Source organism: Variovorax endophyticus (assembly GCF_025376855.1).
Lineage (GTDB): Bacteria > Pseudomonadota > Gammaproteobacteria > Burkholderiales > Burkholderiaceae_C > Variovorax.
This window is the reverse complement of record NZ_JAHUTH010000013.1, coordinates 112124-166771: the sequence shown is the minus strand read 5'-3', so window position 1 is coordinate 166771 and position 54648 is coordinate 112124. Positions and strand designations below refer to the sequence as shown.

Sequence of the window (54648 nt, the reverse complement as noted above, 5' to 3'; positions counted from 1 at the left end):
ACGACTTCTACCTCTACGGTTCGCTCGCGGCGATCATCGCGAAGCAGTTCTTCAGCGGCCTCGATGCGGGCGCGGCCTTCATCTTCGCGCTGCTGGCCTTCGCGGCCGGCTTCCTGGTGCGTCCGTTCGGCGCCATCGTGTTCGGCCGGCTCGGCGACATGATCGGGCGCAAGTACACCTTCCTGGTCACGATCCTGATCATGGGCCTGTCGACCTTCATCGTCGGCCTGCTGCCCAGCTACGCGACCATCGGCGTCGCGGCGCCGGTGATCCTGATCGCGCTGCGCATGCTGCAGGGCCTCGCGCTCGGCGGCGAGTACGGCGGTGCCGCCACCTACGTGGCCGAGCACGCGCCGCACGGCAAGCGCGGTGCCTACACCTCGTGGATCCAGACCACGGCCACGCTCGGCCTGTTCCTGAGCCTGATCGTGATCCTGGGCGTACGCGAAGGCCTGGGCGAAGCGGTGTTCAACGACTGGGGCTGGCGCATTCCGTTCCTGGTCTCGATCCTGCTGCTGGGCATCTCGGTGTGGATCCGCCTGTCGCTGTCGGAATCGCCGGCGTTCCAGCGCATGAAGGCCGAGGGCAAGACCTCGAAGGCGCCGCTGGCCGAATCCTTCGGCCAGTGGAAGAACCTGAAGATCGTGATCCTGGCGCTGGTGGGCCTGACGGCCGGCCAGGCCGTGGTCTGGTACTCGGGCCAGTTCTACGCGCTCTTCTTCCTGACCGCGCAGCTCAAGGTCGATGCGACCACCGCCAACCTGATGATCGCCGCCGCGCTGCTGCTGGGCACCCCGTTCTTCGTGGTCTTCGGCACGCTGTCGGACAAGATCGGCCGCAAGCCGATCATCATGGCCGGCTGCCTGCTGGCCGTGGTGACCTACTTCCCGGTCTTCAAGATGCTGACCGAGGCCGCCAACCCCGACCTCGCCAAGGCCCAGGCCACCGCCGGCGTGACCGTGACCGCCGACCCCGCGACCTGCTCGTTCCAGGGCAACCCGGTGGCGCGCGAGATCGACTTCCGCAGCTCCTGCGACATCGCCAAGCGCTACCTGGTGCAGAACTCGGTGAGCTACGAGAACGTGGCCGGCGCGCCGGGCTCGAAGGCCGTCGTGAAGATCGGCGACAAGACGGTGGAAGCACCGATCGGCAACGTCGTGAACCTCAAGTTCGACGAGGCCTCGGCCAAGGAGATCGCCGCCTTCAAGAAGGGCGTGGCCGAGGACCTGAAGATCGCGGGCTACCCGGCCAAGGCCGACCCCGCGAAGATGAACAAGGTGCTGACGGTGCTGCTGCTGTTCTGGCTGGTGCTGCTGGTGACCATGGTCTACGGGCCGATCGCCGCGATGCTGGTCGAGCTGTTCCCCACGCGCATCCGCTACACCTCGATGAGCCTGCCGTACCACATCGGCAACGGCTGGTTCGGCGGCCTGCTGCCCACCACCGCCTTCGCCATCGTGGCCTCGACCGGCAACATGTACAACGGCCTCTGGTACCCGATCATCATCGCGTTCATCACGCTGGTGATCGGCACGCTGTTCATCCGCGAGACCAAGGACGTGGACATCTACGCCCACGACTGAGCGCCGCGGCGCCATCGAACAGAGGGGAGGGCGCCGCGCGCCCTCCGTTCAACAAAGAGGCTTCATGCCGACCCTCGGCATGAGGCCTTTTTCTTGAACCCCGCATTACCCATCTCAGGAGACAGAACCCATGTGGAAAATCGCAGTCGGCTTCGCCATCTTCGCGGCCATCGCGCTGTACGTGATCTCGAAGGCCGGCGACAAGGTCGACATGTCGGGCGAGAAGCACGGCGTGACGCACGAAACGGCGCCTGCGGCGCCCGCGGCTGCGGCGAGCGCGCCGCAGTAAATCTCCGAAGCGCTGCCTAGCGCTTGAAGCGGCCGTCGCTCACGATCGAGAGGTCGACGTACTCGATGCCGGTGTGATCGGTCGGCGAATACGAGATATCGAGCCCGCCGCCCGGGTCGTACTGGAAGGCATTGAGCGTGGCCAGCAGCCGCGCGCGCGTGGGCTTGGGCCCGGTGCGGCGCAGCGCCTCCACCAGCACCTTGGTCGCGACGAAGCCTTCGAGCAGCGCGGGCGACAGCTCCTCCTGCCCCTTGGCCTTGGCGAGCGCCAGGGCCTCCTTGATCAGCGGGTTGCCGAACGAGCGCTCGTAGGGGAACACCTGCGTGACGATCACGCCGCGGCTCGCGCTGCCGAGGTCCTTGATGAAGCCCGAGGCCGCGTTGTTCGACAGCGTGACCACCTGCGCGGCCGAGCCCGCGGCGCGCAGCGCCTTCACGCCATCGGACACCGAGGTGCCCGAGCCGATCCACAGCACGGCCTGCGCATTGGCCTCGACCAGCTTCGGCACAATGGCCGCGAAGTCGGGCTTGTTGCGGTCGGCCAGCGCGATCACCACCGGCTTGAGGTTGGCCTTCTCGAAGCCGCGGTTCGCGCCCTCGAGCCCGTCCTTGCCGAAGGAGTCGTCGGCCTGTACCACCGCGATGCGCTGGATGCCCGTGGTCTGCAGGTGCACCACCGCCTTCTCGGCCTCGCGCTGGTAGGTGGAACGCACGTTGAAGATGTTCTTCTGCACCGGCTTGTGCAGCGCCATCGCGCCGGTCGAGGGACCGACCAGCGGCACGCCGTGCTTGTCGAGCAGCGGGATCACCGCGAGCGTGTTGGGCGTGCCGCGGTTGAGCAGCAGCGCGACCACCTTCCTGTCCTCGATCAGGATGCGCGAGTTCTCGAGCGAGCGCTTGGCGTCGAGGCCGTCGTCCATGCGGATGACCTCGATCTGCTCGCCGTTGATGCCGCCCTGGGCATTCACCTGGTCGATGACCAGCTGCGAGCCCATGATCGTTTCCTTCACGCTGGCCGCCACCGGTCCCGACAGGTCGGCCGACTGGCCGATCACGATCTGGGCCGATGCCCCGGTCGCCGCGAGTGCGATCAGCAATGCGGCGGCGCGCAGGCGCGGGATGCTTTTCTTCTTCTTCATCGACAAAACCTTTCCCGTCGGGATTCGTGTTCATGTCAGTAAATGCAATTATGTGTAGCCAGACGTGACATGCGATTCCTCGTGCAAACCCTGTCAAACCGTTGTTTGCAAAAGCAAAAAGCCGGGCACGCGGCCCGGCTTGGTCAAGAGGGAAGGGCGCCGCTTCAGCGCTTGAAGCGGCCCTCGCTGATGATCGCGAGGTCGGCGAAATCGATGCCGCTGTGGTCCTGCGGCGAGTAGCTGACCTCGAGGCCGCCGAGGTCGTAGTCGCGCAGGCCGTCGAGCGCGGCCACCACGCGGGCGCGCGTGGGCTTGGGGCCGGCGCGGCGCAGCGCCTCCACCAGCACCTTGGCCGAGGCGAAGCCCTCGAGCGCCGCGGGCGAGAGCTCGTTCTGGCCCTTGGCCTTCGCGAGCGCGATCGCCTCCTTCACCATCGGGTAGCTGATCGAGCGCTCGCTCGGGAACACCTGCGTGACCACCACGCCGCGGCTGGCCTCGCCGAGCTGCTTGATGAAGCCCGAGGAAGCGTTGTTCGACAGCGTGACCACCTGCGCCGCCGAGCCGGCCGCGCGCAGCGCCTTGATGCCGTCGACCACCGCGCTGCCCGAGCCGATCCACAGCACCGCCTGCGCCTTGGCCTGGACGATGGCGGGCACGATGGCCGCGTAGTCGGGCTTGTCGCGGTCGGCCGGCACGGTGGCCGCGGGCTGGGCCTTGGCCTTGCCGAAGCCGGTCATCGCGCCCTCGAGCGCGTCGGCGCCGAAGGAGTCGGTCACGTGCACGACCGCGATGCGCACCATGCCGATGGTCAGCAGGTGCTGCACCGCCTTCTCGGCCTCGCGCTGGTAGGTGGCGCGCACGTTGAACACGTTCCGCTGCACCGGCTTGTGCAGCACCATCGCGCCGGTGGAAGGCCCGATCAGCGCCACGCCGTGCTTGTCGAGCCAGGGAATGATGGCCTGCGAATGCGGCGTGCCGCGGCTCATGAAGAGCGCGAGCACCTTCCTGTCCTCGATCAGCGCGCGGCCGTTCTCGCCCGCGCGCTTCACGTCGAAGCCGTCGTCGAGCCGGACTACCTCGATCTTCTCGCCGTGCACGCCGCCCTGCGCGTTGGCGGCATCGATCACGAGCTGAGCGCCGCCGATGGTCTCGTTGACGCTGGCGGCCACCGGGCCGGTCATGCCGGCGGTCTGGCCGATCAGGAGCTGCGCCTGCGCGGGCAGCAACAGCAGCGCACCGAGCGCGATCAGGACCGCGCGCAGGCGGCCGTGCTTCTTCGTCATGTGGTCGTCCCCCGTTGTCGATGGCGTCGCCACCGTTGCAAACCAACGCCTTATTTGTTTCCAAAAGTATTCCGAAGGCCATTCGGACAAACCCCTGCGACCGCACCGACCTTGTGACGCAGTGCACGGGAGCGTCATGGACCACTCCCTAGAATGTTTGCCCCACCCCCAAGGCACTCATGACACAGGGCTCCATCCGCATCCGTGGCGCACGCCAGCACAACCTCCAGAATCTCGACCTCGACATCCGCACCGGCGAGATGACCGTGGTCACCGGGCCCAGCGGCTCGGGCAAGTCGAGCCTCGTGTTCGACACCCTGTACGCCGAGGGCCAGCGGCGCTACGTCGAGACCTTCTCCGCCTACGCGCGCCAGTTCCTCGACCGCATGGACAAGCCGGCGGTCGACAAGGTCGAGGGCGTGCCGCCCGCGATCGCCATCGACCAGACCAACCCGGTGCGCTCCTCGCGCTCCACGGTCGGCACGATGACCGAGCTCAACGACCACCTGAAGCTGCTCTACGCACGCGCGGCCGACCTGTTCGACCGCGAGACCGCGCTGCCGGTGCGCCACGACTCGCCCGACAGCATCTATGCGCAGATCGTCGAGCGCGCGGCGGCCGCGGGCGATCCGCGGCTGGTCGTGACCTTCCCGGTCGAGCTGCCCGCGAGCACCACGGCCGACGAGGTCACGCAGTGGCTGTCGGCCAGCGGCTTCACGCGCGTTCAGTCCGAGCGCGAGGTGGCCACGCCCACCGGGCCGCGCAAGGTGCTCGACGTGGTGGCCGACCGCTTCCGCGCCTCGAGCGCCGAGCGCTCGCGCGTGGTGGAGGCGATCGAGGTCGCGCTCAAGCGCGGCAGCGGGCGCGTGACGGTGCATGCGACGGGCGTCGAGGAGAACGCGCCGACCGATGTATGGAAGTTCTCCACCGGCCTGCACTGCCCCGAGAGCGACATCCGCTACGGCGACCCGATCCCGTCGATGTTCTCGTTCAACTCGGCCGTGGGCGCCTGCGACACCTGCCGCGGCTTCGGCCGCGTGATCGGCGTCGACCTCGGCCTCGTGATCCCGAACGACAAGCTCACCCTGCGCGCGGGCGCGATCAAGACCATCCAGACCCCGGCCTGGAAGGAGGCGCAGGACGACCTCATGCGCCACGCCGAGGCCGCCGGCATTCCGCGCGACACGCCGTGGAACAAGCTCACCGCCGAGCAGAAGCACTGGGTGATCGAGGGCACGCCCAACTACAAGGAGGGCAACTGGAACAAGCAGTGGTACGGCATCCGCCGCTTCTTCGGCTACCTCGAGAGCAAGGCCTACAAGATGCACATCCGCGTGCTCTTGTCGAAGTACCGCAGCTACACGCCGTGCCCCACCTGCGCGGGCGCGCGGCTCAAGCTCGAAAGCCTGCTGTGGCGCATCGGCAGCAAGGAAGACGCCGACGCGGTGCTGCCGCCCGAAAAGCGCTTCATGCCGGTCGGCGTGAAGTGGACGCGCGCGCAGCTCGAGGCGCTGCCGGGCCTGTGCCTGCATGACCTGATGCTGCTGCCGATCGAGCGGCTGCGCCAGCTGTTCGACCGCATGACGACCGGCGGCGCCGCCGCGGCCGGCGAGACGCAGCGTCCGAGCGCGGCCGGCGAGGCCCAGGCGCTCAAGCTGCTGTTCGAGGAGATCACGACCCGGCTGCGCTACCTGCACGACGTCGGCATCGGCTACCTCACGCTCGACCGCCAGAGCCGCACGCTCAGCGGCGGCGAGGTGCAGCGCATCAACCTCACGACCGCGCTCGGCACCTCGCTGGTCAACACGCTGTTCGTGCTCGACGAGCCCAGCATCGGGCTGCATCCGCGCGACATGAACCGCATCACCGAGGCCATGCTGCGGCTGCGCGACGCGGGCAACACGCTGGTGGTGGTCGAGCACGACCCGGCCGTGATGCTGGCGGCCGACCGCGTGATCGACATGGGCCCGGGCCCCGGCGCGCGCGGCGGCCAGATCGTGTTCGACGGCAGCACCGACGCGCTGCGCGACGCCGACACGCTGACCGGCCAGTACCTGGGCGGGCGCAAGAAGATCGGCATGGGCTTCAAGCGGCTGGTCAGCGAGAACACGCACCGGCTCATCCTCGAGGGCGTGCGCGAGCACAACCTCAAGGACATCAGCGTGGAGTTCCCGCTCGCGCGCCTGGTCTGCGTGACCGGCGTCAGCGGCTCCGGCAAGTCGACGCTGGTGCAGGACGTGCTCGCGCCCGCGCTGATGCGCCACTTCGGCAAGGCCACCGAAACGCCCGGCGCGCACGACCGCCTGCTCGGCGCCGACCACCTCGGCGACGTGGTGTTCGTCGACCAGTCGCCGATCGGCAAGACCGCGCGTTCCAACCCCGCGAGCTACGTCGGCGCCTGGGACGCGATCCGCGAGATCTTCGCCACCGCGCCGATCTCGCGCCAGCGCGGCTACACCGCGAGCAAGTTCAGCTTCAACTCGGGCGACGGCCGCTGCCCCACCTGCGGCGGCTCGGGCTTCGAGCACGTCGAGATGCAGTTCCTCTCCGACGTCTACCTGCGCTGCCCCGACTGCGACGGCAAGCGCTATCGGCCCGAGATTCTCGAGGTGCGCATCGAGCGCCATGGCAAGAGCTACAACGTGGCCGACATCCTCGAGCTCACGGTGGCCGAGGCGGCCGCATTGTTCGACGCGGACCGCGATGTGCTCCGCGTGCTGCAGCCGATCTCCGATGTGGGCCTCGACTACGTGAAGCTGGGCCAGCCCGTGCCCACGCTGTCGGGCGGCGAGGCGCAGCGCCTGAAGCTCGCGGGCTTCCTGGCCGAGGCCGCCAAGGGCGCGACCTCGAGCAAGCAGGCGGTGGCGCGCAAGGGCACGCTGTTCCTGTTCGACGAGCCCACCACCGGCCTGCACTTCGACGACATCGCGCGGCTCATGCGCGCGCTGCGCAAGCTGCTCGACGCCGGCCATTCGCTGATCGTGATCGAGCACAACCTCGACGTGATCCGCGCCAGCGACTGGTGCATCGACCTCGGCCCCGAAGGCGGCGAGGGCGGCGGCCAGGTGGTGGCGGAGGGCACGCCCGAGCAGCTGCGCGAGAACCGCGCCTCGCTCACGGGCGCCGCGCTGGCCGACTACGAGCTCGCGATCGGCCCCGGTGCCTACAAGGTGGCCGAGCGCGCGGCGCGCCGCTACATCGCGCAGGCCAAGAAGGCGCCGGGCGCCGACGCGGTCGAGATCGTGAACGCGCGCGAGCACAACCTCAAGAACCTCAGCGTCGACATCCCGCGCGGCAAGTTCAGCGTGGTCACGGGCGTGAGCGGTTCGGGCAAGTCCACACTGGCCTTCGACATCCTGTTCAACGAGGGCCAGCGCCGCTATCTCGAATCGCTCAACGCCTATGCGCGCAGCATCGTGCAGCCCGCGGGCCGGCCCGAGGTCGATGCCGTCTACGGCATTCCGCCCACGGTGGCGATCGAGCAGCGCCTGTCGCGCGGCGGCCGCAAGAGCACGGTGGGCACCACCACCGAGGTCTGGCACTTCCTGCGCCTGCTGTTCGTGAAGCTCGGCGTGCAGCACTGCGTGAAGGACGGCGCGGCCGTGCAGCCGCAGACGCCCGACAGCATTGCGGCGCAGCTGATGCGCAACTTCAAGGGCCAGCACATCGGCCTGCTCGCGCCGCTGGTGAGCAACCGCAAGGGCGTCTACACCGAGCTGGCCGACTGGGCGCGGCCGCGCGGCTTCACGCACCTGCGCGTCGATGGCGACTTCCTGCCGACCGCGGGCTTCCCGCGCATCGACCGCTTCAAGGAACACAGCATCGAGCTGCCGGTGGCCAGCCTCGACGTGCTGCCCACGAACGAGAACCAGCTGCGCGAGGCGCTCACGAAGGCGCTCGAGCACGGCAAGGGCGTGGTGCACGTGCTCAGCGAGATGGACGGCCTGCGCGCCGCCATGATGGCCGGCGTGACGGCCGCGGGCATCGGCCGCGTGAGCGTGTTCTCGACCCTGCGTGCCTGCCCGGTCTGCAGCACCAGCTATGCCGAGCTCGACCCGCGCCTGTTCAGCTACAACAGCAAGCACGGCTGGTGCCCCGACTGCGTGGGCACCGGCGTCAAGCTCAGCAAGGAGCAGCGCAAGATCTTCGACGACTCGGTGATGGCCGACGACCAGAAGGGACGCGAGCAGACCTTCGCCGAGCCCGACGCCGAGGACGTGGGCGACGTGGCCTGCCCGACCTGCAAGGGCACGCGGCTCAACCCCACCGCGCGCGCGGTGCTGTTCGGCGGCGGCGCGGTCCATGCGCATGCCGGCACGCCGGGCTGGGGCGAGGGCGGCATCGGCATCACCGAGCTCGCGCGCATGAGCGTGACCGACATCCGCACCTGGTTCGAGAACCTCTCGCTCTCGGGCCGCGAGGCCGAGATCGCGCGCGACCTGGTGCCCGAGATCAAGAGCCGGCTCGAGTTCCTCGAGGAGGTGGGCCTGGGCTACCTCACGCTCGACCGCGGCGCGCCCACGCTGTCCGGCGGCGAGGCGCAGCGCATCCGGCTCGCGGCGCAGCTCGGCAGCAACCTGCAGGGCGTGTGCTACGTGCTCGACGAGCCGACCATCGGCCTGCATGCGCGCGACAACCGCATCCTGCTCGACGCGCTGCACAAGCTCGGCGACAAGGGCAACACGCTGGTGGTGGTGGAGCACGACGAGGACACGATCCGCCGCGCCGACCACATCATCGACATCGGCCCGAGCGCCGGCAAGCGCGGCGGCCGCCTGGTGGCGCAGGGCGCGGTGGCCGACATCGAGCAGGCGGCCGAGTCGCAGACCGGCCGCTACCTGCGCGACGCGATCAAGCACCCGCTGCAGGCGCGCCGGCTCATTCCCTCGCCCGACCCGAAGGCGCCCGACAACGGCCAGTGGCTCACGGTGCGCGGCGCCGACATGCACAACCTGCAGGACGTGACGGTCACCGTGCCGCTGCAGCGGCTGGTGGTGGTCACGGGCGTGAGCGGCTCGGGCAAGTCCACGCTCGCGCGCGACGTGCTGCTGGCCAACGTGCAGGCGGTGGTGCAGCAGCGCAGCACCAAGGCCGGCCGCGACGCCGATGCCGCGGGCAAGCGCCCGGCCTGGGCCGGCTGCAAGGGCGTCGAGGGCTACCAGAGCGTGGACCGCGTGCTCGAGGTCGACCAGACACCGATCGGCAAGACCCCGCGCAGCTGCCCCGCGACCTACATCGGCTTCTGGGACACCATCCGCAAGCTGTTCGCCGACACGCTCGAGGCCAAGGCGCGCGGCTACGGCCCGGCGCGCTTCAGCTTCAACACCGGCGAGGGCCGCTGCCCGGCCTGCGACGGCGCGGGCGTGCGCACCATCGAGATGAGCTTCCTGCCCGACGTGAAGGTGCCCTGCGAGGTCTGCCACGGCGCGCGCTTCAACCCCGAGACGCTGGCCGTGAGCTGGCGCGGCAAGAGCATCGGCGACGTGCTGCAGATGGAGGTGGACGAGGCGGTCGAGTTCTTCGCGAGCATGCCCAACATCAGCCATCCGCTGCAGCTGCTCAAGGACGTGGGGCTCGGCTACCTGACCCTGGGCCAGCCCTCGCCCACGCTGTCGGGCGGCGAGGCGCAGCGCATCAAGCTGGTGACCGAACTCAGCAAGGTGCGCGACGACATCACGCGCCGCGGCCAGAAGGCGCCGCACACGCTCTACGTGCTCGACGAGCCGACCGTGGGCCTGCACATGGCCGACGTCGAGAAGCTGATCCACGTGCTGCACCGGCTGGTGAACGGCGGCCACAGCGTGGTGGTGATCGAGCACGACCTCGACCTGATCGCCGAGGCCGACTGGATCGTCGACCTCGGGCCCGAGGGCGGCAACGGCGGCGGCCGCGTGGTGGCGGCTGCTGCGCCCGAGGAAGTGGTGCGGCTGGGCACGCACACGGGCGTGGCGCTGGCGCCGGTGCTGGCGCGCTGAGCGTTCAGGCGCTTTCCGCCCGCGCCGCCTCGCGCAGGGCCTCGAGGCAGGCGGCCACGGCCGGCCTGTCGTCCCGCGCGCCCTGCAGGACGCCGATGCCCTCGAACTCGCCGTCGAGTTCGTAGGCGACGCGCGCGACCAGCCCCCATTGCACGAAGGGGGCGATGAGGCTGCGGGGCACCATCGACAGCACGCGGTCGCCGCGCAGGAGCTCGAGCACCAGCGGCAGCGAGGTGCTCGAGATCGGATGCAGCGCGGGCGTGGGCGCCCCGGGCGCCTCGAAGAGCGCATCGAAGACGCGGCGCACGCCGATGCCGTGGACCGGCAGCGTCCAGCGCGCCGCGCGCAGGTCGGCGAGCGTGGGCCGTGCCTTGCGCGCGAGCGGATGGCGGCGGCCCGCGACGATCCATGGCACGTCGGGCGCGAGGGCTTCGAAGCTGCAGGGCGCGGGCGTTTCCCCCGGCCGGCGGCACAGCGCCAGGTCCACCCGCCCGGACATCACGTCGGCCAGCAACTGCTCGCCCGGCGCTTCGAGCACTTCGATGCGCAAGGCCGGATGGCGCGCGCCGAAGGAGGGCAGCACCCGGCACAGCAGCCCCGAGACGGCGGCCGGGATCGCGCCCACGCGCAGCACGCCGCTCGCACCGGCCTGCAGCGCATGCACGGTGTCGGCCGAGGCACGCAGGGCGCTCAGGGTGTTGCGCGCCATCGGGATCACCGCGCGGCCCGCGGCCGTGAGCCGCATGCCGCGCACGTGGCGCTCGAACAGCGGCGTGTCGAGCAGGCCCTCGATGTCGGCCAGTGCCTGCGTCGCGGCAGGCTGGCTCATGCCGATCTGCTCGGCCGCGCGCCGCACGCTGCCCGAATCGGCGACGGACACCAGCAGCTGCAGATGGCGCAGGCGTCCTTTCGCGACCAGCCGGGCGTAGAGGACGGACGAGGCGGGTGTCTCCATGGGGTATCGAGGGGTATCGGGTTTGCTTATCAACTAGCCCATCAATCTATTGGAAGCCGATCGATGGCGTCAACATAATCCGGCCGTTTCCAGCCTTCCCACGGACCCACGCCATGCTGTTCTCACGTCGTCGTCTCGCGGCCCTCGCGCTGGCCCTGCCGGGTCTCTGCGCGCTTCCGGCCTTCGCGCAGGGAACCTATCCCGAGCGCCCGGTCAAGCTGATCGTGCCGTTCGCGCCCGGCGGTTCGACCGACCTCGTGGCCCGCCTGGTGGCCGACAGGATGCAGGCCACGCTGGGCCAGCCGGTGGTCGTGGACAACCGCGCGGGCGGCGGCGGCATGATCGGCTCCGAAGCCGTGGCCCGCGCCGACGCGGACGGCTATACGGTGGGCATCGGCACCGTGAGCACGCTGACGGTGAACCCGCTCCTGCTGAAGGCGAACCGCGTCGATCCGCTGAAGGACCTGGCGCCGATCGCGCTGCTGGCGACCGTGCCTGCCGTGTTCATGGTCCACCCCTCGTTCCCGGGACGCAGCTTCGAGCAGGTGGTGGCCGAGCTGCGCGCCAGGCCCGATGCCTACAACATGGGCTCGTCGGGGCCGGGCTCCATCAGCCACCTGCTGATCGAGGCGATGAACGTCGACCTCAAGTTCAAGCTGCGCCACATCCCGTACCGGGGCATGGGCCCGGCGCTGACCGCGGCGCTGGCGGGCGAGACCCAGGTCTCGAGCGATCAGTACCCCTCCTCGGCCGCCTACATCAAGAGCGGCAAGCTGCTGCCCTTCGCCGTGGGCGCGCATCGGCGGCTCGATGCGCTGCCGTCGGTCCCGACGCTCGCGGAGCTGGGCCAGCCCGAGCTCAACGCGCTGGCGATGACCTGGTTCGGCCTGGTGGCGCCCGCGAAGACGCCGCCCGCCATCCAGAAGAAGCTGCAGGACGCGGCCACCGCCGCGCTGCGCGATCCGGCATTGCTGGCGCGCCTCAAGGAACTGGGCATGGAGGCCGCGGGCGGCACGCCCGAGGCCTTCCGCGCGCAGATCGAGAGCGGACTGGCGCGCAACCGCCGCATCGTCGAGGCCGCCGGCATCCGCCCCGAATGAACCCCACCATGAATCCATCGACGCCTTCCCTTTCCCTCGCCGGCATCGCCGAAACCATCGATGCGCGATCGCAGCGCCAGCATGCCGAGGTCGTCGCGTGGCGGCGCCACATGCACCGGCACCCGGAGCTGTCGTTCAAGGAAGTGGACACCGCCAACTTCCTCGAGCGCGAACTCGCGGCCATCGACGGGCTCGAGCTGACGCGGCCCACGCCGACCAGCCTGCTCGCGCGGCTGTCCGGCGGCCGGGAGGGGCGCACGCTGGCGATGCGCGCGGACATCGACGCGCTGCCGCTGCAGGACCGCAAAAGCTGCGACTACGCTTCCGGCAACGCCAACGTGATGCACGCCTGTGGCCATGACGGCCATGCGGCGATGCTGCTGGGCGCGGCGCGCATCCTCGCCGGCCTGCGCGCGCAGGTGCCGGGCGAAGTGCGCTTCTTCTTCCAGCACGCCGAGGAACAGCATCCCGGCGGGGCCCAGCAAATGGTGGATGCGGGCGTGATGGACGGTGTCGACCAGGTGATCTCCGCGCATGTCATGTCGACCCTGGACACGGGCAGCATCGCCGTGCTCGACGGGCCGGCGCTGGCCAGCTCCGACCGCTTCGTGCTGCGCCTGCGCGGGCGTGGCGGCCATGCGGCCAACCCCGACCGCTGCATCGACCCGATCCTGGTCGGCGCGCAGATCGTCGGCAACCTGCAGGCCATCGTCTCGCGCAACACCGATCCGCACGAGGCGCTGATCCTTTCCGTCACGCGCTTCGATGGCGGCAGCGCCTTCAACGTGATTCCCGACGCGGTCGAACTCTGGGGCTCGGTGCGCTGCTTCAGCGAACAGGTGCGCGCCGGCGTGCCCGCGCTCGTGGAGCGCATCGCCAGCGGCGTGGCGGCGGCGCATGGCGCCCAGTGCGAGCTGGAGTACATCCGCGGTTACAGCCCCGTGGTCAACGACCCCGTGGTGGCCGAGCGGGTGCGCGCGGCGGTGCGCCAGGGCATCGCGACGGCGTCGCTGCAAGCCATCCGGCCCTTGCCGAACAGCGAGGACTTCAGCGCCTTCCTTCGGCATGCGCCCGGCGCCTACGCGTTCATCGGCGCGCGCAGCGCGGCCAAGGGCATCGTGCATCCGCACCACCACCCGCATTTCGACTTCGACGAGGACGCGCTGCTGCACGGCGTGCAGCTGTTCGCGAACGCGCCCTTCCACTTGAACGCATAGGGCTTTGCGCCAGGCTCGCCGCGGCGGGCGAAACGAGCGCACAATGGTCCGCAACCTTGGCGCAGGCGCATCCTGAATCAGCCATGGCGAAGTCGACATGCGAAGGGATGAAGCGCCGCGACGAGGCTCGCAAGGAGCCATGCCATGACCCGCTTCATCGATGTCCACAGCCTGGTCCGCCTGGTCGATGAGACCGGCGTGCCGCAGTTCCTCACGGCCCTGGCCGACGCGCTGCGCGACGACTTCCTGCGCTGGCGCGAGTTCGACAAGAAGGCCCGCGTGGCCAGCCATTCGCACCTCGGCGTGATCGAGCTGATGCCGGTGGCCGACGACGGCGCCTATGCCTTCAAGTACGTCAATGGCCATCCGCACAACACCGCGGTCGGGCTGCCCACCGTCATGGCCTTCGGCGTGCTCGCCGAGGTCGACACCGGCTATCCGGTGCTGCTGTCCGAGCTCACGCTCACCACCGCATTGCGTACCGCCGCCACCTCCGCCATGGCCGCGCGCGTGCTCGCGCGGCCCGGCTCGCGCAGCCTGGCGCTGATCGGCAACGGCTCGCAGAGCGAGTTCCAGGCGCTGGCCTTCCATGCGCTGCTGGGCATCGAGGAGGTGCGCGTGTTCGACATCGACCCGCATGCCACCGACAAGCTGGTGCGCCATCTCTCGGCCTGCTCGCCGATGGCGATCGTGCGCGCGCATTCGGTGGCCGAGGCGGTGCGCGGCGCCGACATCGTGACCACCGTCACCGCCTACCAGGGCCATGCGACGGTGCTCGAGCCCGGGATGATCGAGCCCGGCATGCACATCAACGCGGTGGGCGGCGATTCGCCCGGCAAGACCGAGCTCGACCCCGGGGTGCTGCGCGGCGCGCGCGTGTTCGTGGAGTACGAGCCGCAGACCCGCGTCGAGGGCGAGATCCAGCAGCTGGCGGCCGACTTCCCGGTGCACGAGCTCTGGAAGGTGCTGCTCGGCGAGGTGCCGGGCCGCGAGCGGCCGGACCAGGTCACGGTGTTCGATTCGGTCGGCTTCGCGCTCGAGGACTACACCGCGCTGCGCTACATCCACCAGCTCGCCATCGAGCGCGGCGTGGGCCGGCAGATCGCGCTGGTGCCCGAGCTCGACGATCCCAAGGACCTGTTCGGGCTCACGGCCGCGGGCCGGCGCCGGGCCGTGCTGCGGCGTGCGGCATGATGGGCGGCTGTCCAGCCACGGCGCCCGCCGCCGACCCCGTTCCATGCTCACCATCTACAACGACCGGCACGCACTGCACCAGGGCAAAGTCGAGATGTTCCGCGGCGAGCTCGTGCCGTGCTTCGAGGTGCCGGCACGCGCCGACCACGTGAAGGCCGAGATCGAGCGCCGCGCGCTCGGCCCGCTGCTCGCACCCGATGCGCTGCCCGACGCACTGCTCGCCAAGGTGCATGCGCCGCGCTACCTCGACTTCATCGCCGGCGCCTGGGACGAATGGGTGGCGCTCGATCCCGCCAATGCCGGGCGCGACGCGCTGCCCTCATACTGGCCCACGCGCGGCATGCGCACCGATGTGCTGCCCGCGAGCTTTCCCGCGCGCCTGGGCCTGTTCGGCTTCGATGCCGGCACGCCGCTGACGGCCGGCAGCTGGGCCGCCGCGCGCCATGGCGCGGCCTGCGCCTTCACGGCCGCGCAGCGCGTGCTCTGCGGCGAGCGCGCCGCCTTCGCGCTGACCCGGCCGCCGGGCCACCATGCGGGCGCCGACTTCTTCGGTGGCTACTGCTTCCTCAACAACGCCGCCGTGGCCGCGCAGGCGCTGCGCGACGCGGGCATCGAACGCGTGGCCGTGCTCGACGTCGACTACCACCACGGCAACGGCACCCAGGCCATCTTCTATGCGCGCGACGACGTGCATTTCGCGAGCCTGCATGCCGATCCCGTCACCGACTATCCCTACTACCTCGGCCATGCCGACGAGCGCGGCGCCGGCGCGGGGCTGGGCTTCAACCACAACCTGCCGCTGCCGCGCGGCACCGACTTCGCGTTCTGGCGCGCGGCGCTGACGAGCGCGCTCGCGCGCATCGCCGAGGTGAAGGCCGGCGCGCTCGTGGTCTCGCTCGGCGTCGACACCTTCGAGGGCGATCCGATCTCGGGCTTCAGGCTGCGCGGCGACGACTACCTGCGCATGGGCAAGGACCTCGCGCGCGCGGGCCTGCCGACGGTGTTCGTGTTCGAGGGCGGCTATGCGGTGGCCGAGGTGGGTGTCAACGCGGTGAACGTGCTCGAGGGCTTCGAGCAGGCCTGAATGTCCTTGCGGCCTTGAGGAAATCAGGGCTGCCCCGGTTGTCTCGTGCCGATCGGCGGGGCCCAATCGCGCTCTTTCAAATTCAGCCGGGACCCCCGCCGCCATGCTCCGCCGCCACACCTTCCTCCGCGCCGCCGCGCTCGCCGCCTGCGGTTTCGCCGCGCCTCTGGCCGCCTTCGCGCAGCAGGCCTTTCCCGCCAAGCCGGTCAAGCTGGTGATCGCCTTCCCCGCGGGCGGCCCCACCGACATCACCATGCGCCAGCTCGCCGACAACGCGAGCCGCATCCTCGGCCAGCCCGTGATCGTCGACAACAAGCCCGGCGCCGGCGGCACCCTGCCCGCGCAGGCGCTTCAGACCTCGCAGGCCGACGGCTACACCATCGCCCAGATCCCGCTCGGCGTGTTCCGCCTCGGCTACACCACCAAGATCAACTGGGATCCGCTCAAGGACATCAACTACGTCATCAACGTGACCGGCTATGCCTTCGGCATCGTCGTGCCCGCGAACAGCCCGTTCAAGACCTGGGCCGACTTCGTCGCCTATGCCAAGGCCAATCCCGGCAAGCTGACCTACGGCTCCACCGGCACCCTGACCAGCCCGCACCTGACCACCGAGCTGGTCGCGCAGAAGGCCGGCATTGAGCTGCAGCACGTGCCCTACAAGGGCAGCGCCGACCTGATGCTCGCCGTGGTGAGCGGCCAGCTCATGGCGGCGGCCGACAGCACCGGCTTCGCGCCGCAGGTCGAGGCCGGCAAGCTGCGCGTGCTCAACACCTGGGGCGAGAAGCGCCTGGCCAAGTTCCCCGACGCGCCCACGCTCAAGGAGCTGGGCTACGACATCGTGCAGAACTCGCCCTTCGGCATCGGCGCGCCCAAGGGCACGCCGCCCGAGGTGGTGAAGAAGCTGCACGACGCCTTCAAGCAGGCGATGGAGGAGCCGAGCTACGTCGCCGCGCTGGGTCGCTACGACATGCTGCCCGACTACATGAGCTCGGCGCAGTACACGAAGTTTGCGCAGGACACGGTGGCGCGGGAGAAGGTGCTGATCGAGAAGCTGGGGTTGGCGAAGGAGAAGTGAGGCGGGCGCCCTGCTTCTTTGTCAAACATGTTTAAAAGCTAGAGTTTTTTAAACATGACAAGGCGGACATGCATAAGAATCGGCGGTTTCCTGTACATGTCCGGCCTTCCGAATGGCATTCGATCGCCTGCAACCCTTCAATGCGCTGCCCTTGCTGCCGCCTGCGATCGAGCTCGAAAGCAAGGCGGTGCTCAAGCAGGCGATCTCCGCCAACCGTGTCCTTGCCAACCTTCGAGGGCTTGCCGCGCAGATTCCGAACCAGGACGTCCTGATCAGCAGCATCGTCCTGCAGGAGGCCCGGCTTTCGTCCGAGATCGAGAACATCGTCACCACCAACGATGAGCTGTATCGCGCGGACGCCGATGCCGATGGCAAGGCCGATGCGCACACCAAGGAAGTCCTGCGCTATCGCGAGGCGCTGTACCTGGGGCTCGAGGCCCTGAAGACACGCCCGCTGGCCACCAACCTCTTCATCGAGATCGCGCAGCGGATCAAGCAGATCGAGTTCGGCGTGCGTGCCGTTCCCGGCACCGCGTTGAAGAACAACGTAGGCGAGGTGATCTACACGCCGCCGGTCGGCGAAGCCGTGATCCGGGAAAAGCTCGCGAACCTGGAGGGCTTCATCCACGGCGACGACGATCTCGACCCCTTGCTGAAGATGGCGGTGATGCACTACCAGTTCGAGGCCATCCATCCCTTCGCGGACGGCAACGGCCGAACGGGGCGCATCCTGAATCTGCTGTTCCTGGTCGACAAGGGATTGCTGGACAGCCCGGTGCTCTTCCTGTCGCGCTACTTCATTGCGAACCGGGTCGGCTACTACGATGGCTTGCGCCGGGTGACCGAATCGCGGGACTGGGAGAACTGGTTGCTCTTCATGTTGCGGGCGGTGGAGAGCACGGCCCAGCAGACCTTCGATCAGGTGATGCGCATCCGAGCGCTGATGGAGCGGGTCCGGGAGCGGGTGCAGCGGGAGGCGCCGAACGTCTACAGCAAGGATCTGGTCGAGGTGATCTTCCGTCACCCGTACACCAAGATCCAGTTCGTGGTCGACGCCGGTATCGCCAAGCGGCAGACGGCATCGGGCTATCTCCAGGTGCTGGCCAAGCTGGGCGTGCTGCGCGAAAGCCGCCACGGCCGCGAAAAGTACTACGTCAACGACGCGCTTTTCGACGAACTCGTGGCGTGAGACATGTCGATGCCATCGACATATCGCGAAAACGTGTCGATTTTTGATGGATTTTTAAACATGATCGGCATGGGCACGGCGCTCACTGCCTGATCGCAAACAACTCCCCCACCAGCCGCTCCCCCAGCGCCACGCGCACCGGCTCCCCCCCGAACACCAGCCGGAACACGATCGGCGCGATCAGGTGATCGATCACCTGTTCGGCCGTCGGCGTGGTCTCGCCGCGCGCGCGCGCCTGCTCGACCAGGGCCAGGGCCTCGCGGCGGCGGTTGCGCAGGCAGTCGGTGTCCTCGTCGCCGTTGGCCAGCGCGGCCGCGGCCTTCAAGAGCGAGGTGTTGCACGGCTTGGCCAGGTGCTCGATGAGTTCGCGCGCCCAGGCCTCGAGGTCGGCGCGCAGCGTGCCGGTGTCCGGCAGCGGGCGGTCGGGGTCGAGGCGGTGGGTGGCGGTCTCGGCCAGCAGGCCGGAAAGATCGCCCCAGCGGCGGTAGATGCTGGAGGCGCTGACGCCCGCGCGTTCGGCCACGGCCGGCACGGTGACGCGCTCCCGGCCCTGTTCGGCGACCAGTGCCTCGAGCGCGGCCCGCACCTGCGCCTGCACCTGCGCGCTGCGCCCGCCCGGGCGCCTGGCGGAAGAAGAAGGAACGGCGGGCGTGACGGCGGTGTTCATAGTGAATCGACTTTAACGCAAAGATATTTGCTTTAACAGCGGAGGAGGCCTAGAATCGCAAACGCAAAGATTTGTGCGTTAAGAGCCGTTTCGCGCCAAGGAGTTCACCGTGTCCCAATGCCCCGACCTCGCAAGCCGCCCCGGTACCGCCGCCACCCCTGTCCGCGCGGCGCCGCGGCGCATGCCCGCGGCCCTGGCCTTCCCGCTGCTGGCGGCGGTGCTGTTCGCCTTCTTCTTCGCGGCGGCCGCACCCTCGCCGCTGTTCGTGGTGTTCCAGCACGCCTGGGGCTTCTCGTCCTCGATGCTGACGGTGGCGTTCGCGATCTACGCCATCGCGCTGCTGATCTCGCTGCTGGTGGCCGGCTCGCTGTCCGACCACATCGGCCGCCGCCCGGTGGTGCTCGCGGCGCTGGTGCTGCAGGCGGTGGCGATGGGGTTGTTCCTGCTGGCGGGCGATATCGGCGGGCTGATCCTCGCGCGCGTGGTACAGGGCGTGGCGACCGGCATCGCGAGCGGCGCGCTGAGCGCGGCCGTGGTCGAGGCTGCGCCGGCCGCGAAGAAGCGGCTGGGGGCGCTGATCACCAGCGTGTCGCCGCTCGCGGGCCTGGCGCTGGGCGCGCTGCTCACGGGCATGGCGGTGCGCTGGACCGGGCAGCCGGTGACGTGGGTGTTCGGCGTGCTGGCGCTGGTGTTCGCGTTCGGCGCGGCGCTGGTGCTGTGGATGCCCGAGACCGTGACGCCGCGTGCCGGCGCGCTGGCCTCGCTGGTGCCGCGGGTGTCGATCCCCGTGCGGGCACGCGCCGAGTTCGCGCGCGGGCTGCCGGTGTTCGTCGCGGTGTGGGCGCTTGGCGGCTTGTTCCTGTCGCTCGCGCCTTCGCTGATGCACCACGTGTTCGACATCGACAGCGGCGTGGTCAACGGCCTCACGATCGCGGTGCTGTCGGGCGTGGGGGCCGCGGCGCCCACGCTGCTGGGCCGCTTCGCGGCGCCGCGCCCGGCGATCCTCGGCATGGCCAGCCTGGCGCTCGGGCTGGTGCTGCTGCTGGCGGCGCTCGCCACGCGTTCGCTGGCGCTGTTCTTCGTCGGCACGGCGGTGGCCGGCATCGGCTTCGGCGGCGCCTTCTCGGCGCTGGTGCAGACGCTCGCGCCGCTGGCCCAGTCGCACGAGCGCGGCGAACTGTTCGCGGCGATCTTCGTGGTGAGCTACCTGGCCTTCAGCCTGCCGGCGATGCTCGCGGGCTTCCTGGTCGCGCCGCTGGGCCTGCTGGCGACGGTCGAGGGCTACGCGGGCGTGCTGCTGCTGGTCGCGGCCGTGGGCACCTGGAACCAATGGGCGCCGCTGCGCCGGCGTGCCGCGCCTTAGTTCGGTCGCGCCGCGAGGATCGCTGCCACCGCCTCGCTGAAACCCGCGCCACGCTCGCCGCGCGTCACGTAGTGCGGCAGGAACTCGAGCTGCGGCACGAAGCGCGCGACGTTCGCCACGCCGATGCTGTGCGCGAAGCGGCGGAACATCAGCTGGTCGTTGGTCGAGTCGCCCACGTAGGCCCAGCGCGCCATCTCGTCGTCGAGCCGGCGGCCCCAGAGTTCGCGCACGATCCAGCGCGCGCCCTCGAGCTTGTCGTTGCCGCCGTACCAGCCGTTGACGTGGATGCTGCTCACGGTGGCATGCATGCCCTCGCCGCGCATCAGCGCCACCACGCGCGCGATGGTGGCCTCGTCGAGCCGTACGAACTCGCTGTGGTCGATCGCGATGTCGGTCTCGCGGCCCGGCGAGTCGGTGGCGCGGCCGGCGCCTGGAATCTCCGCCTCGATGCGCGCGAGCACCGCCTGCATGCGCCGGTAGTTGGCGGCACGCGTGGGTGCGTCCTGCTGGTAGCGCCTGGCGATGCCGCCGCCGGGCAGCGGCAGCAGCGCCACCGCGCCGTTCTCGGCCACGATCGCATCGACCGGCCAGGCGTTGACGAAGGGTTCGCTCCAGCCCACGGGCCGGCCGGTGATCGCCACCACGTGCAGCCCGGCCGCGCGCAACGCGCCGAGCGCGGCGAGTGCATCGGCGGTGATCGCGCCCTCGGTGGTCAGCGTGTCGTCGATGTCGGTGAACACGCCCGCGAGCGTGGCGCGCGCGGTGGCGGGCCATTGGCCCAGCGGCAGCAGGCGGTCGGGCGAGGCGGGGAGGGAAGAAGACGCGGTGAAGGAGGACATGGCGGACGGCACGGCAGGAGCGCGGATCGTACCGGTGGCCGCGCGCGCCGCGCTTTCGTGTAGCATCCCGCCCCCGCCGGCCGGTCGCGCAGACCGCCCCGGCGCGGCCCGCCCATGTCCCAGATCGTCGTCGACCGCCTCCTCAAGACCTACCGCATCGCCGAGCGCGACCCCGGCGTGCTCGGTGCCGTGCGCGGCCTGCTGCACCGCCGCCATCGCACGGTCGAGGCGCTCGCGGGCGTGTCCTTCGCGCTCGAGCGCGGCGAGCTGCTGGGCTTCATCGGTCCCAACGGCGCGGGCAAGTCCACCACCATCAAGATCCTCTCGGGCATCCTGCGGCCCGATGGCGGCAGCGTGCGCATCGACGGGCGCGATCCCTTCGCCGACCGCGAGCGCCACGTGGGCCGCATCGGCGTGGTGTTCGGCCAGCGCACCCAGCTGTGGTGGGACCTGCCGGTGGGCGAGGGCTTCGACCTGCTGCGCGACATCTACCGCGTCGACCGCGAGCGCTACCGCCGCACGCGCGACGAGCTGGTCGCGCTGCTGAGCCTCGAGCGCGTGCTCGACCAGCCGGTGCGCCAGCTCTCGCTGGGCCAGCGCATGCGCGCCGAGATTGCGGCCGCGCTGCTGCACGAACCCGAGATCCTGTTCCTCGACGAGCCCACCATCGGCCTCGACGCGCCCTCGAAGCTCGCGGTGCGCGACTTCGTGCGCCGCGCCAACCGCGAGCGCGGCACCACGGTGCTCCTGACCACGCACGACATGCACGACATCGAGGCGCTTGCGCGGCGCGTGATCGTGATCGGCCATGGCCGCGTGCTGGCCGACAGCCCGGTCGAGGCGCTGCGCGCGCAGGTGCTGGCCGAGCGCCGGCTGGTGGTCGATTTCGCGCAGGAAGCGCAATTGCCCGACGACCTCGGCACCCATTGGCCCGGCGTGCGCGTGAACGCGCGCGACGGCCGCACGCTGGTGCTCGACTTCGATCCCGCGGCCGTCTCCGCGCCGGCCTTGATCGCGCGCATCGCGGCCGAGCATGCGGTGGAGGACATCCGGCTCGAGGGGCTGGCGATCGAGGCCGTGATCGCGCGCTTCTATGCGATGCATGGAGCGGCCGACGCATGAAGGAAGGATGGCGCGAGATCGCGCGCCCCTACACCGCGGCCTTCGCCTCGCGCTTTCTGCAGATGCTGCAGTACCGCACCGCCGCGCTCGCGGGCTTCGGCACGCAGTGCTGGTGGGGCGGCATCAAGGTGATGGTGTTCGCGGCCTTCTACGGCGGTGCCTCGGCCGCCGCGCAGGCGCCGATGACGCTCGAGCACGCCATCACCTACACCTGGCTCGCGCAGGGCCTGCTGGTGCTGATGCCCTGGCTGGTCGATCCCGAGGTGGCGCAGTCGGTGCGCACAGGTTCGGTGGCCTACGACCGGCTGCGGCCGGTCGATGCCTATGCGCTCTGGTATGCGCGCAGCGCGGGCTGGATCGCCGCGCGCCTGCTGCCGCGCGCGGCGCTGATGCTGGGCTTCGCCGCCGTCGCGCTGCCGCTGCTGGGGCTCGGCGCCTGGGCCTGGCAGCCGCCGGTGGGCGTGGCGGCCGCGCTGGCCTTCGCGCTGTCGATGGGGCTGGGCCTGGCGCTGTCGACCGCGATGGTGATGCTGCTCAACGTCGCGACCTTGTCGGCGCTCAACGAGCGCGGCATCAACGCGCTGTCGGCGCCGCTGGTGATCGTGCTGTCGGGCAACCTGCTGCCGCTCGCGCTGCTGCCCGATGCCTGGCAGACCGCGCTGCTGGTGCAGCCGCTGGCCGGGCTGATGGACATTCCCGCGCGCCTGTACTTCGGCCAGCTGCGTGGCGCCGACGCGCTGCTCGGGCTCGCGCTGCAATGCTTCTGGATCGCGCTGCTGGTGGTCACCGGCCGCTGGCTGCTGGTGCGCACCATGCGCCGGCTGCAGGTGCAGGGCGGGTGAGCGCGACATGAGCAGGTCCCCGGGATCGATCGCGCTGTTCCTGCGGCTGGTGAAGGCCTCGGTCGGCGCGCAGGCGCGCTACCCGGCCTCGGCGCTGATGCTCACGGCGGGCCAGTTCCTCGTCACCGGCATCGAGGTGGTCGCGGTCTGGGCCATGTTCCACCGCTTCGGCGAGGTGCGCGGCTGGACCCTCGGCGAGGTCGCGCTGTTCTACGGCCTGGTCAACTGCATGTTCGCGCTGGCCGATGCCCTGGGCCGCGGCTTCGACGTGTTGGGCACCGAGTTCCTGCGCAGCGGCGCCTTCGATCGCCTGCTGCTGCGCCCGCGCCCGCTCGCGCTGCAGCTCATGGGCCACGACTTCCGCATCAGCCGCATGGGCCGGCTGCTGCAGGGGCTGGCGGTGATCGGCTTCGCGACCGCGCAGGCCGGCATCGCCTGGACGCCCGAGGCCGTGGCCGTCGCGTTGTTCGCGCTGGCCGGCGGCGTGGCGCTGTTCCTCGGCATCCTGGTGCTGCAGGGCACGCTGGCCTTCTGGACCGTCGAGAGTCTGGAGATCGCCAACGTGCTGACCTACGGCGGCGTGCAGGCGGCGCAGTACCCGCTCGCGCTCTACGCGCGCTGGTTCCGGCGCCTGCTTACCTTCGCGGTGCCGCTGGCTTGCGTGGCCTATTACCCCGCGCTGCTGATCCTCGGGCGGCCCGATCCGCTCGGCGCGCCGCACTGGGTGGGCTGGGCGTCGCCGCTGGCGGGCTTCGTGTTCCTCGCGCTGGCGTTCCGCGTCTGGGGGCTCGGCTTGAGGCACTACGCCTCGACGGGCAGTTGAATTCGGACTTCCGGACGCGAAGAACGCGAAGGTTTCGCGAAGGGCGCGAAGAAAACCTACTTGTTTCTCTTTGGCGTCCTTCGCGAAACCTTCGCGTCCTCTGCGTCCGGCTGCCCGCTTCCGCGTTATCCCGCGCTCTGCAGCGCCAGCCCCGCGTGTTCGCGCAGCGGGTGGAAATGGATCTTCGGGAAGCGTTCCTGCGCCAGCCGCACGTCGTACGGCGAGGTGCACAGGAAGGCCAGCGTGTCGGCCGCGTCCTTGGCCATGCGCTGCGGATAGGCGTTGACGAACTCGCGCAGCTCGGCCGGCGTGTCGGCCGTGATCCAGCGCGCGCCGGTGTACTGGCAGCCCTCGAGCCGCACGTCGGCGTCGTACTCGGCCTTCAGCCGGTGCTGCACCACTTCGAACTGCAGCTGGCCGACCGCGCCCAGCAGCATCGGGCCGCCGATCTCGGGGCGGAACACCTGGATCGCGCCCTCCTCGCCGAGCTGCGCCAGGCCCTGCTGCAGCTGCTTGGTGCGCAGCGGGTTCTTGAGGATCACGGTCATGAACAGCTCGGGCGCGAAGAAGGGCAGGCCGGTGAACTGCAGGCTCGCGCCGTCGGTGATGGTGTCGCCGAGCTGCACGCCGCCATGGGTGGTGAAGCCCACGATGTCGCCCGCGTAGGCTTCCTCGACCGCCTCGCGGCGCTGGCTCATGAAGGTCACGACGCTGGTGGGGCGCAGTTCCTTGGCGGTGCGCTGCACCTTGAGCTTCATGCCCGGCGTGTACTTGCCCGAGGCCATGCGCACGAAGGCGATGCGGTCGCGGTGGTTGGCGTCCATGTTGGCCTGCACCTTGAAGACCACGCCCGCGAAGTCCTTGTCCTCGGGCTGGATCTCCTTCGTCACCGGCTGGCGGTTGACCAGCGTGGTGCTGGTGCGCGACTGCGGCGAGGGCGCGAGGTCGACCAGCGCGTCGAGCACTTCCATCACGCCGAAGTTGTTCACGCCCGAGCCGAAGAACACCGGCGTCTGCTTGCCCGCGAGGAAGGCCTCGCGGTCCCAGGTGGGCGAGGCGCCGGTGGCGAGCTCCATGCTCTCCATCGCGGTCTCGAAGTCGGCGCCGAAGCGCTTGGCGAGGGTGTCGCGCTCGCTCAAGGGGATGGTCTCGAAGTCCTGCGGCAGGCGTTCGCTGCCCGACTCGAACACCGTCATGGCCTGCGTGCGCAGGTTCATGATCCCGCGGAAGCTCTTGCCCTGGCCCACGGGCCAGGTCATCGGCACGCAGGGCATGCCGAGCTCGCGCTCCACCTCGTCGAGGATGTCGAGCGGCTCGCGCACCTCGCGGTCCATCTTGTTGACGAAGGTGATGATCGGCGTGTCGCGCTGGCGGCAGACCTCGATCAGGCGCCGCGTCTGCGCTTCCACGCCGTTGGCCGCGTCGATCACCATCAGCGCCGAGTCGACCGCCGTGAGCACGCGGTAGGTGTCTTCCGAGAAGTCCTTGTGGCCGGGCGTGTCGAGCAGGTTGATCACGTGGTCGCGGTACAGCATCTGCATCACCGACGAGGCCACCGAGATGCCGCGCTGCTTCTCGATCTCCATCCAGTCGGAGGTCGCATGGCGCGAGGCCTTGCGCGCCTTCACCGAGCCGGCGATCTGGATCGCGCCGGAGAACAGCAGCAGCTTCTCGGTCAGCGTGGTCTTGCCGGCGTCGGGGTGGGAAATGATCGCGAAGGTGCGGCGGCGGCGGGTTTCGGAGGCGAAAGACACGGTAGGGCCAGGTAGAAGGGGTCGGTCGGGCGAACCGGCGATTGTCGCAGGTCACCCCGCGGACCGCACCCCTGCCTTTCAGTTGTGCCCCTGGGGCAGCGACAGCGCGTCGTCGGCCGCGACGAAGCGCCGCGAGGCCTTCGGATCGCGAAACACCAGCGGCTGCGCCGGCGGCTCGCCCGCGTCGGCGCGGCGCACGGCCTCCAGCACCTCGCCGTGCGCGGGGCTCTTGGCGCACACCGGGTCGGCCGCCGCGGCGTCGTGCGCCAGCATGTAGGCCTGGCAGCGGCAGCCGCCGAGGTCGCGCTCCTTGTGCTCGCAGCTGCTGCACGGTTCCTTCATCCAGCCGGTGCCGCGGTAGCGGTTGAAGCCTTCCGAGTCGCGCCAGGCGCTGCGCACGCTGGTCTCGCGCAGGTTCGGGAACGCGAGGCCCGGCAGCATGCGCGCCGTGTGGCAGGGCAGGGCGGTGCCGTCGGGCGCGACCGTCATGAACATGCTGCCCCAGCCGTTCACGCATTTCTTGGGCGCGGCCTCGTGGTAGTCGGGCGCCACGAAGAAGATCCGCATGCGGCCGTCGAGCTTGCGGCGCCAGGCTTCGGTGGCGGCCTCGGCCTTGCGCATCTGCTCGCGCGTGGGCAGCAGGTGGGCACGGTTCTCGCGCGCCCAGGCGTAGTACTGGGTGTTGGCGAGCTCGAGGTACTCGGCGCCCATGGCCTCGGCCATCTCCACGATGCGGTCGATGTGGTCGATGTTGAGCCGGTGGATCACCACGTTGAGCACCATCGGCCAGCCGTTGGCCTTGATCAGGCCGGCCACCTTCCGCTTGAGGTCGAAGGTCTTCGTGTGCGAGAGGAAGTCGTTCAGCTCGCGCGTGGAGTCCTGGAACGAGAGCTGCACGTGGTCCAGGCCCGCGGCCTTGAGCGCCGCCGCGCGCGCCTCGCTCAGGCCCACGCCCGAGGTCAGCAGGTTGGTGTAGTAGCCCAGGCGCCGGGCCTCGGCCACCAGCACCTCGAGGTCGTCGCGCAGCAGCGGCTCGCCGCCCGAGAAGCCGCACTGCACCGCGCCCAGTTCGCGTGCCTCGCGCAGCACGCGCAGCCAGTCCTCGGTAGGCAGCTCGTCGGCATGGCCGGCGAAATCGACCGGGTTGTAGCAGAAGGCGCAGTGCAGCGGGCAGCGGTAGGTGAGCTCGGCCAGCAGCCACAGCGGCGGACCCGGCAGCGCCGCCGTCGCGCTCACTTCAGCACCACCCAGCGCTGCGCGAGCGCGATCTCGAGGAAGGCCAGCACCTCCTTGCCGAGGCCGGTGGTGTCGAAGCATTCCTCGAGGTCGAGCACGATCGCGCGCACGTCGCCTCGGCCGTCGCAGCGCTTGAGGATCTCGCCCGCGCTCTGGTTGAGCTTGACCATGCCCTCGGGGTAGAGCAGCACGTGGCAGTCCTGCGCGGGCTCCCACTGCAGCCTAAAGCCCTCGGCGATGCCGGGCCGGCTGTCGAGCGTGGGCGCGCTCATGCGGCACCTCCCTCGGCGGCCGGCGTCACGCCGTAGGCCAGGGCCATCGCATCGTTCATGGCCCAGAGGATGTCGAGCTTGAACTGCAGGATGTCGAGCGCGCGCTCCTGCTGCGCGCGCGTGGCGAAGTGCTCGAGCGTGAGCGCCAGGCCCTGCTCGACGTCGCGCCGCGCCTGGCTCACGCGGTTGCGGAAGTAGGCGAGGCCGCCGGGCTCGATCCACGGATAGTGCTCGGGCCAGCCGGCCAGCCGCTGCTTGTGGATCTCGGGCGCGAACAGCTCGGTCAGCGAGGAGCACACGGCCTCCTGCCAGGGCGCGCGGCGTGCGAAGTTCACGTAGGCATCGACCGCGAAGCGCATCGCGGGCGTCACGTGGCGCAGGTCGACGATCTCCTCGCGCGTGAGGCCGGTCGCGACGCCGAGGCCGATCCAGGCCTCGATGCCGCCGGGATCGTCGCCGCTGCCGTCGTGGTCGACGATGCGCTGCACCCAGCCGCGCCGCACCTCGCGCTCGGGGCAGTTGGAGAGGATCGCCGCGTCCTTCACCGGAATCGCGATCTGGTAGTAGAAGCGGTTCGCGGCCCAGCCGCGCACCTGCGCGGGCGTGGCGCGGCCCTCGTTGAGCATGCGGTTGAACGGATGGTGGATGTGATAGGCCTTGCCCCTGGCGCGCAGCTGCGCCTCGAACTCGGCGTGGCTCCAGGCCGGCTCGCCGCTGGGCGCGCGCGGCGGCGCGAGGGAGATGTCGATGAGGGCGATGATGGGCTCCTGGGTCCTGGCTGTCCGTTCGTCGTGCTCAGAGCACGACCTCCATGCCGTCGAAGGCGACCTCGATGCCGCGCCGGTCGAGCTCGGCGCGCTCGGGCGAGTCCTCGTCGAGGATCGGGTTGGTGTTGTTGATGTGGATCAGCACCTTGCGCGTGCGCGCGGGCAGGTCGGCCAGCCACTCGAGCATGCCGCCCGGTCCCGACTGCGGCAGGTGGCCGATGCTGCGGCCGGTCTTGCGGCTGAAGCCCAGCGCGATCATCTCGTCGTCGCGCCAGAAGGTGCCGTCGACCATCACGCAGTCGGCCGCGCGCATCGCGGCATCGACCTCGGGGCTGTGCGCGCCGAGGCCCGGCGCATAGAAGGCGCTGCGGCCGCTCGCGGTGTCGGTCAGCGTGAGGCCGATGTTGTCGCCGGGCACGGGATGCTCGCGGTGCGGCGAGTAGGGCGCGGCCTTGCCGACCAGCGCGAGCGCGCGCAGCGCCAGGCCGCTCACGCCCGGCACCTCGAAGCCGCGGCCGTCGAGCGGCAGCTCGTGGTGCGCGACGCCGCAGAAATGCGAGAGCACGCGCAGGATCGGGTTGCCCTGCGTGAGGTCTTCGTACACCGGCCCGGTGCACCACAGCGGCAGCGGCGCGCCACGCTCGCGCAGCATGTAGAGGCCGGTCGAATGGTCGACCTGCCCGTCGACCAGCACCACGCCCGCGATGCCGGTGTCGCGCGGGCCGCGTCCGGGCTGCAGCGCGGGCGTGGCCTTGATCTGTTCGAGGATGTCGGGCGAGGCGTTGACCAGCACCCAGTCGTCGCCCGTGTCGCCCTTGGCGCAGATCGAGGACTGCGTGCGCGCGCGGGCGCGCACGGTGCCCGCGCGCAGGCCGGCGCAGTTCGCGCAATTGCAGTTCCACTGCGGAAAGCCGCCACCGGCGGCGGCGCCCAGGACGCGGATGTGCATGCGGTGCGGCGCCGCGCGGCGGCGCGAGAGAAGGGGGAGGGGAAAGCGAAACCGGCACGGACCGCCGAAGCGGGCCGTGCCGGAAAGGGCGTGGCGCTCAGCGCGCCGCCACGTACATCGTGATCTCGAAGCCGAAGCGGAAGTCGGTGGCTTGAGGGGTGGTCCAGGTCATGAAGTCTCCTTGAGGAATTCCATTCGCAGGCGAAGGCCGATGGGCGCCTTCGGAAGCGGCGAAAGCGCGCTCCGCGGACAGCATACCCAGTTTGAGGGGGGCGCGCAGCGTGGTTGCAGTACCCGTCGCGGCGTGGGCGCGGTCCGACGGCGTAGCATCGCCTGCATGCTGGAGGCACTTGGTTCTACATGCGATGGCGCGGGGCGACTCGACGTGGGCGAGGGCCATCGGCTGCACTGGGAGAGCACCGGTGCAGCCGCCGGACGCGCCGCGCTCGTGCTGCATGGCGGGCCCGGTTCGGGCGGCTCGCCGGCGCTCGCGCGCGGCTTCGATCCACAGCGCTATCGCGTGGTCGCCTTCGACCAGCGCGGCGCGGGACGCAGCACGCCGCGCGGCGAGACGCGCCACAACCGCACCGAGCTGCTGATCGCCGACATCGAGGCACTGCGGCACCACCTGGGCATCGCGCGCTGGCTGGTGGTCGGCGGTTCGTGGGGCGCGACGCTGGCGCTGGCCTATGCGGCGCGCCATCCCGAAGCGGTCGACGGGCTGCTGCTGCGCGGACTGTTCGTGCCGAGCGCATCGGAGTTGCATTGGAGCTTCGAGGGCGCGCGCGCGACCCATGCCGAAGCAGGGTCGCGGCTGGCCGGCGCGGTCTCGCTGGCCGGGGGCGCGCCGTTGCTGCCCGCGTTGTGTCGCGTGTTCGCGGGCGACGACCTCGCAACGCAATCGCGCGCGACGCTCGCCTGGCTGGCCTGGGAGCATGCGCAGGGCGGCCAGTCCGGCGCCGCGCCCGAGCCGCAAGGCGATGCGCTGCAACGCGCGATCGATCGCTACAAGGTGATGGCGCACTACCTCGCACACCGCTGCTGGCTCGCGGACGGCGACGCGGTGAGGTGGGGCGCGCTCGACGCGCTGCGCGACCACCCGGTGCTGTTCCTGCACGGTGAACTCGACCGGACCTGTCGCCCGGCCGCCGCTCGAGCCGTACAGCGCCTGCTGCCCGCGAGCCGCTTCGAAACCGTGCCCGGCGCGGGCCACGATCCCTTCCATCCCGCGATGGCGCAGCGCATGGCGCGCGCGCTCGATGCCTTCGCGGCACGAGGCCGCTTCGACCCACCCGTTCAGAACGCCTCGGTCACCCCGTAGGCCCGCATCTGCGCCTCGACCTGCGCGACGTCCTGGCACAGCACGACGAGATCGTGCGCGCGGCCCTCGCGGTCCTTCACGTGCTTGCTCAGCAGCGCCTCGGGCCGGAAGCCCAGCGCCTGGAACACCGCGATCGCGCCGCGCTGGTCCACGGTCATCTGCGCCACCACCTTCTCGTGGCCCTGTTCCATCGCGAGCGCGCAGCCCTCCTGCGCGAGCTGCTGGCCCAGGCCGCTGCCGCGCAGGGCAGGCTCGACCAGCACGCGCAGCTCGGCCACATGGCGCGACCACGAATGCGGATCGCGGATCACCGCCGCGCAGCCCAGCACCTTGTCGTCGCGAACCGCGAGCACGCTGTCGATGTCGCCGCGCGCGATGGCGCGCACCCAGGCGTCCATCACCTTGGGCTGCGTGATGTCGCGCGGCAGGAACAGCAGATCGTGCGCGGGCAGCGCCTGCGCGAAGGCCAGCACCGCGCCGGCATCGGCGGCGTCCATGCGGCGCAGCGCGATCTCGCCGTCGGCATGCGGCAGCGTGCGCGGATAGAGCCGGGTCGAACCCGGGTTCGTCGAGGTGTCTGCGGCATTCGTCATGTGGATCGCACTCCCAGCCATTCGTCGAGCTTCGGCCACAGCCGGCGCACCGCGTTCGGTCCCGCGGCCAGGCTCACATGGCCGCCCTTGAGCACCACTTCCTCCTTGTCCGCCGATCCGATGCCCGCGATCAGCGGCGCGCCCGCCTCATAGGGAACGATGTGGTCGTGCTGCGCGAGCGCATGCAGCACCGGCACCTCGATGTCGGCGAGGCGCACCGGCCGCCCGCCGATCGAGAGCTCGCCTTTCAGCAGCTTGTTGCCCCACATCAGCTCCTTCACGGTCTGGCGGAAGTACTCTCCCGCCAGCGGCAGCATCTCGGCGCCCCAGCGGTCGAACATGCGGTAGGACTTGACGAACTCGTCGTTCGCCATGTTGTCCCACAGCTGCACCAGGCCCGCGCCGCGGCCCGCGGGGCGCAGCATGTCGAAGGAGGCGAACAGCATCTCGGGCGGCACGTTTCCCACGCTGTCGACCAGCCGGTCGACGTCGAAGTAGCGCTGGTCGGACCAGGCATGGAACATCGTCATGCGGCTGAAGTCGATCGGCGTGGTGAACAGCGCGAGGTTCTTCAGCGGCCCGCCGGGATGCAGCGCGGCATAGAGCGTGGAGAGTACGCCGCCCATGCAGTAGCCGACGATGCTCACGTCCTCCTCGCCCGAGCGTTGCTGCACGCGGCGGATCGAGTCGGGAATGAAGTCGAGCACGTAGTCCTCGATGCGCAGCCGCTTCTCCTGCGGCCGCGGCGCATTCCAGTCCATCATGTAGACGTCGTAGCCCTGCTTGAGCAGGTGCTCGACCATGCTCTGGCCCGGCGCGAGGTCGAGGATGTAGCCCTTGTTGGTGGTGGCCATCACGATCAGCACCGGCACGCGGTAGATCTCGTCGACCATCGGCCGGTAGTGGTAGAGGCTCAGCGTGCCGCGGCGGTGGATCTCGTCCTTGGGCGTGAGCCCGACCGCGGGCGTGGCGCTGGTCAGGAACTCCAGGCCCTTGATGTTGCGCTGGATGGTGCGCTCGATCTCGGCGCGCAGGTCGGGCAGCACCGGCAGCTCGGCGGCGGGCGTGCTCATGGCCGCGGGCGGCGGGTGCGGGCCGGGGCCTTCTTCGCGGGTGCTGGCGGCGCGGCCGCCATCGAGGGTGGCTGTTTCGTGCGCCGCGGTGCCGCGGGCCGCGGTTGCGGCGCCGTACCGCCCTCCTCGAGCTGTCGCGCGATCCGCGCCAGATGGTCGTCGATGTGCTGCAGCTGCTCGGACAGCGCCTGCAGGTCGGCGCGCGTGGGCAGGTTCAGCATCGTGAGCAGCCGCGCCATCAGGTCGGCCAGCGCCTTCTGCGCGCCCAGCGAGGCATTCATGCCGCCGTGCATGCCCTGCCGGAACGGATCGGAGGCCATGGCCTCGTTGGCGAACGCATTGGTGCTCTTTTCCCATTGCGCGCTGAGCTCGCGCCAGATCGCCATGGGGTCGAGGGGAGAGGAGGACTGGGTCATGGCCGCACACCGGGTTCGTCGTCGGGAGGCCGCGCCGTGCGCCGGCGCGGCGCCTGGGCCGCGCGCTATTTGCGCTGCAGCATCTTCGTGACCTCGTCGACGTTCGACTGGATGCGCTGGCGCACCACCTCGAAGGCATCGGCCTGCGACTTGGCCGCGAGATTGGCGAGTTCCTTGATGTCGTCGACCGCGCGCTGGAACGACTGGCGGCCGAGCGCGTCGAGCTTGGCGAGGCTTTCCTTCGGGTCCTTGCCGGGGATGTCCTTGGCGGCGGCCTGCCAGTCGGTGATCGCGCTCTTGATCATCTCGGTCTGGCGCTGCACCACGGTCTGCAGGCCCTGGAACGACTTTTCGTTGGCCTGCATCAGCGCCTGCAGGTCCTTGCGGCCGCTGTCGAGCAGCTTGCTCGCGCCGTCGGTCATGTTGAGGTTCTGCAGCCGCTCGGCCATGCCCTTGAGCGGGTTGAGCATGTCGGCCGCGCTCGGGGCCGCCTTTTTCGCGGCGCTTCCGCTGCTGCTGGCAGTGGTCTTCTTGGCGGCGGCTTTCTTGGCAGTGGCCATGGTGCGGAATCTCCTGAGGACGTTGGACAAGATGGTGGCGGGACCGGCCGCGCACGCGCGCGGTCCGCCGCCACGATACGCCGCGGCGACCCTGCCGCGGCGGTCGCGGCCGCGGATTTGCCTGGGGGATTTCCCGAAGGGATGGTGTGCGCCGCGGCGCCGGCGATCGATGCGGTGTCGCCGGGTAGCGGCAACGGCTTACATCGGCGGCGTGAAGCCGTCGCGCCCGGCCACCACGCGCAGCGCGGTCGGCGTGCCGTTGCGCTCCTGCGCATTGACCAGCACCTTGGCGCCCGGCACCAGCAGCGCCTCGGTGCCGGGGCGGAAGGTCACGACCGGCACGTCGCGCGGCACGATCACGGTCTTCTCGCCGCCCTTGTAGGTCAGGCGCAGCTGCTGTCCGCCGCGCACCGAGCGCGGCGCGGCCGCGAGGTCGGCCACGGTCGCGTTGGTCATGGTGCTCCGCGGCTGCAGGTCCCACGGATAGTGGCCCTCGCCGCTGCCGCGCGCGGCCTCGGGGAACACCAGCACCTCGAGCGCCTTCTGGGTGCCGTCGGGCTGCGGCATCGCGGCGGTGCCGACGAAGCTGCCCTTCCTGATGTCGGACAGCTTGATGCGGTAGACCTCCGACAGCGGCATGTCCGCGGGCCGCGCAAGGCTCACGACCTCGCCGTCGCGGTCCTTGACGACGAGCTTCTTCGCGTCGGCGTAGACCAGCGTGCCGCGCACCCGCACCACCGGTTGCGTGGCCGAAGCCTGCTGTGCGAGGGACAGGCCCGGCAAGGTGGCGAGGCCGAGCAGGGCTGCCGTGCAGAGCGCACGGCGCGCGGTGGGGGACGGGGGCGCGGACAGGCGGGATGAGGGCATCGGAGGGCTTTCGCTGAAAAGGAAAAGAAGGCAAGCCGCGTTGTACGCCCCGACTCTGAGCCCTGCATGACGCGGGGTGCCGGCGCCTCCGCGCGTTCCGTGATGTGGGAAGCCCCGGCCGTTGGCGCCCGTGTCCGGCACGTCTACAATCCGCCGCTTCCGAGGAGCGTTGCAGCGCCGCCAGGCGTGAGGCTCGGACCCATCGCAACCACGCTCATCCGCTGTTCTCGCGGTGAGTCTTTTCCCCCGATCGCAGTGGCCTCGTTCAAACACAGTTCTGGAGTTCACTTCACATGAGCGCTGTTCTCAAGCCCACCCCTGTTTCGTCCGCCGACCAGGCGATCGCCGACCTTTCGCTCGCCGCCTGGGGCCGCAAGGAAATCCGCATCGCCGAAACCGAGATGCCCGGTCTGATGGCCATCCGCGAGGAATTCGCCAAGAGCCAGCCGCTCAAGGGCGCGCGCATCACCGGCTCGCTGCACATGACGATCCAGACCGCGGTGCTGATCGAGACGCTGCAGGCCCTCGGCGCGCAGGTGCGCTGGGCCTCGTGCAACATCTTCTCGACGCAGGACCACGCGGCCGCCGCGATCGCCGCGTCGGGCACGCCGGTGTTCGCGATCAAGGGCGAGTCGCTCAAGGATTACTGGGACTACACCCACGCCATCTTCGACTTCGGTCCCAAGGACTCGAAGGGCGAAGGCCCGAACATGATCCTCGACGACGGCGGCGATGCCACGCTGCTGATGCACCTGGGCCAGCGCGCCGAGAAGGACCTGGGCGTGATCGCCAACCCGGGCAGCGAGGAGGAGCGCATTCTCTTCGCCGCGATCAAGGCCAAGCTGGCCGTCGATGCCACCTGGTACACGCGCAAGTCGGCCGAGATCATCGGCGTGACTGAGGAAACCACCACCGGCGTGCACCGCCTCAACGAGATGAGCGCCAAGGGCACGCTGCTGTTCCGCGCCATCAACGTCAACGACTCGGTCACCAAGAGCAAGTTCGACAACCTCTACGGTTGCCGCGAATCGCTGGTCGACGGTATCAAGCGCGCGACCGACGTGATGATCGCCGGCAAGGTGGCCTGCGTGGCCGGCTACGGCGACGTGGGCAAGGGCTCGGCCCAGGCGCTGCGCGCGCTGTCGGCGCAGGTGTGGGTCACCGAGATCGACCCGATCAACGCGCTGCAGGCCGCGATGGAAGGCTACAAGGTCGTGACGATGGAGTACGCGGCCGACAAGGCCGACATCTTCGTGACGACCACCGGCAACAAGGACGTGATCCGCCACGAGCACATGGCCGCCATGAAGGACCAGGCCATCGTCTGCAACATCGGCCACTTCGACAACGAGATCGACGTCGCGTCGATCGAGAAGTACGAATGGGAAGAGATCAAGCCGCAGGTCGACCACGTCACCTTCCCCGACGGCAAGAAGATCATCCTGCTGGCCAAGGGCCGCCTGGTGAACCTGGGCTGCGGCACGGGTCACCCGAGCTTCGTGATGTCCTCGTCGTTCGCGAACCAGACCATCGCGCAGATCGAGCTGTTCACCAAGCCCGACGCCTACCAGGCCGGCAAGGTCTACGTGCTGCCCAAGCACCTCGACGAGAAGGTCGCGCGCCTGCACCTGAAGAAGGTCGGCGCCATGCTCACCGAGCTGACCGACGCCCAGGCCGCCTACATCGGCGTGAGCAAGAACGGCCCCTACAAGCCGGACACCTACCGCTACTGATCGCCGCGCATGCGAGCCGACCAGTTGCTGGTGGAACGCGGCCTCGCCGCCTCGCGCTCGCAGGCCGTGCGGCTCATTGCCGGCGGCATGCGCTGGCGCGATGCGGGCTCGACCGATGCGTGGCGTTCGGTCGCGAAGAACCGCGACGAGGTGCCCGAGTCGGCCGAGCTCGAGCTCGACGACGCGGCCGAGGCGCGCTATGTCTCGCGCGGCGGGCTCAAGCTCGAAGGCGCGCTCGAGGCCAGCGGCGTCGATGCCGCCGGCAAGCTGTGCCTCGACGTGGGCCAGTCGACCGGCGGCTTCACCGACTGCCTGCTGCAGCGCGGCGCCGCCCGGGTGGTGGGCGTCGATGTCGGCCACGGGCAGCTGCATGCGAAGCTGCGCGAGGACGCGCGCGTGCTCGCCATCGAAGGCGTCAATGCGCGCGCGCTTTCGGCCGACGACCTGCAGGAAGAGGGCGAGGAGCCCTTTGCCGAGCGCTTCGACCTGATCGTCGGCGACCTGTCCTTCATCTCGCTCACGCTGGTGCTGCCGGCCGTGGTGCAGTTCCTCGCGGACGACGGGCAGCTGCTGATGCTGGTCAAGCCGCAGTTCGAGCTGCAGCCGGGCCAGGTCGGCAAGGGCGGCATCGTGCGCGACGCGGCGATGTACGAGATCGTCGAGAAGCGCCTGCGCGATGCCTGCGCCGCGCTCGAGCTGCGCGTGCTGCGCTGGTTCGACAGCCCGATCGCCGGCGGCGACGGCAACCGCGAGTTTTTCATTCACGCCGTGCGCGCGACGGGCGCGGGCGGTTCCTAAGGAGACGCAGGTGCGCCTTCCGCTGAGTTTCGAATTCTTCCCGACCAAGACGCCCGAAGGCGCGGTCAAGCTGCGCGCGGCACGCCAGCAGCTCTATGCGCGCAAGCCCGAGTTCTGCTCGGTCACCTACGGCGCGGGCGGCTCCACCCACCAGGGCACCTTCGGCGCGGTGCAGGAAATCCTGTCCGAGGGCGTGGACGCGGCCAGCCATTTCTCGTGCATCGGCGCCACGCGCGAGACGGTGCGCGCGCAGCTCGCCGAGCTCAAGGCCATGGGCGTGAAGCGCCTGGTGGCGCTGCGCGGCGACCTGCCCAGCGGCTACGGCGCGGGCGGCGAGTTCCAGTACGCGAGCGACCTCGTGGCCTTCATCCGCGCGGAGACCGGCCGCGACTTCCACATCGAGGTGGCCTGCTATCCCGAGGTGCATCCGCAGGCGCGTTCGCCCGAGGCCGACCTGCAGGCCTTCGCGGCCAAGGTGAAGGCCGGCGCCGATTCGGCGATCACGCAGTACTTCTTCAGCGCCGACGCCTACTTCCGCTTCGTCGACGAGGCGCGAGCGCTCGGCATCGACACGCCGATCGTGCCCGGCATCATGCCGATCACCAGCTCGACGCAGCTGATGCGTTTCTCGGACGCCTGCGGCGCAGAGATCCCGCGCTGGATCCGGCTGCGGCTGCAGGCCTTCGGCGACGACACGGCCTCGATCAAGGCCTTCGGCCTCGATGTCGTGACCGACCTTTGCGCGCGGCTGCGCGAGGGCGGCGTGCCAGCGCTGCACTTCTACACGATGAACCAGTCGGCGGCCACGCTGGCTGTCCTGGAGCGCCTGGATTGAGAGGGGCGGCGCGGGCGCCTGGCTCGCTGCGCGGGGCGCTTCGCGCCGCGCTCGTGGCCTGCACCTGCGCGCTCGCTGGCTGCGCCATGCCGCCGGCGACCGAGGGCGGCGCGGCGCCGGACACCGTGGCGCAGGAGAGCCTGTCGCCGATCCCGCGCCAGATGACCGTGCCACCCGGCGCCGAGCCGCGTTCGAACGTGCCCTCGGTGCGCTACGACCTCGCGGTGACCGGGCCCGATGAACTTCCCGCCGACGGCCTGCCGGGCGACGAGCCGCGCGGGGAGGTGTTCGAGCGCGGCGGCGCCTCCTGGTACGGCATCCAGTTCCACCAGCGCCGCACCGCCAGCGGCGAGCGCTTCGACATGGGCGCCCTGACGGCCGCGCACAAGACCCTGCCCTTCAACACGCGCGTGTGCGTGCGCAGCCTCGTCAACGGCAAGGAAGTGCTGGTGCGCGTGAACGACCGCGGCCCCTACACCCAGGGCCGCGTGATCGACCTGAGCCGCGCCGCGGCCGACCGCATCGGGCTCGCGAGCCTGGGCATCAAGCAGGTGGCGCTGACCGTCATCGACCGCGAGGGCATGCGTTGCGACGGCGAGCTCGCGGAGCCGGGCGAGGCCGACGCGCCGTCGCTCGAGGTGGCGCCGGTGCGGCCGCCGCAGGCCCGGCCCGCGGCAACGCGCAAGGCGCCGGTACGCCGCGCGCCGGCACGGCGGCGCTGAGCGGATCAGCCCGCGGCGTCGATCGTGAAGCCCGCGTTGCGGTCCTGCCCCAGCTTCTGCACCAGCTGCGGCAGCGCCGCTTCGAGCAGCGGCTTGAGCGTGTAGGGTGGATTGATCAGAAACATGCCGCTGGCCGGCAGGCCCGGGCGGCGCGTTTCGCCGCTGGGCGCGGTCGTGATCTTGCTCGACTTGACCGTCAGCGTGACGTTGAGCGAGGACTTGCCGGCCTTGGTGGCCATGGTCTTGAGCCGGCGCGGCAGGTCGTGCGCCTCGGGCCGCGGAATGATCGGATACCAGACCGCGTAGGTGCCGGTGGCGAAGCGCTTGAGCGCCTCGGCCATGAAGTCGAGCACCCGGCCGTAGTCGGTCTTGAGCTCGTAGCTCGGGTCCATCAGCACCAGCGCGCGCCGCGAGGGCGGCGGCAGGAACTTGGTGGCGCTGCCGAAGCCGTCCTCGTGCAGCACGGCGATCTGGCGGCCGGCCTCGAGCTGCGCGATGTTGGCCGTGAGCGTGCGGCTGTCGGTGGGATGCAGCTCGAACAGCTTGAGCCGGTCGTGGTCGCGCAGCAGGTGCTGCACGATGAACGGCGAGCCCGGGTAGACGCGGGCGCCGCCCTTGGCATTGAAGTCGTGGATCACCTCGAGGTAGCGCGCGAGCGCGTCGGCCAGCGGGGCCTCGGCTTCCTGGGCGGCCTTCTTGGCGGGGACGCCCGCCGCGGGAGCCGGCGCGGGCGTGGCCTTGGGGTCGGCGACCAGGCGCAGCACGCCCTCGGCGGCCTCGCCGCTGGTGCCCGCGTAATCGCCATCGAGCCGGTACAGGCCCGCGCCCGCGTGGGTGTCGACCACCGTCAGCGCGGTCTCCTTTTCGAGCATGTGATCGAGCGTGGCGATCAGCACCAGGTGCTTGAGCACGTCGGCGTGATTGCCGGCATGGAAGGCGTGGCGGTAGCTGAACATGAGAAGAAATACCTAAAAGGTGGAGGCATGCATCCGGCGGGATCGCTAGACTCGCGCGCCGGAAACATTAATTAACAAGAGGGACGCCAATGCGTGGAGCAGGGTGGAGATTCTGGGGCCTGTGCGTGGGTGCGGGCGTTTTGTCCATTTTGACGGGGTGTGCGTCGGTGACGCACGGCACCCAGCAGAGCGTGAAGATCGAGACGCTGACGGAGGCCGGAAAGACCGTCGAGGGTGCCAAATGCACGCTCACGAACGACCGCAACGGCATCGTGATGCGCTCGGGCGAAAGCGTCTCGGTGCGCCGTTCGGGCGCGCTGCTGAACATCGAATGCACGCAGCCGGGCCTGGCGCCGGCCACGGGGCAGGCGATTTCGCGCGTCAACACGGGCATGGTGGGCAACATCCTGATCGGCGGCGTGCTGGGCGCGGCCATCGATTCGGGCACCGGCGCCGGTTTCAACTACCCGAGCTGGATGCAGCTGGTGTTCGGCGAGGTGCGCAGCTTCGACCGCAGCGGCCAGACCGGCGACCAGGCGCTGGCGGGCACCCGCATCGGCGAGACCAAGCTGGCGGCGCCCTCCGTCGTGCCGCCGCCGCCCACGGCCATCGCGGTGACGCCACCGCCCCAGGTCGCGCCCGCACCCGCGCCTGCACCGACACCGCCGGTGGCCGCCGTGCCGCCACCGGCGCCGCGCGCCGTCGGCGCGCGCGTTTCGATGGACGATCTCGGCGCGCTGCTTCCCGCCAAGCCATGAGGACTCGCGTTCTCTGCCTGGCGGCACTGCTGGCCGCCGGCCCCGCCGCGGCGCTCGAGCCCGACGTGCTGTTCGCCAAGGTGTCGGGCAGCGTCTGGGCCATCCGCACCTTCGACGCCCAGTCCCGGCCGCTCAGCGCCGGCAGCGCGGTCGTGATCGCGCCCGGCCGGCTCGTGACCAACTGCCACGTGCTGGCCAAGGCCAGCAGCTTCGTCGTGCGCCAGGAGAACGTGGCCTACGGCGCCACTCTCGAGTACCCCGATCCGCAGCGCGACCTGTGCCAGGTCAAGGTGGCGAACTTCACCGCGCCGCCGGTGGCGCTGGCGCCCGCGGGCAGCGCGCGCGTGGGCCAGCGCGTCTATGCCATCGGCAATCCGCGCGGCCTCGAGAACACGCTCAGCGACGGCATCCTGTCGGGCCTGCGCGGCGAAGAGGGCGAGCGCCTGCTGCAGACCACCGCGGCCATCGCACCGGGCTCGAGCGGCGGCGGGCTGTTCGACAGCGAAGGCCGGCTGCTGGGTATCACGACCTTTGCCGCCAAGGACGGCGGCAGCCTGAATTTCGCAGTGCCGGCGGAATGGCTGGCCGAGCTGCCGGCGCGCGCGAAGACCGCGCTGGAAGCACGCACCAGCGGCGCCGACGGCAACGGCCGCGGCGCGCCCGCAGCCGGCCGTCCGGGGGCGCCACGGCTCGGCGAGGTGTTCGAATACGTGCTGATCGACGGCCTCACGGGCGTGCGGACGCCGGTGCGCTATCGGGTCGACCGGATCGAGGGCGAGAACGTCTATTTCAACCAGGGCGGGCGGGTCGAGAAGGCCGATGGCCAACTGGTGTCGGCGACCTCGCCGGCCGGCGGGCTGTTCGACGCCGCCTCGCCGCCCGGAGGCTGGACTCGTCCCGCGATGACGCCGGGCATGCGCTGGCGCAGCGAGTACACCTCGGCCTCCAGCGGGGAGAAGGCACGCTACGAGCTCGATGCCACGGTGATCGGCACGAGCCGCATGACCGTCGACGGCGAGGCGCTGAATGTGCAGCAGATCGCCTACGAGGGCTGGATGTTCGCGCTGGTGGGCACCGGACCCGCGCAGGCGCTGCCCTTCAAGGCGACGGCCTCCTACGCGCCCGACATGGGCCGGGTGGTCCGTTTCGAGGCCGAATACCGCCGCGCCTACCTCGGCATGACGCGCGAGACGCTGGAGCTGGTGCGGGTCTGGCGCTGAGCCCGGAGCGGGCGTTTCGGGGGCTCGAGGCCGCGGCGATCCGGAAAATTGCCCGCCAACCTCGATTCTTCGTATAATCGCGGGCTTCGCAGCGTTTTTGTGGCCCCGCGGCGAAGACATTTCACCACCTAAGAGATTCCCACCAGAGGAAAACCGACCGTGGAAAAGGGCCCGCCAAACCCTCTTTCGAAAAGAGAAATCTCATGACCACGTTCAGCGCAAAACCCGCTGACGTGAAGCACGAGTGGTTTGTGATTGACGCGACCGACAAGGTCCTCGGACGGGTAGCCAGCGAAGTTGCCCTCCGTCTGCGCGGCAAGCACAAGGCCATTTATACGCCTCACGTCGATACCGGTGACTTCATCGTCATCATCAATGCAGCCCAGCTGCGCGTCACCGGCGCCAAGTCCATCGACAAGGTGTACTACCGTCACTCGGGCTACCCGGGCGGCATCACGGCGACGAACTTCCGCGACATGCAGTCGAAGCACCCCGGCCGCGCGCTGGAGAAGGCCGTCAAGGGCATGCTGCCCAAGGGTCCGCTCGGCTACGCCATGATCAAGAAACTCAAGGTGTACGGCGGTGCAGAGCATCCGCACACCGCCCAACAGCCCAAAGTGCTGGAACTGTAAGGAGCCTTGAGAATGATTGGTGAATGGAACAACGGCACCGGCCGTCGCAAATCCAGCGTCGCTCGCGTGTTCCTGAAGAAGGGCACCGGCAAGATCACGGTCAACGGCAAGGACATCCAAGCGTTCTTCGGCCGCGAAACCTCGATCATGATCGCCAAGCAGCCGCTGGCGCTGACGAACAACCTCGAAACCTTCGACGTCATGGTGAACGTGCACGGCGGCGGCGAATCGGGCCAGGCCGGCGCGACCCGCCACGGCATCACCCGTGCGCTGATCGACTACGACGCGGCCCTGAAGCCGGTGCTGAGCCAGGCTGGCTTCGTCACCCGCGACGCGCGCGAAGTCGAGCGTAAGAAGGTCGGTCTGCACTCCGCACGCCGCCGCAAGCAGTTCTCGAAGCGCTGATCTCCAGCCTTCGCCTGCCGAGAAAACCGCCTTCGGGCGGTTTTTTCATGGGGCCTGCTTCCCGGCCCGGCCTTGCCCTCGCGTGGCTGCGACCCCACTTGCATTGGGTGCACCGCCCGCGGTTCCGGCCCCGAGGCCCGCATTGCAGTAGCATTCCTTCCCTTGGCCGCATGTTCCGGCCCCCTCTCCAGGAGTATTCCCTCATGAGCGCCGTTGCCGAAAACATCCAGACCCAGATGCCCGAACCGATCGTCTTCACCGACAGTGCGGCCGCCAAGGTGGCCGACCTGATCGCCGAAGAAGGCAATCCCGACCTCAAGCTGCGCGTGTTCGTCCAGGGCGGCGGCTGCTCGGGCTTCCAGTACGGCTTCACCTTCGACGAGATCACCAACGAAGACGACACGACGATGACCAAGAACGGCGTGTCGCTGCTGATCGATGCCATGAGCTACCAGTACCTGGTCGGCGCCGAGATCGACTACAAGGAAGACCTGCAGGGCGCCCAGTTCGTGATCAAGAACCCGAACGCCACCAGCACCTGCGGCTGCGGCTCCAGCTTCTCGGCCTGATCCTACCGATGGTGCCTGCCCGCAGCGCACCGTCCCCCCACCAAGCCGCCTCCGGGCGGCTTTTTGCTTTGCGCCTCCATTCCCGCCCATGTCGCCCGACACCGCCGTAGCCAACACCGCCGTCGCCCCCGCCCGCAAGAGCCTGCTGTGGCTCGTGGCGGTGGGCTTCTTCATGCAGACGCTGGACGCCACCATCATCAACACGGCGCTGCCGGCGATGGCGGCCAGCCTCGGCGAGAGTCCGCTGCGCATGCAGTCGGTGGTGGTGGCCTATGCGCTGACCATGGCGATGCTGATTCCCGCCTCGGGCTGGATCGCCGACCGCTTCGGCACGCGGCGCGTGTTCTTCGCGGCCATCGTGCTGTTCGCGCTGGGCTCGGTGCTGTGCGCGCTCTCGCACGGGCTGGGGCAACTGGTGGCCGCGCGCGTGGTGCAGGGGCTCGGCGGCGCTCTGCTGCTGCCGGTGGGACGGCTGGCGCTGCTGCGCACCGTGCCGCGCGGCGAATTCCTGCAGGCGATGAGCTTCGTGGCGATTCCGGGCCTGATCGGCCCGCTGCTCGGGCCCACGCTGGGCGGCTGGCTGGTGCAGTACGCCTCGTGGCACTGGATCTTCCTGATCAACGTGCCGGTGGGCCTGGCCGGCTGCATCGCCACCCTGCGCTTCATGCCCGACCTGCGCGGCGCCGCGCTGCGGCGCTTCGACGCCGTGGGCTACGGCCTGCTGGCCTTCGGCATGGTGACGATCTCGCTCTCGCTCGACGGCGTGGCCGAGCTGGGCCTGCGCCAGGGCGGGGTGATGGTGGTGCTGGTCTTCGGCTTCGCGAGCGTGGTGGCCTACTGGCTGCGCGCGGCGCGCACGCCCGAGCCGCTGTTCGCGCCCTCGCTGTTCAAGGTGCCGACCCTGAGCATCGGCCTGCTCGGCAACCTGTTCTCGCGCCTGGGCAGCAGCTGCATGCCCTTCCTGGTGCCGCTGCTGCTGCAGGTGTCGATGGGCTATTCGCCGCTGCGCGCGGGCCTGATGATGCTGCCGGTGGCGCTGGCCGGCATGGCGATGAAGCGCTTCGCCACGCCGTTGATCACGCGCCACGGCTACCGCAAGGTGCTGGTGGTCAACACGGTGCTGGTGGGGCTCGCGATGGCCAGCTTCGGCCTCACGGCGCCGGGCCAGCCCTTCGCGCTGCATGTGCTGCAGCTGCTGTTCTTCGGCGCGGTCAATTCGCTGCAGTTCACCGCGATGAACACCATCACGCTCAAGGACCTCGACGGCAGCATGGCCAGCAGCGGCAACAGCCTGTTGTCGATGGTGCAGATGCTCGCGATGAGCATGGGCGTGGCCGCCGCGGGCGCGGTGCTCGCGGGCTACAACGGCGTGTTCGGCACCGACACCGCGGTGCGCACGCTCGATGCCTTCCAGGCGACCTTCGCCAGCATGGGCCTGATCACGGTGGCTTCGGCGCTCATCTTCTGGCATCTGCCGGCGGAGATGCGGGCATCGCGGCCCGCGCAGCCCGAAGTCTCGGGCCAGGGCTGAGTCAGGCCGGGTAGATCGCGCCCAGCACGCGGGCGCCGCGGGCGCCGGTCACGCTGGCGAGGTTGCCGCTCTCGCGCCGCACCGTGGCGCGCGCCAGCCAGGCGAAGGCGGCCGCCTCCACCTGCTGCGGCGGCAGGCCGCGTTCGTTCGAGGCCACCACGGCGATGCCCGGCAGCAGCGCGCGCAGCCGCGACAGCAGGTGGCCGTTGAGCGCGCCGCCGCCGCAGACGATCAGCAGCTTGCTCTCTTTTCCGTAGCGCAGCAGGTCGGCGGCGCAGGTGCTGGCCGTCAGCTCTGCGAGCGTGGCTTGCACGTCGACCGGGGCGTCGGCCGCGCCGGTGCCCACGTGGGCGGCCAGCCATTCGGGATTGAACAGGTCGCGCCCGGTGCTCTTGGGCGGGGCCTTGGCGAAGAAGGGCTCGCCCTGCAGCCGCGCGAGCAGCTCGGGCAGCACCTGGCCGCTCGCGGCCCACTGGCCGTCGAGGTCGAAGGGCTGGCCGTGGTAGCGCTGGCACCAGTGGTCCATCAGCGCGTTGCCCGGGCCGCAGTCGAAGCCCAGCACCACCGCGCCCTCGGGTGCGTCGCTGGCCGGCAGCAGGCTCAGGTTCGAGATGCCGCCGAGGTTCAGCACCGCGATCGGCTCGCCGGGTCCGGCGAACAGCGCCCGGTGGAAGGCCGGCACCAGCGGGGCGCCCTGGCCGCCGGCCGCGAGGTCGCGGCTGCGGAAGTCGGCCACCACGTCGATGCCGCAGAGCTCGGCCAGCAGCGAGGGGTTGTTGAGCTGCAGCGTGTAGCCGACCTCGTCGAATTCGCCGGGCCGGTGGCGCACGGTCTGGCCATGCACGCCGACGGCGCGCACCGCGCCGGGCTCGAGGCCGGCATCGGCCAGCAGTTGCCGGACCACGCCCGCGTAGACGCGAGCCAGCCCGTTGCCGGCGAGTGCCGCGCGATGCAGTTCGTTGTCGCCCGGGGTGTTGAGGGCCATCAGCTCGCCGCGCAGGCCGACCGGGAAGGTGGCGCTGGCGTAGCCGGTGACCGCGATCCCGCCGTCGGAGAAGTCGGCGAGCACGCCGTCCACGCCATCGAGCGAGGTGCCCGACATCAGTCCGATGTAGAGGTCGCCGGTGGCCATGGGGCTGGGGAAACCGCCGGAATGGCTCCGGCGCTTCATCTGTCTATCTGGAAGCGCGGCGCTCAGTCCGCGCTGGCCTGGACCACCGAGAACGCGGCGGCCAGCTCGGTGCGCGCGCCGACGGCGATGCGTTCGAAGGCCGGGCGCATCGCCGCGGTGATCGGGGCGCCGCCTTCCTGCGCGATCGAGGTCGGGTTCTGGTAGACGCCGTTGACCCGGAATTCGAAGTGCAGGTGCGGACCGGTGGCCCAGCCCGTGGAGCCCACGGCGCCGACGGTCTGGCCCTGGCTCACGCTCTGGCCGGCCTTGACGTCGATGCGGCTCAGGTGCGCATAGGCCGTCTGCTGGTTGTTGCGGTGGTTGATGATGACGATGTTGCCGTAGCCGTTCTGCGTGCCGGCGAAGTCGACCGTGCCGTCGCCGACCGTGCGCACGGCGGTTCCGGTGGGCGCCGCGTAGTCGATGCCGTTGTGCTGGCGCCAGCTGTTGAGGATCGGATGCATGCGCATCGCGAAGCCGCTCGACACGCGCGTGAATTCCACCGGCGTCGCCAGGTAGGCCTTGCGCAGGCTGTCGCCGTTCGGGCGGTAGTAGCTGCCCTTCTGGCCCGCGCCCGGCGGCTGGAACCACACGGCCTGGTGCACCTTGCCGTTGTTCTCGAACTCGGCCGAGAGCACGCGGCCGCTGCGCAGCGCCTGGCCGTCGGCCTCGAAGGTCTCGTAGACCACGGCGAAGCGGTCGCCCTTGCGCAGCTGGCGCACGTCGACGTCGCCCGCGAAGATGTCGGCCAGCTGGCTGGCGACGGCATCGGGGATGCGCGCCTCGTCGGTGGCGGCGAACAGCGAGCTGCGGATGGTGCCGCTGGCCAGGCGGGCGCCCGGCGTGAGGGTGTCGCGCTCGGTCAGGGCCACGAAGCCCACGGGCGTGCGTTCGACCACAAAGCGCTTGAAGCCGCCGTCGCCGTCGGGAATCCAGCGCGCGCTGAGCTTCTTGAGCTGGTTGTCCTGCGTGGCCTCGGCGGTCACGGTGCGGCCGGCGCGCGCGAACAGCGCGGTGCGGGCCTCGCCGCTGCCGCGCACGAAGGCGCTGGCGGCCGGATCGGAGATGCCCAGGCGCTTGAGCAGCGCCTCGGCGGTGTCGCTCGAGCGGGTGACGTCGGTGCGGAACAGCGTGAAGCTGAAATCCTCGAGCGACGTCGCCTGTTCGGCGAACGACAGGGGGGCGGAGGTGGCTTCGAGCACCTGGTGGACCGGGAGGTCCGAGGCATCGGGTCCGAGCGAAGCCACGGCGAGGGTTCCGGCGCTCAGCAGCGCCGCCGCGATGACCGCGGTGATCTGCTTGGGGTAGGTCCGGAACGTATAGGCCACGCGAGAAGCGAGAAGCTCCTCGGCGGCAAGAATGCCGTTGATCAAACTATGAATTCCAGCTCAGGTTTCTGCAGATCCGTCTGCAAAGCCCAGAGCGGTCAGGGCGGCGGGACGGTGCGGAAAAAGCGCCGCTTAGAATCCGGCGCTTGAAAAAGTCGGGCGAGTATAGCTTCCGCACTCCAAAAGTCAGCCAAAAAAAGCCCATGAACGCCGAATCTGTTACATCCGTGGCCCTTTCAAATAGTGTAGGACGCGCGCTCGAAATTTCCCTCCGCGGGACTGACGAGCTGCTCCCCCAGGACGAGTGGGTGCGCAAGCTGCAGCGCTCCGAAGCCACCGGAACGCCGCTGCGCATCAAGCTGGGCCTGGATCCGACGGCGCCCGACATCCACATCGGCCACACGGTGGTGCTCAACAAGATGCGCCAGCTCCAGGACCTGGGGCACCGCGTGATCTTCCTGATCGGCGACTTCACCACCACCATCGGCGACCCCTCGGGCCGCAACAGCACGCGCCCGCCGCTCACGCGCGAGCAGATCGAGGCCAACGCCCAGACCTACTACAGGCAGGCCAGCCTGGTGCTCGATCCCGAGAAGACCGAGATCCGCTACAACTCCGAGTGGAGCGACCCGCTGGGCGCGCGCGGCATGATCCAGCTGGCCGCCAAGTACACGGTGGCGCGCATGATGGAGCGCGACGACTTCAACAAGCGCTTCAAGGCCGGCCAGTCGATCTCGGTGCACGAGTTCCTCTACCCGCTGATGCAGGGCTACGACTCGGTGGCGCTCAAGAGCGACCTCGAACTCGGCGGCACCGACCAGAAGTTCAACCTGCTCGTGGGCCGGCACCTGCAGCAGGAATACGGCCAGGAACCGCAGTGCATACTCACTATGCCGCTGCTGGAAGGGCTCGATGGCGTCGAGAAGATGTCCAAGAGCAAGAACAACTACATCGGCATCAGCGAAGACGCCAACACCATGTACGCCAAGGTGCTGTCGATCTCCGACGACCTGATGTGGCGCTGGTACACACTGCTGAGCTTCCGCTCGCTCGAGGAGATCGCTGCGCTCAAGGCCGAGATCGAGGCCGGGCGGAACCCGAAGGACGCCAAGGTCGCGCTCGCCAAGGAGATCACGGCGCGCTTCCACAGTCCGGCGGCGGCCGACACGGCCGAGCAGGACTTCATCAACCGCAGCAAGGGCGGCGTGCCCGACGAGATCGCCGAAGTGGCGCTGGCGGGCGCCCCGCTGGGCATCGGCCAGCTGCTCAAGCAGGCCAACCTCGCGGCGTCGTCCGGCGAGGGCAACCGCCTGATCGACGGCGGCGGCGTGCGCATCGATGGCGCGGTGGTCAGCGACAAGGGTCTCAAGCTGCCGGCCGGCAGCTACGTGGTGCAGGTCGGCAAGCGCAAGTTCGCGCGCGTGACCTTGTCCTGAGCCGGGCGCTCCCAAAGAAAAAGGCCGGGTCGATCCCGGCCTTTTTTGCTCGAGGGGCGTGCCTCAGCGCACTTCGATCGTCACGCGCCGGTTGCGCGGCTCGTCGACCTCGTCGGCCGTCGGCACCGCCAGTTCGCGTTCGCCGCGGCCCGCGGCCTCGATGCGGTTGGCCGGGAAGCGGCGCTCGATGAAGAGCTGGGCCACTTCCTGCGCGCGGCGCAGCGAGAGCGCGTCGTTGTTCTGCAGCGTGCCCTTGGTGTCGGTGTGGCCGACCACGACGATGTCGCCGCCGGGGCGCGCCTGGGCGGCCGCCAGCGCCTCTTCCATGATCTTCTGCGAGGCGGTCGTCAGCGTGATGGTGCCGAGCTCGAAGTACACGGTGTAGCGCTGCGACGGCGGCGGGCGCATCTCGAACAGCGGCTTGTTCTCGGCCTGCACCTTGGCCGGATCGGCGGCGTCGACCACCGGCGCGCCCGAGGCGCCCTGCTTGGCCGTGGCGCGCTGGTAGGGCCGCGAGAGCACCTCCTCGCCGTCCTTGGCGCGCACCACCACCGCCGAGGCGGTGCCGTCGGCCTGCGGCAGCAGCACCACGCGGGTGGCGGGCGAGGAACAGGCCGCGAGCAGCGCAACCAGCAACGCGGCGCCGAGGAAGCGCAGGCGGGAGAAAAAGAGGGGGCTGGAACCGGAACGCATCATGGCTGGCCGTCGGTCTGGACGATGAAGTCGGTGCCGCGGATGCCGATGGTCGCCGTCTGCGTCTCGACGCGCACCGCGTCGGGGTTGGTCTTGCCGATCAGGCCGGTGATCATGCGCATCGAGCCGCGCAGCAGCGAGACGAGCAGCCCGCCCTCGTGGGTGGTGGCATCGAAGTGGAACTGCTTGAGGTCGAGCCGCGAGGAGGGGCCGACCACCAGCGTGGTGTCGTCGCGCAGCACGACCGCGGCCGAGGAGTCGGGGCCGGTCACGATCCGGTCGACCGAGGCCAGGGCGTCGCCGGGCACGGCATTGCGCGCGGCGGCGGCGGCGCTCAGCAGCTTGACGTCGCCGCGCACCGACTTCACGAAGCCGGCCTGGCGCTCGGGGGCCGCCGTGGCGGGAGCGGCGGCGGGGGCCGCGGGCGTGGACGGGGCGGTCTGCGCCTGCGAAATCGCCGCGGCGCCGAGCAGCGCGCAGCCCAGCAGGGGCAGGAGGAATTTCTTGTGCATCATCGGGTTTTCCGCGAACTGTTTCGGGGCGGACACAATTATTAATGCGAAGGCGTTACACCTGGACACGAACATGATAATTCGGCGGCTAACTGCGGCCTTTTACCGTTTTTCCTGTCGCCTGTCGCCGTCATCACCCTGCGCGTTCGCATGAATCTCACACCCAAGACCTTGTTGCGGGCCTCCATCGCGGTGGCGCTGGTCACGATCGTGCTCAAGAGCCTCGCGGGCTACATCACCCATTCGATGGGCTTGATCTCGGACGCGATGGAGTCCTTCGTCAACCTGGCGAGCGCCACCTTCGCGCTGGCCATGGTGACGATCGCGGAGCGCCCGGCCGACGAAGGCCATCCCTATGGCCACCACAAGGCCGAGTACTTCTCCTCGGGCTTCGAGGGCATCCTGATCGTGGGCGCGGCCGTCGCCATCTTCTGGGTCTCGGTGCAGCGGCTGCTGGCGCCGCAGCCGCTCGAGCAGCTCGGCTGGGGCCTCGCGCTGTCGATCGTCAGCTCGGGCCTGAACGCCGGGCTCGCGTGGCTGCTGTTCCGCGCCGCCCAGGCCCGCCGTTCGATCGCGCTGGAGGCCGACGCGCGCCACCTGATGGCCGACGTCTGGACCTCGGCCGCGGTGCTGGTGGGCATCGTCGCGGTGCATTTCACCGGCTGGCTCTGGCTCGATCCGCTCCTGGCCATCGGCGTGGCGCTGAACATCGCGCGCGAGGGCGCCAGGCTGGTCTGGCGCTCCTCGCAGGGCCTGATGGACCAGGCGCTCGAGCCCGAGACCCAGGCGCTGCTGCGTGCCACGCTCGAGCGCTTCGCCGCCGGCGTGCCCGAGGGCGGGCGGCTGCGCTTCGACGACATCTTCACGCGCAGCGCCGGCCAGCGCCGCTTCGCCGACCTGCACATGCACGTGCCCGGCGACTGGACCCTGGAGCGCGCCGCCGCCCTGCGCGATGCGCTCGAGCAGGCCCTGATGGACGCCGTGCCCGGCCTGCGCGTGACCATCCAGCTGCTGCCGCTGGGCATGGAAGCCCGCGCCACCCGGCTTCCGTCAGACACCCTCGAGGAATCCCATCCATGAAAGCAGTGCTCCAGCGCGTGGCGCAGGCACGCGTCGACATCGCGGGCCGCACCGTCGGCGAGATCGGCGCCGGGCTGCTCGTGCTGCTGTGCGCCGAGCGCGGCGACACCGATGCCGCGGCCGACCGCATGCTCGCCAAGATGCTCAAGCTGCGCATCTTTTCCGACGCGGCCGGCAAGATGAACCGCAGCGTGCAGGACATCGGCGGCGGCCTGCTGGTGGTGAGCCAGTTCACGCTCGCGGCCGACGTGAGCGGCGGCAACCGCCCGAGCTTCACGCTCGCGGCGCCGCCCGACGAGGGCCGCCGGCTCTACGACCACTTCGTCGCCCAGGCGCGCGCCGCGCATCCCGTGGTGGCCACGGGCGAGTTCGGCGCCGACATGCAGGTGCACCTGCTCAACGACGGGCCGGTCACGATTCCGCTGCAGATGAGCTGAGGGCGGCGCGGGCCTCGTTCAGTCGCGCCGCAGCAGCGCTTCCCACGCCACCTTCGGGTGCTCGTAGCGGTCGATGGTCAGCTCCTCGAGCTGCGCGATGCGCCAGCCGCGCGCGAACAGCCGCTGCACGGTGGCGCGCTCGAAGAAGCGCTTCGGCGCGCCATCGACGAGGTAGAGGTTGTCCTCGTCCGAGCGACCCGGGCCGCGCCCGCCGTAGTGCCGGTCGTTGACCGAGTTGAGCCGGCACAGCAGCACGCCGCCGGGCCGCAGCGCCGCGTGGATGCGCGCGACCAGCTCCAGCGTCTGCTCCCATTCGAAGTAGTGCAGCGACAGGCTCGCGAGCACGACGCCGATGCGCTGCCCCTCGGCCAGCGGAAAGGGCGCGCGGAAATCCTGGTTGTGCACGCGCACGCCCGCCAGGCGCCGCTCGCGTGCCGCGTCCGCCGCCCTTGGCGACAGCTCGATCGCCTCCACGCGCAGCCCCGCGGCCGCCAGCGTGGCGCTGTCGCGTCCGTCGCCGCAGCCCAGCTCGAGCACCGGGTCGGCGCCCGCGCATTCGGCCAGCAGCGGCAGCCAGGGCCTGAGCCACGGATCGGTGTCGGCGCCGGTCATCGGTGCGCGTTCCCTCAGCGGTTGTAGGGATCGCGGATGCCCAGCCCCGCGAGGATCTCGATCTCGCGCGCCTCCATCGCCTCGGCGTCTGCCTCGCCGGTCTCGTGGTCCCAGCCCTGCGCATGCAGCGTGCCGTGCACCAGCAGGTGCGCGTAGTGCGCGGCCAGCGTCTTGCGCTGCTCCTTCGCTTCGCGCGCCACCACCGGCGCGCACAGCACCAGGTCGGCCATGACGAGCGGCGCCTGCGCATAGTCGAAGGTCAGCACGTTGGTCGCGTAGTCCTTGCCGCGGAACTCGCGGTTGAGCTGCTGGCCCTCGTCGGCATCGACGATGCGCACCGTGATCTCGGCGTCGGCGTCGAGCGCATGGCGGATCCAGCGCGTCACGCCGTGGCGCGGCAGCGCGGCGCGGTGCCGTTCCACGCCCTTGAAGCGGCCGAACTGCAGCGACAGGGCGAGTGCGTGGAGCGCCATCTCAGCGCCCGCCCGCGGCCGTGCGCTTGCGCTGGCCGTCGTAGGCGTCGACGATGCGCGCCACCAGCGGATGGCGCACCACGTCGGCGCTCGTGAAGTGCGTGATCGCGATGCCGTTCACGCGCCGCAGCACGCGCTCGGCGTCGATCAGGCCGCTCAACTGTTGCTTGGGCAGGTCGATCTGGCTCACGTCGCCCGTCACCACCGCCTTGGCGCCGAAGCCGATGCGCGTGAGGAACATCTTCATCTGCTCGGGCGTGGTGTTCTGCGCTTCGTCGAGGATCACGAAGGCGTTGTTGAGCGTGCGCCCGCGCATGAAGGCCAGCGGCGCGATCTCCAGCGCGTTGCGCTCGAAGGCCTTCTGCACCTTCTCGAAGCCCATCAGGTCGTAGAGCGCGTCGTACAGCGGCCGCAGGTAGGGGTCGACCTTCTGCGTCAGGTCGCCGGGCAGGAAGCCCAGGCGCTCGCCGGCCTCGACCGCCGGGCGCGTGAGCACGATGCGCTGCACCGCGCTGCGCTCGAGCGCATCGACCGCGCAGGCCACCGCGAGGTAGGTCTTGCCGGTGCCGGCCGGGCCGATGCCGAAGGTGATGTCGTGCTTGGCGATGTTGTCGAGGTAGATGGCCTGGGTGGGGGTGCGCGCGCGCAGGTCGGCGCGCCGGGTGGCGAGCGCGATCGCGCCGTCGCCGTCCTCGTCCATCGAGCCGTCGCCGGCCAGCGTGAGCTGCACCACCGCCGCGTCGATCGGTCGCTGGGCGATCTCGTAGAGCGCCTGCAGCACGTCCATCGCGCGCTGGGCGTTGACCTTGGGGCCGTCGATCTTGAACTGCTCGTGGCGGTGCGCGATCTTCACCGCGAGCGCCTCCTCGATGCGGCGCAGGTGGGCGTCGAGCGGGCCGCACAGGTGGCCCAGGCGCGTGTTGTTGGGCGGGGCGAAGGTGTGTCGCAGAATCACGCGGTTTCCATTTCCATCTTTATTGGTAGCCCATGCAAGACCGGCCCTGCTCCAGAAAATGCAACCCAAGGCGGGAAGCGCCGCAAGCGTCGGGGGGGCGCCAATGATAGGCAAACTCACCGGGATTCTTGCCGAACGCAATCCGCCGCAGGTCGTGATCGACTGCAACGGCGTCGGCTACGAGGTCGACGTGCCGATGAGCACCTTCTACAACCTGCCCAACGTGGGCGCCAGGATCTCGCTGCTCACGCACTTCATCGTGCGCGAGGACGCGCAGATCCTCTACGGCTTCGGCAGCGCCGAGGAGCGCGCGGCCTTCCGCCAGCTCATCAAGATCTCGGGCGTGGGCCCGCGCACCGCGCTGGGCGTGCTCTCGGGCATGAGCGTGGGCGAGCTCTCGCAGGCCGTCACCCTGCAGGAGGCCGGCCGGCTGGTGAAGGTGCCCGGCATCGGCAAGAAGATCGCCGAGCGCCTGCTGCTCGAGCTCAAGGGCAAGCTCGGCGCCGACATCGGCCTGCCCGCGCACGCGGCCTCCGATGCCCAGGCCGACATCCTGCAGGCGCTGGTGGCGCTGGGCTACAGCGACAAGGAAGCGGCCGCCGCGCTCAAGGCCCTGCCGAAGGACGTGAGCGTGAGCGACGGCATCAAGCTGGCGCTGAAGGCGCTGGCGAAATAGGGCCTAGGCGCGCAGCGCGCTGGCCAGCGCGCCCAGCAGCGCGTGCGTCTCGACCAGGCTCGGCCCGTGCACCGGCTGCGGCCAGGCGCTGTGGATCGCGACCACGAGCCGTTCCTTCGGGTGGATGTAGAGCTGCTGCCCGAAGATGCCGAGCGCGGCGAACAGGCCGCCATCGAGTTCGGGCAGCGCCTGCGCGCCGCTCGGGAAAGTCCACCACTGGTAGCCGTATCCCATCGGCTCGTAGCCCTCGAGCGTGCCGGGCGCGAGCCGCTGCGCGGGGTCGGCGCGCGTGGCCTCGCCCAGCCAGTCCTCGGGCAGCACGCGCTGTCCGCCGGCCATGCCGCCGCCGAGGATGAACAGGCCGAAGCGGCCGAAGTCGCGCAGGGTCGCGTTGACGCCGCTGCCCGCGAAGGCCTGGCCGCCCGGCGCGTCGAGCTGCCAGTAGGCATCGGCCTCCATGCCGAAGGGCGCCCAGATCTTGCGCGACAGGTAGTCGCCGATCGGCTCGCGCAGCGCGCTGGCCAGGATCCTGCCGACCAGGTAGGTCTCGCCGGTGCTGTAGTTGAAGCGCGTGCCGGCCGGTGCCGCGCGCGGCAGCGTCGCCATGAAGGCCAGCACCGCGCCCGCGTCCTGGTCGAGTTGCGCGCGCAGCATGCGGCGGCGGTCGGAGGCCGGGTCGAGGTAGTCCTCGTTCCAGGCCACGCCCGAGCTCATCTGCAGCACCTGCCGCAGCGTCACGCCCTCGTAGGCCGAGCCGGCCAGCACGGGCACGTAGCGCACGACCGGCTCGTCCAGGCTCGCGATCAGGCCGTCGTGCAGCGCCGCGCCCACGAGCGTGGAGGCGATCGACTTCGCGACCGAGAACGACATCCAGCGCGTGGCCGCGTCGTTGCCCATCGCGTAGCGCTCGAGCACCACCTGGCCGTCCTTGATCGCCAGCAGGCCCGCCGTGCGGTTGCGCGCCATGAACGCGTCGATGCCGAACTGCCCGTCGCCAGCGCGGTAGCGCACGTCGACCGCGGGGCCCGCGGGCAATGGATGGACCTGCGCGCCGCGCTGGATGGTGCGCGTCGCATAGAGCCGGTCCATGTGGCGGTAGGTGGGCGCCTGCAACTCGGGCGCCAGCGTCATCAGGTCCTCGAGCCGGCCGATGGCCTCGGTGTCCGTCATGCGGCAGCTCCCTACTTTGCCGGCTTCGCCGGCCGGTTCAGCCCCAGCGTCGGCGTCTCGTCGAAGAAGTTCCAGGGCTTGAGCAGCGCATGCACCCACTCGGTGGGCATGATCGGCCACTCCTCGGCGCGCGCGACATGCGTGGTGCCGGTGGTGAGCCAGACCACGTTGTCGGTGTTCACGATCGCCTGGTCGTCGGCGGTGAACTGGCCCAGGCCGGTGTCCTTGTTCGAGCGGTTCGGGTACTTGCCTTCGGGGAACTGCTCCTCGGGGTCGTAGCGCGTCACCCAGAGCTGGCGATCCATGAAGCTCAGGCGGTGGTTGATCCACTCGTCCTGCGCGAAGTTGGCGCCCTTGGCGATCGGGTGCGTGCCGCCCGCGTAGGGAATGAGCTGGT

54 protein-coding genes and 1 riboswitch (2 of these 55 only partly in view) are annotated in these 54648 nt (G+C 70.1%); of the genes, 28 read left to right on the top strand and 26 right to left on the bottom strand.

The features are described 5' to 3' along the window. Nucleotides 1–1583, top strand: partial view of an MFS transporter gene (locus tag KV106_RS18740; protein ID WP_261211620.1) — the 3' portion only. 112 nt of this gene lie to the left of the window's left edge; 1583 of the gene's 1695 nt are visible here — the last part of the coding sequence; the start codon falls outside the window, past its left edge; the stop codon is at nucleotides 1581–1583. Between the two features lie 130 nt (nucleotides 1584–1713). Continuing rightward, on the top strand, nucleotides 1714–1872 hold the full coding sequence (locus tag KV106_RS18735) for a hypothetical protein (RefSeq protein ID WP_261211619.1): 159 nt from the start codon (nucleotides 1714–1716) through the stop codon (nucleotides 1870–1872). Nucleotides 1873–1888: 16 nt separating this feature from the next. Here KV106_RS18735 and KV106_RS18730 read toward each other — a convergent pair whose 3' ends face one another. Beyond that, nucleotides 1889–3010, bottom strand: coding sequence for an ABC transporter substrate-binding protein (locus KV106_RS18730; protein ID WP_261211618.1), 1122 nt, complete (start codon nucleotides 3008–3010; stop codon nucleotides 1889–1891). A gap of 164 nt (nucleotides 3011–3174) precedes the next feature. After that, complete coding sequence (locus KV106_RS18725; RefSeq protein ID WP_057590728.1) at nucleotides 3175–4293, bottom strand: ABC transporter substrate-binding protein; 1119 nt, start codon at nucleotides 4291–4293, stop codon at nucleotides 3175–3177. Nucleotides 4294–4472: 179 nt separating this feature from the next. Here KV106_RS18725 and uvrA point away from each other — a divergent pair, with 179 nt between their 5' ends. Continuing rightward, on the top strand, nucleotides 4473–10268 hold the full coding sequence (gene uvrA, locus KV106_RS18720) for an excinuclease ABC subunit UvrA (RefSeq protein ID WP_261211616.1): 5796 nt from the start codon (nucleotides 4473–4475) through the stop codon (nucleotides 10266–10268). A 4-nt stretch (nucleotides 10269–10272) separates the two neighbouring features. Here the strand turns inward: uvrA and KV106_RS18715 are convergent, their stop codons facing one another. Next, a complete protein-coding gene (locus KV106_RS18715) occupies nucleotides 10273–11223 on the bottom strand; it encodes a LysR family transcriptional regulator (RefSeq protein ID WP_057590730.1) in 951 nt (316 codons plus the stop codon). 113 nt (nucleotides 11224–11336) lie between these two features. On the opposite strand from KV106_RS18715, the gene KV106_RS18710 reads away from it, so the two are divergent. From KV106_RS18710 to KV106_RS18685, 6 genes are all read left to right on the top strand, one after another. Continuing rightward, nucleotides 11337–12323 (top strand): Bug family tripartite tricarboxylate transporter substrate binding protein, encoded by a 987-nt coding sequence (locus KV106_RS18710; protein WP_261211614.1) that lies wholly within the window; start codon nucleotides 11337–11339, stop codon nucleotides 12321–12323. Nucleotides 12324–12331: 8 nt separating this feature from the next. Then, nucleotides 12332–13540 (top strand): amidohydrolase, encoded by a 1209-nt coding sequence (locus KV106_RS18705; protein WP_261211613.1) that lies wholly within the window; start codon nucleotides 12332–12334, stop codon nucleotides 13538–13540. A 144-nt stretch (nucleotides 13541–13684) separates the two neighbouring features. Beyond that, on the top strand, nucleotides 13685–14734 hold the full coding sequence (locus KV106_RS18700; RefSeq protein WP_057590732.1) for an ornithine cyclodeaminase: 1050 nt from the start codon (nucleotides 13685–13687) through the stop codon (nucleotides 14732–14734). A 43-nt stretch (nucleotides 14735–14777) separates the two neighbouring features. After that, a complete protein-coding gene (locus KV106_RS18695) occupies nucleotides 14778–15818 on the top strand; it encodes a histone deacetylase family protein (protein WP_261211612.1) in 1041 nt (346 codons plus the stop codon). A gap of 103 nt (nucleotides 15819–15921) precedes the next feature. Next, nucleotides 15922–16896: a tripartite tricarboxylate transporter substrate binding protein gene (locus KV106_RS18690; RefSeq protein WP_057590734.1), complete on the top strand. Its 975-nt coding sequence runs from the start codon at nucleotides 15922–15924 to the stop codon at nucleotides 16894–16896. Nucleotides 16897–17008: 112 nt separating this feature from the next. Further along, complete coding sequence (locus KV106_RS18685) at nucleotides 17009–18085, top strand: Fic family protein (protein WP_261211611.1); 1077 nt, start codon at nucleotides 17009–17011, stop codon at nucleotides 18083–18085. 82 nt (nucleotides 18086–18167) lie between these two features. Here the strand turns inward: KV106_RS18685 and KV106_RS18680 are convergent, their stop codons facing one another. Continuing rightward, nucleotides 18168–18752 (bottom strand): TetR/AcrR family transcriptional regulator, encoded by a 585-nt coding sequence (locus KV106_RS18680; RefSeq protein WP_261211610.1) that lies wholly within the window; start codon nucleotides 18750–18752, stop codon nucleotides 18168–18170. 109 nt (nucleotides 18753–18861) lie between these two features. On the opposite strand from KV106_RS18680, the gene KV106_RS18675 reads away from it, so the two are divergent. Further along, a complete protein-coding gene (locus KV106_RS18675; protein ID WP_261211609.1) occupies nucleotides 18862–20115 on the top strand; it encodes an MFS transporter in 1254 nt (417 codons plus the stop codon). Here the strand turns inward: KV106_RS18675 and KV106_RS18670 are convergent. Then, nucleotides 20112–20954, bottom strand: coding sequence for an HAD-IIB family hydrolase (locus tag KV106_RS18670; protein ID WP_261211608.1), 843 nt, complete (start codon nucleotides 20952–20954; stop codon nucleotides 20112–20114). The genes KV106_RS18675 and KV106_RS18670 overlap by 4 nt on opposite strands. A gap of 114 nt (nucleotides 20955–21068) precedes the next feature. Between KV106_RS18670 and KV106_RS18665 the strand changes: the two genes are divergently transcribed. The 3 genes from KV106_RS18665 to KV106_RS18655 are packed head-to-tail and all read left to right on the top strand — an operon-like array spanning nucleotide 21069 to nucleotide 23741. Then, a complete protein-coding gene (locus KV106_RS18665; RefSeq protein WP_209543818.1) occupies nucleotides 21069–22076 on the top strand; it encodes an ABC transporter ATP-binding protein in 1008 nt (335 codons plus the stop codon). Beyond that, nucleotides 22073–22918, top strand: coding sequence for an ABC transporter permease (locus tag KV106_RS18660; RefSeq protein WP_261211607.1), 846 nt, complete (start codon nucleotides 22073–22075; stop codon nucleotides 22916–22918). The genes KV106_RS18665 and KV106_RS18660 overlap by 4 nt, the downstream gene beginning before the upstream one ends. 7 nt (nucleotides 22919–22925) lie before the next feature. Then, entirely contained in the window at nucleotides 22926–23741 is an 816-nt protein-coding gene (locus tag KV106_RS18655; protein WP_261211606.1) for an ABC transporter permease, read from the top strand. A 125-nt stretch (nucleotides 23742–23866) separates the two neighbouring features. On the opposite strand, the gene KV106_RS18650 is transcribed toward KV106_RS18655, so the two are convergent. The 6 genes from KV106_RS18650 to pqqA all read right to left on the bottom strand — a co-directional run bounded on the left by KV106_RS18650 (nucleotide 23867) and on the right by pqqA (nucleotide 28891). Continuing rightward, nucleotides 23867–25495 carry a peptide chain release factor 3 gene (locus KV106_RS18650; RefSeq protein ID WP_261211605.1) on the bottom strand — a complete coding sequence of 543 codons (1629 nt, stop codon included), beginning with the start codon at nucleotides 25493–25495 and terminating at the stop codon, nucleotides 23867–23869. A gap of 78 nt (nucleotides 25496–25573) precedes the next feature. Next, entirely contained in the window at nucleotides 25574–26731 is a 1158-nt protein-coding gene (gene pqqE, locus KV106_RS18645) for a pyrroloquinoline quinone biosynthesis protein PqqE (protein ID WP_261211604.1), read from the bottom strand. Further along, a complete protein-coding gene (gene pqqD, locus KV106_RS18640; protein WP_261211603.1) occupies nucleotides 26728–27003 on the bottom strand; it encodes a pyrroloquinoline quinone biosynthesis peptide chaperone PqqD in 276 nt (91 codons plus the stop codon). Before pqqD ends, pqqE begins: the two co-directional genes overlap by 4 nt. Continuing rightward, the gene (pqqC, locus tag KV106_RS18635; RefSeq protein WP_261211666.1) at nucleotides 27000–27746 is read right to left on the bottom strand and encodes a pyrroloquinoline-quinone synthase PqqC; all 747 of its coding nucleotides are present in this window, start codon (nucleotides 27744–27746) and stop codon (nucleotides 27000–27002) included. The genes pqqD and pqqC overlap by 4 nt, the downstream gene beginning before the upstream one ends. Before the next feature lie 52 nt (nucleotides 27747–27798). Beyond that, entirely contained in the window at nucleotides 27799–28719 is a 921-nt protein-coding gene (pqqB, locus tag KV106_RS18630) for a pyrroloquinoline quinone biosynthesis protein PqqB (RefSeq protein ID WP_261211601.1), read from the bottom strand. A 97-nt stretch (nucleotides 28720–28816) separates the two neighbouring features. Next, on the bottom strand, nucleotides 28817–28891 hold the full coding sequence (gene pqqA, locus KV106_RS40095; RefSeq protein WP_172705269.1) for a pyrroloquinoline quinone precursor peptide PqqA: 75 nt from the start codon (nucleotides 28889–28891) through the stop codon (nucleotides 28817–28819). 165 nt (nucleotides 28892–29056) lie between these two features. Here pqqA and KV106_RS18625 point away from each other — a divergent pair, with 165 nt between their 5' ends. Continuing rightward, a complete protein-coding gene (locus tag KV106_RS18625; protein WP_261211599.1) occupies nucleotides 29057–30040 on the top strand; it encodes an alpha/beta fold hydrolase in 984 nt (327 codons plus the stop codon). Here the strand turns inward: KV106_RS18625 and KV106_RS18620 are convergent. The 5 genes from KV106_RS18620 to KV106_RS18600 all read right to left on the bottom strand — a co-directional run bounded on the left by KV106_RS18620 (nucleotide 30016) and on the right by KV106_RS18600 (nucleotide 33549). Next, nucleotides 30016–30633, bottom strand: a complete 618-nt coding sequence (locus KV106_RS18620; RefSeq protein ID WP_261211597.1) for a GNAT family N-acetyltransferase — start codon at nucleotides 30631–30633, stop codon at nucleotides 30016–30018. The genes KV106_RS18625 and KV106_RS18620 overlap by 25 nt on opposite strands. Beyond that, complete coding sequence (locus KV106_RS18615) at nucleotides 30630–31706, bottom strand: alpha/beta fold hydrolase (protein WP_261211595.1); 1077 nt, start codon at nucleotides 31704–31706, stop codon at nucleotides 30630–30632. The genes KV106_RS18620 and KV106_RS18615 overlap by 4 nt, the downstream gene beginning before the upstream one ends. After that, entirely contained in the window at nucleotides 31703–32122 is a 420-nt protein-coding gene (locus KV106_RS18610) for a hypothetical protein (RefSeq protein WP_057590751.1), read from the bottom strand. The genes KV106_RS18615 and KV106_RS18610 overlap by 4 nt, the downstream gene beginning before the upstream one ends. Before the next feature lie 65 nt (nucleotides 32123–32187). Further along, nucleotides 32188–32682, bottom strand: a complete 495-nt coding sequence (gene phaP, locus KV106_RS18605) for a TIGR01841 family phasin (protein ID WP_261211592.1) — start codon at nucleotides 32680–32682, stop codon at nucleotides 32188–32190. 198 nt (nucleotides 32683–32880) lie between these two features. After that, nucleotides 32881–33549 (bottom strand): hypothetical protein, encoded by a 669-nt coding sequence (locus KV106_RS18600; RefSeq protein WP_261211591.1) that lies wholly within the window; start codon nucleotides 33547–33549, stop codon nucleotides 32881–32883. A 155-nt stretch (nucleotides 33550–33704) separates the two neighbouring features. Continuing rightward, nucleotides 33705–33772: riboswitch (S-adenosyl-L-homocysteine riboswitch) on the top strand. Nucleotides 33773–33842: 70 nt separating this feature from the next. On the opposite strand from KV106_RS18600, the gene ahcY reads away from it, so the two are divergent. The 4 genes from ahcY to KV106_RS18580 all read left to right on the top strand — a co-directional run bounded on the left by ahcY (nucleotide 33843) and on the right by KV106_RS18580 (nucleotide 37637). Then, nucleotides 33843–35282: an adenosylhomocysteinase gene (gene ahcY / locus KV106_RS18595; protein ID WP_261211590.1), complete on the top strand. Its 1440-nt coding sequence runs from the start codon at nucleotides 33843–33845 to the stop codon at nucleotides 35280–35282. 9 nt (nucleotides 35283–35291) lie between these two features. Then, nucleotides 35292–36080: a TlyA family RNA methyltransferase gene (locus KV106_RS18590; RefSeq protein ID WP_261211589.1), complete on the top strand. Its 789-nt coding sequence runs from the start codon at nucleotides 35292–35294 to the stop codon at nucleotides 36078–36080. A gap of 10 nt (nucleotides 36081–36090) precedes the next feature. Beyond that, nucleotides 36091–36915 carry a methylenetetrahydrofolate reductase [NAD(P)H] gene (gene metF, locus KV106_RS18585; protein ID WP_057590756.1) on the top strand — a complete coding sequence of 275 codons (825 nt, stop codon included), beginning with the start codon at nucleotides 36091–36093 and terminating at the stop codon, nucleotides 36913–36915. Nucleotides 36916–37001: 86 nt separating this feature from the next. Then, nucleotides 37002–37637, top strand: a complete 636-nt coding sequence (locus KV106_RS18580) for a septal ring lytic transglycosylase RlpA family protein (protein ID WP_261211588.1) — start codon at nucleotides 37002–37004, stop codon at nucleotides 37635–37637. Between the two features lie 5 nt (nucleotides 37638–37642). Here KV106_RS18580 and KV106_RS18575 read toward each other — a convergent pair whose 3' ends face one another. Continuing rightward, on the bottom strand, nucleotides 37643–38593 hold the full coding sequence (locus KV106_RS18575; RefSeq protein ID WP_261211587.1) for a 23S rRNA (adenine(2030)-N(6))-methyltransferase RlmJ: 951 nt from the start codon (nucleotides 38591–38593) through the stop codon (nucleotides 37643–37645). A gap of 167 nt (nucleotides 38594–38760) precedes the next feature. On the opposite strand from KV106_RS18575, the gene KV106_RS18570 reads away from it, so the two are divergent. From KV106_RS18570 to mdtD, 6 genes are all read left to right on the top strand, one after another. Beyond that, nucleotides 38761–39351: a hypothetical protein gene (locus tag KV106_RS18570; protein WP_261211585.1), complete on the top strand. Its 591-nt coding sequence runs from the start codon at nucleotides 38761–38763 to the stop codon at nucleotides 39349–39351. Further along, nucleotides 39348–40571 carry a S1C family serine protease gene (locus tag KV106_RS18565; protein WP_261211584.1) on the top strand — a complete coding sequence of 408 codons (1224 nt, stop codon included), beginning with the start codon at nucleotides 39348–39350 and terminating at the stop codon, nucleotides 40569–40571. Before KV106_RS18570 ends, KV106_RS18565 begins: the two co-directional genes overlap by 4 nt. Before the next feature lie 203 nt (nucleotides 40572–40774). Further along, nucleotides 40775–41203 carry a 50S ribosomal protein L13 gene (gene rplM / locus KV106_RS18560; RefSeq protein WP_057590758.1) on the top strand — a complete coding sequence of 143 codons (429 nt, stop codon included), beginning with the start codon at nucleotides 40775–40777 and terminating at the stop codon, nucleotides 41201–41203. A 12-nt stretch (nucleotides 41204–41215) separates the two neighbouring features. Further along, nucleotides 41216–41608 carry a 30S ribosomal protein S9 gene (gene rpsI / locus KV106_RS18555; RefSeq protein WP_057590759.1) on the top strand — a complete coding sequence of 131 codons (393 nt, stop codon included), beginning with the start codon at nucleotides 41216–41218 and terminating at the stop codon, nucleotides 41606–41608. Between the two features lie 203 nt (nucleotides 41609–41811). Further along, nucleotides 41812–42177 carry an iron-sulfur cluster insertion protein ErpA gene (gene erpA / locus KV106_RS18550; protein ID WP_007827949.1) on the top strand — a complete coding sequence of 122 codons (366 nt, stop codon included), beginning with the start codon at nucleotides 41812–41814 and terminating at the stop codon, nucleotides 42175–42177. Nucleotides 42178–42265: 88 nt separating this feature from the next. After that, nucleotides 42266–43708, top strand: coding sequence for a multidrug transporter subunit MdtD (mdtD, locus tag KV106_RS18545; RefSeq protein WP_261211577.1), 1443 nt, complete (start codon nucleotides 42266–42268; stop codon nucleotides 43706–43708). A gap of 1 nt (nucleotide 43709) precedes the next feature. Here the strand turns inward: mdtD and KV106_RS18540 are convergent, their stop codons facing one another. Beyond that, nucleotides 43710–44840 carry an anhydro-N-acetylmuramic acid kinase gene (locus tag KV106_RS18540; RefSeq protein WP_261211576.1) on the bottom strand — a complete coding sequence of 377 codons (1131 nt, stop codon included), beginning with the start codon at nucleotides 44838–44840 and terminating at the stop codon, nucleotides 43710–43712. Between the two features lie 62 nt (nucleotides 44841–44902). Then, nucleotides 44903–46252: a M23 family metallopeptidase gene (locus tag KV106_RS18535; protein ID WP_057590762.1), complete on the bottom strand. Its 1350-nt coding sequence runs from the start codon at nucleotides 46250–46252 to the stop codon at nucleotides 44903–44905. A gap of 158 nt (nucleotides 46253–46410) precedes the next feature. Here KV106_RS18535 and tyrS point away from each other — a divergent pair, with 158 nt between their 5' ends. Then, nucleotides 46411–47643, top strand: a complete 1233-nt coding sequence (gene tyrS / locus KV106_RS18530) for a tyrosine--tRNA ligase (RefSeq protein ID WP_261211575.1) — start codon at nucleotides 46411–46413, stop codon at nucleotides 47641–47643. Nucleotides 47644–47706: 63 nt separating this feature from the next. On the opposite strand, the gene KV106_RS18525 is transcribed toward tyrS, so the two are convergent. Together KV106_RS18525 and KV106_RS18520 are read right to left on the bottom strand one after the other, a co-directional pair. Next, on the bottom strand, nucleotides 47707–48339 hold the full coding sequence (locus KV106_RS18525) for an OmpA family protein (RefSeq protein ID WP_261211574.1): 633 nt from the start codon (nucleotides 48337–48339) through the stop codon (nucleotides 47707–47709). Next, a complete protein-coding gene (locus KV106_RS18520) occupies nucleotides 48336–48851 on the bottom strand; it encodes a FecR family protein (protein ID WP_261211573.1) in 516 nt (171 codons plus the stop codon). The genes KV106_RS18525 and KV106_RS18520 overlap by 4 nt, the downstream gene beginning before the upstream one ends. A 147-nt stretch (nucleotides 48852–48998) precedes the next feature. Between KV106_RS18520 and KV106_RS18515 the strand changes: the two genes are divergently transcribed. Together KV106_RS18515 and dtd are read left to right on the top strand one after the other, a co-directional pair. Then, nucleotides 48999–49928, top strand: coding sequence for a cation diffusion facilitator family transporter (locus KV106_RS18515; RefSeq protein WP_057590764.1), 930 nt, complete (start codon nucleotides 48999–49001; stop codon nucleotides 49926–49928). Then, nucleotides 49925–50365 (top strand): D-aminoacyl-tRNA deacylase, encoded by a 441-nt coding sequence (gene dtd / locus KV106_RS18510; RefSeq protein ID WP_261211572.1) that lies wholly within the window; start codon nucleotides 49925–49927, stop codon nucleotides 50363–50365. The genes KV106_RS18515 and dtd overlap by 4 nt, the downstream gene beginning before the upstream one ends. Before the next feature lie 18 nt (nucleotides 50366–50383). Here the strand turns inward: dtd and KV106_RS18505 are convergent, their stop codons facing one another. From KV106_RS18505 to KV106_RS18495, 3 genes are read right to left on the bottom strand one after another with little or no spacing between them, the layout of a single operon-like run. Beyond that, complete coding sequence (locus KV106_RS18505) at nucleotides 50384–50977, bottom strand: class I SAM-dependent methyltransferase (RefSeq protein ID WP_261211571.1); 594 nt, start codon at nucleotides 50975–50977, stop codon at nucleotides 50384–50386. Nucleotides 50978–50991: 14 nt separating this feature from the next. Beyond that, the gene (gene ybeY, locus KV106_RS18500; RefSeq protein ID WP_057590767.1) at nucleotides 50992–51450 is read right to left on the bottom strand and encodes an rRNA maturation RNase YbeY; all 459 of its coding nucleotides are present in this window, start codon (nucleotides 51448–51450) and stop codon (nucleotides 50992–50994) included. A 1-nt stretch (nucleotide 51451) separates the two neighbouring features. Beyond that, nucleotides 51452–52405: a PhoH family protein gene (locus KV106_RS18495; RefSeq protein ID WP_261211570.1), complete on the bottom strand. Its 954-nt coding sequence runs from the start codon at nucleotides 52403–52405 to the stop codon at nucleotides 51452–51454. Nucleotides 52406–52508: 103 nt separating this feature from the next. Here KV106_RS18495 and ruvA point away from each other — a divergent pair, with 103 nt between their 5' ends. Continuing rightward, on the top strand, nucleotides 52509–53081 hold the full coding sequence (ruvA, locus tag KV106_RS18490) for a Holliday junction branch migration protein RuvA (protein WP_261211569.1): 573 nt from the start codon (nucleotides 52509–52511) through the stop codon (nucleotides 53079–53081). A 3-nt stretch (nucleotides 53082–53084) separates the two neighbouring features. Here ruvA and KV106_RS18485 read toward each other — a convergent pair whose 3' ends face one another. Then, nucleotides 53085–54251, bottom strand: a complete 1167-nt coding sequence (locus KV106_RS18485) for a serine hydrolase domain-containing protein (RefSeq protein WP_261211567.1) — start codon at nucleotides 54249–54251, stop codon at nucleotides 53085–53087. 11 nt (nucleotides 54252–54262) lie between these two features. Beyond that, nucleotides 54263–54648 carry the end of a primary-amine oxidase gene (gene tynA, locus KV106_RS18480; RefSeq protein WP_261211565.1) on the bottom strand. 1918 nt of this gene lie beyond the right edge of the window, so 386 of the gene's 2304 nt are visible here — the last part of the coding sequence; its start codon lies off the right edge, out of view; its stop codon occupies nucleotides 54263–54265.

What these genes read in the sequence shown, in the direction of transcription:
- KV106_RS18735 (WP_261211619.1), top strand. Translation starts at nt 1,714, where the DNA reads ATGTGGAAAATCGCAGTCGGCTTCGCCATCTTCGCGGCCATCGCGCTG.
- KV106_RS18730 (WP_261211618.1), bottom strand. Translation starts at nt 3,010, where the DNA reads ATGAAGAAGAAGAAAAGCATCCCGCGCCTGCGCGCCGCCGCATTGCTG.
- KV106_RS18725 (WP_057590728.1), bottom strand. Translation starts at nt 4,293, where the DNA reads ATGACGAAGAAGCACGGCCGCCTGCGCGCGGTCCTGATCGCGCTCGGT.
- uvrA (WP_261211616.1), top strand. Translation starts at nt 4,473, where the DNA reads ATGACACAGGGCTCCATCCGCATCCGTGGCGCACGCCAGCACAACCTC.
- KV106_RS18715 (WP_057590730.1), bottom strand. Translation starts at nt 11,223, where the DNA reads ATGGAGACACCCGCCTCGTCCGTCCTCTACGCCCGGCTGGTCGCGAAA.
- KV106_RS18710 (WP_261211614.1), top strand. Translation starts at nt 11,337, where the DNA reads ATGCTGTTCTCACGTCGTCGTCTCGCGGCCCTCGCGCTGGCCCTGCCG.
- KV106_RS18705 (WP_261211613.1), top strand. Translation starts at nt 12,332, where the DNA reads ATGAATCCATCGACGCCTTCCCTTTCCCTCGCCGGCATCGCCGAAACC.
- KV106_RS18700 (WP_057590732.1), top strand. Translation starts at nt 13,685, where the DNA reads ATGACCCGCTTCATCGATGTCCACAGCCTGGTCCGCCTGGTCGATGAG.
- KV106_RS18695 (WP_261211612.1), top strand. Translation starts at nt 14,778, where the DNA reads ATGCTCACCATCTACAACGACCGGCACGCACTGCACCAGGGCAAAGTC.
- KV106_RS18690 (WP_057590734.1), top strand. Translation starts at nt 15,922, where the DNA reads ATGCTCCGCCGCCACACCTTCCTCCGCGCCGCCGCGCTCGCCGCCTGC.
- KV106_RS18685 (WP_261211611.1), top strand. Translation starts at nt 17,009, where the DNA reads ATGGCATTCGATCGCCTGCAACCCTTCAATGCGCTGCCCTTGCTGCCG.
- KV106_RS18680 (WP_261211610.1), bottom strand. Translation starts at nt 18,752, where the DNA reads ATGAACACCGCCGTCACGCCCGCCGTTCCTTCTTCTTCCGCCAGGCGC.
- KV106_RS18670 (WP_261211608.1), bottom strand. Translation starts at nt 20,954, where the DNA reads ATGTCCTCCTTCACCGCGTCTTCTTCCCTCCCCGCCTCGCCCGACCGC.
- KV106_RS18665 (WP_209543818.1), top strand. Translation starts at nt 21,069, where the DNA reads ATGTCCCAGATCGTCGTCGACCGCCTCCTCAAGACCTACCGCATCGCC.
- KV106_RS18660 (WP_261211607.1), top strand. Translation starts at nt 22,073, where the DNA reads ATGAAGGAAGGATGGCGCGAGATCGCGCGCCCCTACACCGCGGCCTTC.
- KV106_RS18655 (WP_261211606.1), top strand. Translation starts at nt 22,926, where the DNA reads ATGAGCAGGTCCCCGGGATCGATCGCGCTGTTCCTGCGGCTGGTGAAG.
- pqqD (WP_261211603.1), bottom strand. Translation starts at nt 27,003, where the DNA reads ATGAGCGCGCCCACGCTCGACAGCCGGCCCGGCATCGCCGAGGGCTTT.
- pqqB (WP_261211601.1), bottom strand. Translation starts at nt 28,719, where the DNA reads ATGCACATCCGCGTCCTGGGCGCCGCCGCCGGTGGCGGCTTTCCGCAG.
- KV106_RS18625 (WP_261211599.1), top strand. Translation starts at nt 29,057, where the DNA reads ATGCTGGAGGCACTTGGTTCTACATGCGATGGCGCGGGGCGACTCGAC.
- KV106_RS18620 (WP_261211597.1), bottom strand. Translation starts at nt 30,633, where the DNA reads ATGACGAATGCCGCAGACACCTCGACGAACCCGGGTTCGACCCGGCTC.
- KV106_RS18615 (WP_261211595.1), bottom strand. Translation starts at nt 31,706, where the DNA reads ATGAGCACGCCCGCCGCCGAGCTGCCGGTGCTGCCCGACCTGCGCGCC.
- KV106_RS18610 (WP_057590751.1), bottom strand. Translation starts at nt 32,122, where the DNA reads ATGACCCAGTCCTCCTCTCCCCTCGACCCCATGGCGATCTGGCGCGAG.
- phaP (WP_261211592.1), bottom strand. Translation starts at nt 32,682, where the DNA reads ATGGCCACTGCCAAGAAAGCCGCCGCCAAGAAGACCACTGCCAGCAGC.
- KV106_RS18600 (WP_261211591.1), bottom strand. Translation starts at nt 33,549, where the DNA reads ATGCCCTCATCCCGCCTGTCCGCGCCCCCGTCCCCCACCGCGCGCCGT.
- ahcY (WP_261211590.1), top strand. Translation starts at nt 33,843, where the DNA reads ATGAGCGCTGTTCTCAAGCCCACCCCTGTTTCGTCCGCCGACCAGGCG.
- KV106_RS18590 (WP_261211589.1), top strand. Translation starts at nt 35,292, where the DNA reads ATGCGAGCCGACCAGTTGCTGGTGGAACGCGGCCTCGCCGCCTCGCGC.
- KV106_RS18580 (WP_261211588.1), top strand. Translation starts at nt 37,002, where the DNA reads ATGCCGCCGGCGACCGAGGGCGGCGCGGCGCCGGACACCGTGGCGCAG.
- KV106_RS18575 (WP_261211587.1), bottom strand. Translation starts at nt 38,593, where the DNA reads ATGTTCAGCTACCGCCACGCCTTCCATGCCGGCAATCACGCCGACGTG.
- KV106_RS18565 (WP_261211584.1), top strand. Translation starts at nt 39,348, where the DNA reads ATGAGGACTCGCGTTCTCTGCCTGGCGGCACTGCTGGCCGCCGGCCCC.
- rplM (WP_057590758.1), top strand. Translation starts at nt 40,775, where the DNA reads ATGACCACGTTCAGCGCAAAACCCGCTGACGTGAAGCACGAGTGGTTT.
- rpsI (WP_057590759.1), top strand. Translation starts at nt 41,216, where the DNA reads ATGATTGGTGAATGGAACAACGGCACCGGCCGTCGCAAATCCAGCGTC.
- erpA (WP_007827949.1), top strand. Translation starts at nt 41,812, where the DNA reads ATGAGCGCCGTTGCCGAAAACATCCAGACCCAGATGCCCGAACCGATC.
- mdtD (WP_261211577.1), top strand. Translation starts at nt 42,266, where the DNA reads ATGTCGCCCGACACCGCCGTAGCCAACACCGCCGTCGCCCCCGCCCGC.
- KV106_RS18540 (WP_261211576.1), bottom strand. Translation starts at nt 44,840, where the DNA reads ATGGCCACCGGCGACCTCTACATCGGACTGATGTCGGGCACCTCGCTC.
- tyrS (WP_261211575.1), top strand. Translation starts at nt 46,411, where the DNA reads ATGAACGCCGAATCTGTTACATCCGTGGCCCTTTCAAATAGTGTAGGA.
- KV106_RS18525 (WP_261211574.1), bottom strand. Translation starts at nt 48,339, where the DNA reads ATGATGCGTTCCGGTTCCAGCCCCCTCTTTTTCTCCCGCCTGCGCTTC.
- KV106_RS18520 (WP_261211573.1), bottom strand. Translation starts at nt 48,851, where the DNA reads ATGATGCACAAGAAATTCCTCCTGCCCCTGCTGGGCTGCGCGCTGCTC.
- KV106_RS18515 (WP_057590764.1), top strand. Translation starts at nt 48,999, where the DNA reads ATGAATCTCACACCCAAGACCTTGTTGCGGGCCTCCATCGCGGTGGCG.
- dtd (WP_261211572.1), top strand. Translation starts at nt 49,925, where the DNA reads ATGAAAGCAGTGCTCCAGCGCGTGGCGCAGGCACGCGTCGACATCGCG.
- KV106_RS18505 (WP_261211571.1), bottom strand. Translation starts at nt 50,977, where the DNA reads ATGACCGGCGCCGACACCGATCCGTGGCTCAGGCCCTGGCTGCCGCTG.
- ybeY (WP_057590767.1), bottom strand. Translation starts at nt 51,450, where the DNA reads ATGGCGCTCCACGCACTCGCCCTGTCGCTGCAGTTCGGCCGCTTCAAG.
- ruvA (WP_261211569.1), top strand. Translation starts at nt 52,509, where the DNA reads ATGATAGGCAAACTCACCGGGATTCTTGCCGAACGCAATCCGCCGCAG.
- KV106_RS18485 (WP_261211567.1), bottom strand. Translation starts at nt 54,251, where the DNA reads ATGACGGACACCGAGGCCATCGGCCGGCTCGAGGACCTGATGACGCTG.